The following is a 57,399-nucleotide window of genomic DNA, read 5'->3' as shown; positions in this document are numbered from 1 at the left end:
CCACCAGCAGCCCGTCCCGTACCCGCCGGTGCGGCCGCCGAGGAAGAGCAAGGTCGTGCCCGTCGTCCTCAGCATCGGCGCTGTCCTGGTGGTCGCCGCCGTCGCCACCACGGTGGTACTCCTGAGCACCGGCTCCGACCCGAAACCACAGGCCGCTGAGCCGGCCGCAGACAGCGGACAGGTGGTCGACAACCGGGCACGTGCGGGCCTCACCTACCGGGTGCCGTCCGACTGGGTACGTAGCGACGAAGCCGTGCCGGGGCCTGGTGGCGTGACATTCACCGGCGTGGCCGAGTACGGCGTCTACCAGTGCGCAGGCAAGGAGTTCTTCCGCACCCGCGTGGCCAGCGGCCGCACCCCGGTGACGAACGCCGCCGACGCCGGCGCCCAGCTGCACGAGCTGGCCGCGGCACTGGGCGAGCAGTACTTCAAGGGGGGCAGCGTCCTCGCCGGAGCCCCACGGCGAACCGAGTTCGGCGGCCTGGCCGGGCAGATCGTGACCGCGACCGTCACGGCCGTTCCGTCACCGGACGGCTGTGTCGGCACGGCCGCCACGGTCACGGTCATCGGAATCCCCGGCGAGGCCGCCGGCCTGCAGGCGGCCGATTCCGTTCCGATGTCGGTGCTGTTCGTGGCGTCGGACAGCCAAGGCGGTCCCCCGCACCCGGCACCACTGCCCGCCGAAGCCATCGCCGCGGTGATCGACTCGGCGTCCCGCTGAGGGGCCGTCGCTAGCACCCTGGCGACCGCCGGCGCCGCCGCGGCCGGGAGACGCGCAGCTGGTCGCGACGGCGTCCACCAGATCGACCCCCGGCCGCGTCGAACGTGGTGACTTTCGCATTTATTTTCGGTGTCGCGATATTGTTCCCCGCCACCACAACCGGCTGGGGGTAGATGCCGCCGCGGAAGACGTCATGATGGGGACAATCGGTAGCGCGATAGCGATAACCAATGCGGCGCCGGCCTTGCTTATTCTCCTCATTATTTCTCCTCGTTCTTAGACGGTGTTATTCATGGGGCGCTACCAGGGACCGGCTGTCCACCAACCGGTGGCTGACATCTGGTTTTCCCCATAGACCAAGGATAACGGTTCCTCCACGCGAACGCGTTGCACGCGCCTTTGCAGTGGTTCGGTTGGTGGTTCGAGTTTGTTGCGTCTCAGGATCCAGGACCGCGGTGGGGCCGAACAGCTTGCTGATTCACCGGCCTTGTCCTCCCTCTCCCAGGTGACTCGGGACCTCCTTACGAGGGATCCATCTCTGCCAAGCTGGCGCGAGGATAATTCCTATAAACGGTCGTGAACGCATAGCACCGAAGCCCGAAAAGGGGGGTAAAAGTCGCATGGTGAACTTCGCTCCTGATGCTTCGAGTCAGTCGGGCGTCAACGGGCGTTTCTGGCGTTGCCTGGCAGTAGTGTCCTGTGCCACGACGGCTATCGCGGCCGCACTGACCTTGCCGCTCCGTCGCGACCTGGCGCTGGAGAGCACGGCAGGCGCGCCGGCCGACTGGGCCGCAGTGGCGGCCGGTGTTCTCGGAATGGTCGCCGTCGCGGCCTCGGCGCGGGGCGCGGGCTGGGCGGCCCGCGTGCTCGCGTGGGGATGTTGCGGCGTGCTGCTCGCCGTGGGCGGCGTGGTGATCTTCGACGTGGTGATGACGGTTGCCCATGTTGCCGACCTGACCGGCCCCGAGGCTCTTCGTCCGGTCGACTGGCCGGGCGCTGTCACGCGCCTGCTGTGCCTGACGAGTGCCGCGCTGCTGGTCTCCGCGAACCGGCGGGACGTCAGCGCGCCCTGCGTTCACCTGCCGCGACAGCCGCCTCGCTGGCGAAACGTGTTCGGCTACCTGGCGTTCGCCCTGTCACTGCCGTACCCCGTTCTCAAGACCACCTGGGCACTCGGCGGCCGGCTCGGCCTGACCCGGAGCGACTTCGTCCAGGGCTTCGATGCCGGCTGGCTTCCGGTTGTCCCGGCCCTGGTGGGGTCCGTCGGAGCTCTGGTCCTGGTCCAGAGGTGGGGGCGAATCGTCCCGTCCTGGGTGCCCGTGCTGGGAGACCGGCAGGTACCCCGGTGGCCGGTGCTCGCCGGCGGATGGCTGGCGACAGCGGTCCTGTGTTCCATCGGTCCCGCTGCGGTCTACAAAGGACTCCAGTATCTGGGCCAACCGGAGTCCGGCCTGGAGTCCTGGGTACCGCTGACCTTCTACGCGTCGTGGTTGCTGTGGGGTGTGGCGCTGGGTGGCGCGACGCTGACCTATCAGCAGCGGACGCGCCCGGCCTGCCGACGCTGTGGTCGATGACCCGCGCACCCGTCACCAGACGACCGGGCCCGGTATGTGGTGCAGGTACTCGCCCACCCAGCGGAGGGTGCCGCGTGGTGGCGCCGGTGGTGGAGCCGGGAGGAAGTTGCGCTCGTCGTCGATGCTGCCGGTGCCGCCGTATCGGGCTCGCAACGGATAGGGGAACACCGGACGCGTGCGTACGACGTTGCCTTGTGTGTCGCGCCCGGTGGCTATGATCCGGTCCGGCGGCGTCCCGTTCTCGACCCAGGCGACCAGCTCGCGAAACGGATCGAACGCGGTCAGGGCGGAACCTGCCTGGCAGTGGTACATCGACGGAATCACGAACAACCGAGCCCATTCGGCCGTCTGCCGCGGCGTGCCGAACCGCTCGATGAGTCGTTGGTAGTAGTCCACGGTGCCGGCGGCGGGAATGGCCTGGTCCGCCCAGCCGTGCCAGATGATCAGCTTGCCACCGGAGCGCTGGAACCTGCCCAGGTCCAGGCTCATCGCGTTTGGCCGCAATCCCTCCGAGGTGAGGCGGTGGAACTCTCGCCTGGTGAGTTCGAACCGCGCCAGCGAGGAGTGCGGGGTGCCGATCGGGTAACCCATGTGCTTGAGGTAGTTGTCGGCGAACTGCTCGGCCAGTGGCCTGCCCCGCGCCGCGGACGGTGTGAGCCAGCCGGTCCACGCGGGCTCCGAGCCGTATGCCTGGGCGCCGGGGTAGAGCCGTTCACCGCCCGCCGTAGTCGGGCCGGTGTACAGCTTGCGCGCGGTCTCCACCTGTGGCGGGGTCAGGCAGCCCGGCAGGTCCGTCCCGTTGGGACAGAGGAGGCTGACCGGGTCGAACCGGCAGGCCCCTGGATCTACCTGGCCGTCCACCAACTCGTCCAGCCCGTCACAGGCAGCCAGCACCGCCTGGTGCAGCACGGGCAGCTTCGCGTCCGTGACGACCGGAGCGCCGTCCGCGCCGATGTTCGCCTTCGCCAACCACGCCTGGTACACCAGCAGCGCCTGGTAGTTGTGCGCCGGCGCACCCGCGATGATGCCGTCGAACTCGTCCGGATACCGCTGCGCGAGCAGCAACGCCTCACGGCCGCCGGTCGAGCAGCCGGTGAAATAGGAGTACCTCGGCGGTTCTCCGTAGTACCGGGCGATGATCTGCTTGGCCGCCTTGGAGGTCACGTGCGGCGCGCGGAAGAAGAAGTCGTCTCGAGCGGCCTGGTTGTTCACCGCCCAACGGGTGTCGAACCCTGGCACGGGGTGCCCGTCGTCGGTCGCCGCGACCGCCGCGTCACCGAAGCGTGGCCCGCATTCCGGGAACACGGTCGGCGTGATGTATCCGCAGAAGCCACCGCAGCCGTACTGCACGTAACGCCCGCGATAGGTCGTCGGCAGTTTGAGCTGGAACCGCACCGCCGGCTCGACGTAGCCACGCACGTCGCAGTACGCCGGCTCGGCTGCCGCGGGCACGACGGTCGCCGAGGTGACGTGGGTGGGCGCACCCGGAACATGGAACTGCCCGACCAGATCCGCACACTGCCGCACCGGGCGGGCCGGGGAGTCTGCGGGTACCGTCATCGACGACGCTGAGGCGGGGCCCATCCCCACGGTCGTGGCCGCGAGCGTGACCAGCACCAGCATGAACCGTCGACCGCGATCCGACATACGGTTCTGGGTCATCGCTCGATGAGCTCGTCGCCGAGCAGGTCCATGAGCAGGCCGTCCCGCCACACCCCGTCCGCGTCGCGCTCGTACTGTCGCATGACGCCGACCGGGCGGAAGCCTGCCTTGCGGTAGCAGCGGATGGCCGCCGCGTTGTCGGCTGCCGGGTCGATCACCAGCCGATGGAAGCCGTGTTCGGCGATCAGGTACCGGGCAAGGGTACGGACCGCGTCCGTACCCAGCCCGGCACCGTGCACGGCGGGATCCAGGTAGATGTCCAGGTTGGCATGCCGGTAGTCCGGATCCGGCTCGGCTCCCCACTGGACAGCGCCGGCAATCCTGCCGGCGTGCTCGATGACGAACGTCTCCACGTCCGTGTCGGCCAGGTCGGCGGTCACCGCGGCCACCAGGTCGTCGCCGCCCCGCCACCTCCGGTACACCGTCGGCTCCGCACGGATCCGCGCCAGCTCGGCGACATCTTCTCGACGGGGTGCTCGCAGCAGCACGACCGCCCCGGTCAACGGCTCTCGCATACTCCGTGCCTCCGTCCGGATTCCGCACCGTCGCCGGGCGAGCCACAGCGGCCGCAGGCACCGCGGGTCCGGTAGTAGAACCCGAGGGTCGCTGCGCCCAGGGCGAGCGCCCACAACGGAACCCAGGTGAGGATGTCACCGACGTCGAACCGCAGGCTGCCCCCGACCCAGCCGCGCACCAGCGAGGACGACAACGACAGCAGCAACGCCGTCACCGTCCCGGCCAGCCCCAGCGGCAACCACCGCGGAATCCGCCACCGCCCCAGCCGCTCACTCCACGACCGGGCCAATCCCAGGGTCAGCACCCCGCCGACGAGCGCGAACGTCGCCAGCCCGGCACCCGCGGTCGCCAGCCCGTTGGCATGCAACTCGCGCACCCCCTCCTCGGTGTAGGCCAGCGGGATGTGGAACACCCAGGCCCACCGGACGACCGCGTAGGCCAGCGGCACGGCGAACGCCACCCACGCCGCCCAGCGACCCCACCGCGCGGCCTGCTCCGTCCACGCCCGCGCCGGACGTCCACACCGGACACACGCGTCCCGCGCCGCCCGCTGCGTACGCAACGCCAGGCCCGCGAACAGCAGACCCCCGGCGATCAGCAGCACCTGGTTGAGGTTGAGCCAGGTCAGCACCGTCTCGGTGAAACTCACCGGCGGGTAGCCGAACGGCGCACCCACCAGAAACACCGGCAGATAGGCCACCCAGACCAGCACCCGCCCCTCCGGGATCACCACCGCCAGCGCCACGGCGTAAACCCAGCACAACGCGGCAACCAGCCGGCCACGCCGCACCAGGGCGAGGACGAGGCCACCCAGCCCGACGGCCGCGACAGCGGGCGGCCCGGCCTCCAGCGTCAGCCCGGACAGCACCGACGTGCGCCCGGGTCCCGTCGGGTCCCCCTCGCCGAACGGAAAGCCCGGCACACCCAACGTCCACAACATACCCAGCACCACGTACAACGCCGACCACCCGGCCGCCGCGGGGCCGATCCAACGAGTAACCATGCCCGCACCCTGCCGCCCGCCACCGCGGCCGCCCATATGCCGATCGGCACTCATCGGCGGCTTCGGCTGTGCCGGACGCCACCGGCCCGGCGGCGGTATACGTAGTGGGCCGTGACCGCGAGCAACAGTGGCGGCCACAGGTACAACGGCAGGTAGAACCGCAGCGCCCCGTCCCAGCCGGGAATCTCGCAGCCTGCCGGAACCGGCAAGGCGGGCCCGGGGTCGAGCAGCGGCACCAGCAGCGACACGGCGAGGTAGATCGCGCCCGCCACGGCCACGCCGGCCGCGAACGTCACCGGGACGCGACGGCCACCCAGCCAGGGCAGCCACCGCGGGAACACCTCGCCCCACGGGCGGACCAGTCCCACGGTCAACAGCGCCGCACCCAGCTGCAGCACCGACAACGCCGGCGGGTAGAGCGCCTCCCACACCGTGTGCTCGCCCGGGATACACGGATTACCGTCGCCTGCCATCGCGCTGACCGCGGTGACGAAGCGCCAGCCGGCCGACGGCAACGCCGCCACCGGAACGGCCCACGCCGCGATCACCGCCCAGCGCGGGACCAGATCCGAGCGAGAAGTCGGCATCAGCGACCGGCCGGGAACTCCGGGGCTCGGGCCGGTGGCGTGATCACCTTGGGCTCGCCCCACTTGCTGAAGGTGATCTCCATGGGGAACTCACTCTTCTTGTCCATTGCCGCTCGCAGTGTCAGCCGGAGGAGTTCGTTGCCCGGTGACACCACGAGTTCCACCTTGGGTGTCGACCAGGCGGCCCCCGGGTCCGCCTGGTACCGGCGGCGGGCCTCCCCGCGCAGGTACGCGTTGGACAGTTGCCCGGCTGCCTTCGCCAGGTCGAGATCGAGCATGTGGTGCATCGCTCGCTGGCCGAGGAAGGGAACCTCCTGGGTGGCGGTGACCGTGCCGCCGGCCTCCAGCATCGGCAGCAGGTAATGGGTCGGTACCACCATCTGGGCTGTGACGTCGTGCAGGCCCATGATCGCCCCGTAGACGTTCCCGATCTCGTCGACCGAATCGACGCGCGGGATCTTCATCCACTCCGCGGTCGAACCGGGCGTACCCGGGGGGAGCTTGGCGAACACGTTCGAGTCGGCGGAGACGTAGAAGAAGTCCTGTGCCTCCCCGTGCTCGGTGAGACTGCTCCGCACTCTCATGGCGAGAGTGACGCCTTCGATGACCGTCGTGTGCTCCGGGGATACGGAGTTGAGCGTGACGTTGCCCTCGGCGGGTGCCTGGTAGGTCGCGCTGCTCGCCCGCATCACGAACTCGTAGTGCTTGCGCTCGGCCATCACCCGCATGACGTCACGCACCAGCTGCTGAGCGTTCGCCACGGGCGGAGGGGGTGGCGCCGGAGTCGTCGGCACGGGCTGAGGCGGCGAGGAACAGCCCACCAGCATGACGACACACAGGGACATTGCCGCGAAACGGAACATGGCAAAGATGTACGGCATCAGCCTGTCTGTTCCCCAACGGCCGCAATGTGGTTGCAAGGTAACCGGCAGGCGCGCACCTGAAGCCCGTCCGGTATCGATCCGAGGTTCTCGCCGACGACACCTGCCGGTTGCCCGACGGCCACTACTCGTGATATCCGGTCGGTATCAATGGAATTTCCGGGGTGCGATCGAAGACGTCCCGGGTGAACGTCACCAGCAGCTCGGCGACCTCGGCGGCGTGGGTCTCCAGCAGGAAGTGCCCGGCGTCGAAGATGTGCGCCTGGAACGTGGTCAGGGCCCGGTGGTAGGCAAGCACTTCGGCGATGTCGAAGGCCGGGTCGTGACGGCCCCACAGCAGCAGACACGGCGGCTGGTACCTGGCGTGGTATTCGGCGATTTCGCCGAAGCGGGCCACATGGTTGCGATAGTCGTAGAAGAACTGGAAGTACACCTCGGCGTTGCCCGGCCGCGACAGCCGCTCCCAGTCCAGGTACCAGGACTCCGGCGGGTGCAGCTCCGCGACGTCGGCGGGCAGGCCGCCGAGATAGGTGTCCCTGGTGCCGTCGAAGGTCAGCCAGTCCGGCAGGGCGGCCCGGTTCTCCTCGGTCGGGTCGGCCCAGTACCGGCGGGCCGTGTCCCACACCTCGCCAAGGCCGGCCTCGTGCGCGTTGCCGTTCTGCACCACCAGGCCCAGCACCCGGTCCGGGTGCCGGGTGGCCAGGAAGTAGCCCACCGGTGTGCCGTAGTCCGTCACGAACAACACGTACCGCTCCACGCCGAGGTCGTCGAGCAGCGCCTCGATCACGTGGGACAGGCCCTCGTAGGTGTACTCGTACTCGTCCGGCGGTGGCGAGTCCGAGAACCCGAAGCCCGGGATGTCGGGGGCGACGACGTAGGCGTGCTCACCCAGGACCGGCAGCACCTCGCGGAACGAGTAGGACGAACTCGGGGCCCCGTGCAGCAACACGACCGCGGTCGGCGAGGCCGCCCCCGCCTCGCGGTAGCGGACGCGCAGGCCGCCGACCTGCCGGTCCCGGTGCCTCGTCTTGGCCACGTGCTTCACGGCGGGCTCCTCTCACTCGGTGAGCAGTAACCGTATTAGACCAGTTTACAGGTTACTACCGAGGCGGGCGGCGTGCCGGCGTTTGCCGTGAAGGGGGCCCTCACGGCACAGTCCGGTCGCCCGCGTGAGCGGCCCGTTCGCGCGAGTCGTACGTTCTGGGGCGCGAGTCGTAGGTTCTGACGCGCGAGTTGTACGTTCCCGCCTGCCTGGTCCCACTGTCCGGCACGCTGGTTCCGGATCGCGAGACCAGCCCTGTCCTCACCTCGCCGAACGGGTCGCTCGCGCGGCCCTGCCGGGCCGGACCGCGAGTCTCGCCTTCCGGAACGCGAATGACGCGCTCCAGACCACCCGACTTTGCCGGGGCCCTGGCGCCTGGTGCCGTGAGGGACCCTTCACGGCATCAGGCCGCACGTTCGGCTGATGTCAGAGTGAACGCTGCCGAGCCGAGTGCACCTGGTCGGCGTAGACGAGGGCGTCGAAGGCTCCCGGAAAGGCGTACCGGGGCGGAGACGCGACGTTCTGCATCGGCTGCAACGGGCGTGGCTCCGCCAGCCACCCGGCGGGCGGCGCGACCGCCGTCCTGCCGCACAGATCCAGCAGCCGGAACGCACTGCCGCCGGCCTCGGCGAGTGCCCGGTCGATGCTGTCCGGCGCGCCGGCCGGGATGTCCGTCGTCCCGGTCACCGGGTTCGGTGGCTCGAAGGTGCCGCCGCCGAATGCGGTGCTCAGCGCGACATAACCGGTGCCGTACCAGGCGGCCAGCCGCATGCCGACCGACGGAATCTCCGTCTCCGAGCCGGAGTAGGCCCAGGGCGCCCTGGCGAGGTGCACGCTGGTCGCGAGAACGACGGTCCTCGCACCGGCACCGAGACGATCGATTGCCCATCGCGCGTTGTCGGCCATGGCGTGCACCCGGACGGCGAGCCCGTCCGCGACCGAGCCCAGGTGGGCTTCGTACATCCGCTGGGCCTGCTGGAGCACGACGAGCCGGTGCAGCGCCCACTCGAAGTCCTCGGCTGACCCGCGCCCGCGGTACTCGTCACGGTTGTTCCCGAGCCGGGCGACCGCCACGGCGAGAGCCTCGCGGAGCTGGTTCCGCAGGTCGGCGGCGAGCGTGCCGAAGTAGGCGAAGTTCGCGCGCCGCCGGTCCTCGACGGAGGCCGTTGCGGCGGAGAACCCGGCGAAAACCCGGCGCGCGACGTCGAGAACGGTCGGCGCCCAGCCCGGGTCGACCTGCTCGACGTAGGCGATCACGTCCTCGACCGTCGTGCCCGGAGCCCGGGTGTTCTCCATGATCAGAACATTGCTGTCGAGCCCGAAGACGTGTACCCGCCGCTCGGGCGGAAGGCTCGCGTTGTGGCCGCGGAGCCAGTCCAGGAAGTCCATGGTCTCGTCGTTGTCCCACAGGCTCGACAGCACCAGCGCCGACCGGTCCGGGATGGTGCCGTTGACATACCCGTCCAGCTGCCGCGCGGTGGCAAGACTGCCTTCCAGCAGCACTCCGGTGAAGCCCATCTCGACGAGGAACCGGGCGAGGCGGAAGTTGAGCGAGAGAAACTCGTGCACGGGATGCCAGGTCTCGCCGAGCCCGACCACCCTGGCCTCGCCGACGATCCGGGCCAGCGGGGTGAGATCCGCCGGCCCGAGGGCGAGCTCGTCCCCGTCCAGCGCATGCGCCGACTCCCGTGCCCAGGCCACGAATGACGACCGATCCTCGCTCATGTCCCCCAACCGCTCACCGGCGCCGTGATCGGTCAATCATGGCACGACGAAGGCGCTCGCGGGCCTCCTCTTCGCGCAAGGACGTGATGGGCTGCCCGACGACGTACTGGTACTTGGCGTCGTAGGCCCGGGTCCAGACGCCTGCCGCTGAACTCCCGGCCGCGTGCGTCGCTGTACGCGTCGAGGAACCGCTCGGTCTCCTCGACGGTGGCCAGCTCGTCCGCGCTGACGGTCGAGTACAACGCGGCCGCGAACCCGGCCAGAACGGCTTCACTCTCGGCGATCAGGCTGTCCCAGTCATGCACCACCAGCAGCGCATCGCCGTTCCCAGGCACGGCGCCCGGCTTCGTCGATCCAGTCCGGCCCGGCGACGGCGTTGAGGTTGACCGAGTCCTCCGGGCACGGCCACAGCCCGTCCCCGGCGTGGTTCCAGTCCGCCCACGACGGCACCGGGTCGAGCGTGGACACCTCGGCGGGCCGGGGCGCCAGCCTGATCAGCCGGGCGAACGCCGCCGCGAAGGCCGGGGCCGCCTGGTCCGCGCCCGGGAGCGTGGCGCCGCCGGTGACGCAGGCTTCCGCGGTCGCGACGTCCGCACCACCGAAGGGAGCAGCACCGGTGAGCGGCTCCGGGCACGGGTACCCGGCCTGGAACAGGCGGCGCTGAACCTCGACGCACGCCGCGATCCGCGGCGAGCCCGGACGCACCTTGACCACGACCTCGCGGCCGTCGGCCAGCCGGAGCCCGACGACGGCGGACAGGTGCCCGGACCGGAACAGCTCGGCCGCGGGCGGGCTGCCGAGGTGCTCGGTACACCACCGGGCAAGGCGCGCGGGGTCGACGACGGGTGCCCGAGATGACATCCGAACATCCTTGCACGGGCAGGTGGCCGTCGGCCCCGTATCTTTGACAGGCATGAGCGAACAACCGGCTCGCGATCTCCGGAAGTCCGGATTGGACCTGCACCTGGGCCCGATCGGGCGACATGTGCGAGCGGGGCTCATGGAAGCCCTCCGGGAGGCGATCCGCACCGGGCGCCTGGCGCCGGGGACGCGGCTGCCGTCGAGCCGCGTGCTGGCGACCGATCTCGGACTGGGCCGCAACACCGTGGTCCGGGTCTACTCGGAACTGATCAACGAGGGATGGCTGATCGGGCTGCACGGTTCCGGTACGGAGGTGGCGCGGCGGTCGGCGGAGCCACTAACCGAACGGGAACCGCCGCGGTCGCAGGCGGCACCGCCACGGCTGGTGCACGACCTGCGGCCCGGGCGGCCCGACCTGTCCTCGTTTCCGCGCGAGGCGTGGATCCGGGCGGTGAAACGGGCGGTCACCACGGCGCCGTTCGAAGCCTTCGGGTACATCGACCCGCACGGCCGCGGCGAACTGCGAAGCGCCATCGCCCGGTATCTGGCCCGGGCCAGGGGGCTACGCGTGCGGGCCGACAACGTCGTCGTGTGCAGCGGAGCCGCGGAAGGCCTGCGCATCGTCGCCGCGATGCTGGCGAAGGCGGGGGTCACGACGGTCGCGATCGAGGAGTTCGGCCTGCAGACCCAACGTGAGACGTTGTCGAAGGCGGGGCTCGACACCGTCCCGATCCCGGTGGACACGGACGGCGCCACCGTGTCCATTTTAGACACAAACCCTGCTCCAGGGGCGGTTCTGCTCACGCCGACGCACCAGTTCCCCCTGGGCGTGGCACTGCAGTCCGACCGCAGGGCGGCGGTCGTGGACTGGGCGCGACGGCGGGACGCGCTGATCATCGAGGATGACTACGACGGCGAGTTCCGCTACGACCGGTCTCCGGTGGGCGCGTTGCAGGGGCTGGGCCACGACCGTGTGATCTACCTGGGAACCGCGAGCAAATCCCTGGCGCCGGGACTACGCCTCGGCTGGCTCGTCGTCCCCGACCACCTCGTCGAATCGACCATCGCGGAGAAGGGGTGGGCGGAGGAGACCGTCGGATTCGTCAACCAGCTGGCGATGACCGACTTCGTCGAGTCAGGGGCATACGACCGGCACATTCGCGCGATGCGCGCACGGTACCGCCGCCGGCGGCGGCAACTGATCGACGTGATCGGCCGGTACGCGCCGTCCGCCCGGGTGACCGGGATGGCCGCCGGCCTGCACGTCGTTGTCGACCAACCCGGCCGGACCGGCGCCGAACTCGTCCGCCGCGCGGCACACGAGCAGCTGACGATCGAGCCACTCAGCCTCTTCCGGCATCCCGCGTCCACATCGGACCGTGACGGGGTGGTCATCGGCTTCGCCGCACCGCCGCCCAGTGCCTGGTCGAGTGCCCTGGACGCACTGGTTCCCGTTCTCCGCTCCCAAGTGGACCCAGGTTCCGAACCGGCAGCGGGCTAGCATCCACCTGGACGAGCCGCGGCCGCGGTGACTGGACAGGAAGGGTGCCGGATGAAGGCGATCGTGGTGACCGACCAGGCAGCGGGAACGGCCGGTATGACACTGGCCGAACGACCCGTGCCCGAGCCGGCCGGAAACGATGTGCTGGTCGAGGTTCACGCGTCCGGGTTCACCCCGGGAGAGCTGGACTGGGAGCCGACCTGGGTCGACCGGCTCGGTCGTGACCGGACCCCGTCCACCCCGGGGCACGAGCTGGCCGGAGTGGTCCGCGCTCTCGGCTACGGCACGAGGGGACTGTCGGTGGGCCAGCGGGTCTTCGGCCTCACCGACTGGACCCGCGACGGCACCCTGGCGGAGTACACGGCCGTCGAGGCGCGCAACCTCGCGCCGCTGCCGGGCGACCTCGACTTCACCGTGGGTGCCAGCCTGCCGATCTCGGGTCTCACCGCATGGCAGGGCTTGTTCGTGCACGGTCGCTTCCAGGTGGGGCAGAGCGTTCTGGTACACGGCGCCGCCGGCGGAGTCGGCTCGATGGTGACCCAGCTCGCGCGTGAGGCCGGTGCGTACGTCATCGGCACCGGCCGCGCCGCCGACCGGCAGACCGCGCTGGACATCGGCGCGCACGAGTTCGTCGACCTTCAGGACGACTCGCTGGCAGACGTCGGCGAGGTGGATCTGGTGTTCGACATCTTCGGTGGAGAGATCCAGAAGCGGTCCGCGTCGCTGGTCCGATCCGGGGGAACACTGGTGAGCATTGCCGGCCCGGTGGAGGCCCGGCCCGCCGAAGGCCTGGCGATCGACTTCGTCGTCGAGGCCGACCGCGCCCAGCTGAGTGAGATCGCCCAGCGGGTACGGGAAGGACGGCTGCGGACGATCATCGGAAAGGTCGCGACACTCGATGACGCGGTCGCCGCCTTCAACCCGGCCGAGCGGGTCAAGGGCAAGACGATCGTCCGCGTTCGCCCGTAGGTCCCAGGGAGTCCTGCGCACGCCCACCGCCGGGCAGCCGCTCGACGCCGTGGCGCCGGTGGCAGGATCGGCGACCATGACCGACGCCAGACCGCTGGGTTCCGACGAGGCCGCCTTCATCGCGGCGGCCCGCTCGGGTGACCCGGCACGGTTCGCGCTCATCACGGAGCGGCACCGGCGTGAGCTGCAGCTGCACTGCTACCGGATGCTGGCCAACACCGAGGACGCCCAGGACATGACGCAGGAGACGTTCCTGCGGGCGTGGAACAAGCGCGAGTCGTTCAAGGGCAACGCCACGCTGCGGACCTGGCTGTACCGGATCGCGACGAACGTCTGCCTCGACTTCCTGGACAGGCGCGACGACCGCACATCCCTGCCGTCCGAGGTGCTCTACCTGCAGCCGTACCCCGACCGGATGCTCCCCGAGGACCCGCAGGACTCGGTGGTGGCACGGGAGACGGTCGAGCTGGCGTTCATCGTCGCCGTCCAGCACCTGCCGCCGCGGCAGCGGGCGGTGTTCATCCTGCGTGACGTCCTCGGCTGGCCGGCGGCGCAGGCTGCCGACGCCCTGGAGCTGACCGTCGCGTCGGTCACCAGCGCGCTGCAGCGGGCACGGGTGACGATGCGCGCGCGGCTGCCCGGCCGCCGCCTCGACTGGCGCAGCCCCGCCACCCACGAGCTGTCGGACGTGGAGCGGGGCGTGGTGAAGGCCTACATCGACGCCCACGAGCGCAACGACCTCGACGGGCTGACGTCCCTGCTGCGCGACGGGCTGCGGTTCGCCATGCTGCCCGAGCAGGGCACCGTGCCCATGACGGCCAGGGAGGCGGTGGACGGCTGGGTCGCCGGTGGGCTCTTCCAGCGCGGCCACGACGACTGGCGCGGTATCGCCACGACGGTCAACCGGATGCCCGCCGCCGTGTTGTACCTGCGCGGCCCCGGCGACCCGGAGTACCGGCCGTTCGCCATCGCGGTCCTGCACATCGTCGACGGGAAGATCGCCGAGCTCACCGGATTCGACGTCACCGACGAACCATGGCTGGAGCTGCCCCCGGCGCTGTGATCACACCCGCCTGGTCTCGTACCTGGTCAGGATCAGGCCCCCGGGAAACGTCCGGGTCTCCACCAGGGTCAGGTTCACCCAGTTGTCCAGCGCGGTGAAGAACGGCGTGCCACCACCCACCAGAACCGGCGCGGTGACCAGCAGGTACTCGTCGATCAGCCCGGCCCGCATCGCCGCCCCGGCGAGTGTGGCGCCACCGATGTCCATCGGGCCGGCGTCCTCGGCCTTGAGCCGGGTGATCTCGGCGACCGCGTCGCCGGTCACCAGGCGGGTGTTCCAGCCGACCGTGCTGACCGTGGAGGAGAACACCACCTTCGGCATGGCCCGCCACCGGCGGGCGTACTCGATCTCCGCGGGTGTGGCGCCGGGCTGCCGGTCGGCGGTCGGCCAGTGGGAACTCATCGTCTGCCACAGCTTGCGCCCGTACAGCGCCAGGCCCGTCGCCGCCACCCGGTCGGACCACCACTGGAACAGTTCGTCGCTGGGCACGCTCCAGCCGAGGTCGTCGCCGGGCGCGGCGATGTAGCCGTCCAGGCTCAGGTTCATGGCAAAGGTCAGTTTCCGCATGGCGTCATGCCTCCCGTGAGTTGGTCTCACAGGTACAGACGGGCCCGGCGGGAAAACCTGATCGGTGCGGCCGGGCGTACGATCCGGCCTCATGGCGGAGTCGGTGAGCTGGGCGTCGTACGTCGATACCACGGCACAGGCCGAGCACGATCGGCTCAGGCTGCTGCAGGAGGTCTTCGACCCGTTCACCGCCCAGCTGTTCGACCGGATCGGGGTGGCGCCCGGCTGGCAGTGCCTGGAGGTGGGCGCGGGGGCCGGGTCGGTGGCGCGGATGCTCGCGGACCGGGCGGGGCCGGGCAACGTCACGGCGACCGACATGAGCACGGGCTTTCTGGAACCGCTGGCAGCCGGCGGCATCCGGGTGCTGCACCACGACGTCACCGTGGACGAGCCACCCGGCGAGTTCGACCTGATCCACTCCCGGTTCGTGCTGGAGCACGTGACGCGGCGGGAGGAGGCGCTGCGCCGGATGTCGTCGTGGCTGAGGCCGGGCGGGTGGCTGGTCGTCGAGAGCGGCGCGCCGGCGCCGGAGCTGTCGAGCGACCCGGCCGTGGGCCGTGCGCTGGGCGCGATGGCCGGCACCCTATCGCGGTCGGTGGGCACCGACCCGGCCTGGGCGCGCCGCCTGCCACTGCCCCTGGAGGCCAGCGGCCTGGTCGACTGCACGGTGGAGGCCCGCGTGATCCCGGCACGCGGCGGCTCCCCCATGGCCCGCTGGCTCGCGGCGACGCACCGCCTGGTGGAGGAGCCCGCCGTCGCGGAGGGCGCGGTGACGGCGGACGACCTGGCGTCCGCGTACGCGGCCTACGCGGACCCGTCGTTCGTCGACTACACCTGGCTGACCGTCGCCGCCATGGGTCGCCGGCACTAGCGGGTACCCGGACCGGGATCAGTCCTGCGCCGGCGACCAGCCGTACTTGCGGATCAGGTCCTCGTCGAGCAGCTGCATCTTGCCGCCGCCGAGGGACCAGTCCTCCCGCTCGGTCTCCCGCAGCAGGATCAGCACATCGTCCGGTCGCACGCCTGCCTCGGACAGGTTGGCCACGACCGCCTGGTAGAGCGCGAGTTTCATCTCCCGGGTCCGCCCGCGGGTGAGCGTGATCTCGACCACCACCGGATCGCGCCGGTCACCGTCGAGGAAGTGGCGGTCCACGTGGAAGGCCGAGGCCGGTTGCGCGTCGACGATCTGGAACCGGTCGTCCGGCGGAACGCCGAGGGCGCTGACCAGCGCGCTACGCACACCTTCGGCGACGGCCGCGCGCATCGGCTCGGGACGGTCCGTACTCAACGTGATCCGGACGAACGGCATGGGGACCCCTTCGGTTGGCTACTTCGCCGGCTGTCGTGACGCCTTCAGTATCAGGTAACGCGCCGCTGGCCGGTGGAGACCGAACGGGGCGGCTGGGCCCGCATGGTCAGCTGCCGCTCCGGGGAGTCGGCAAGCCGGGCCAGTAGCTGGAACTGGACGTAGCTGAGCCCGCCCGACGCACGCACCTGCTGCTCGACGGCATGATGCAGCAGGCTGACCGACTCCATGAGCGCGAAGTACGTGTTCAGCTGCTCGGGCTCCAGGGCATCCGCCATGCCGCCATTCTAGTTACTTCGAATTCGAAGCATCGGTCAAGCTCGGCTGGATCCACTGAACACAAAGGAATTCACACCGCCGCGGCGGCGATCGAGACCAGGGTCGAGATCATCGACCTCAAGGTGGAGAACACCCAGTACGCGGCACTCGACCTCGGCCATCCGGGCACGAGCCTGGGCGACCAGGACGTCCTCTCCGGCAACGCGATCAAGGACGGACGCAAGGCCGGACAGGGCGGCGGCTCCTGCCAGGTCATGCACCTGGACGGCGACAAGCCCACCCTGCAGTGCGTGCTCACGATGGAACTCGAACGCGGCTCGGTGACCATGCAGTCCCTCTGGACGAGAGGCGAGAACCCGCTCGACATGGCCATCACCGTCCGCTTCTGGGACATCGCGGCACCGAACGAGCGAGCACGTGCCGAGATCATCCGGTGATCCCCAGGAACCGCACAGTTCCGGAAGGCGACACTCGCGTTCCTGAGCACGAGACTCGCGGCGAGCGGCCCGTTCGGTCACGTGAGGACTGGGCTGGTCTCGCGATCTGGAACCGGCGTGCCGGGCAGTGGGGTCGGGTAGGCGGGAACGTGAAACTCGCAGGTCCGGAACGGCCGACTCGCGGGTCGGGAACGGAGGACTCGCGCGAGCGGGCCGTTCACGCGGGCGTCAGCACCCCGCCGACGACCGCGAACGTCGCCACGGGAGGGCGGGTCAGTCACAGTTGCAGCTGACCACGTCCTTCCACGCGTCCAGGAACTCCTTTTTCGTGATGGAAAGGTCCCGGAACTCGTAGAAGTAACCCGATCTCGTACCGTCGTCGATCGCCCCCTTCGGGGTGATCCCGGCCTTGAAGCTCGCACCGGTGGAGACGGAGATCGACGACGGCAGGAGGTTGCTGCCGCTGAGCCCGACGGTGCCGCCGACACCCCTGACGTTGTAGTCGACCCCGTAGCCGTCACTGGCTTCGCCGATACTGGACTTGGAGACCTTGGCCGCGGCCGAGACGCCGGCTCCGAACCCCATACCGGCGCTGCCCTTGCCGTTGGTCACCCAGCCGAACCCGTTGCGGTCCACGCCGACGCAGCCGGTGCCGCCGAAGTAGAACACCGCGACCAGCGCCCAGGCACCACCGCAGAGCAGCATCGACGGCCCCGTCTTGGGCCAGTCCTTCACACACACCAGGTACTCCTCCCCGCACTTCGGGCGCGGCGGGCGCTCGTCGCAGTAGGGCGAGCCGGGCTGGCACTTGGGGGCGTGCTTGGACTTCGGCCGCACGGGCGCCTTGCCCTTGCCGGAGTACTTGCCGGGCGTCTGTGACTGCCCGTTGGGACAGCCGTTGGGCGAGTTGGCGCCGTTGTCGTAGCAGTTGCGTGGTTTGCCCGGTACGTAACCCGGGTCGCCGGGACAGACGTTGACGTCGCAGTACGCCAGCCCGGTCCGGTCGTTCATGGTGGCCGGGTTGTTGCCGGAGTAGGCGAACCCGTTGAACGACTGCGGATCGGTCACGTTGACCAGTGGATCGACGGAGACGAACCGGCCGGTGCCCGGCACGTAGTCCCGCTCACCGACCCGGGTCAGCCCGCTGGAACCGTCCTGCGTGCCGCCGACGAACCCCTTGCCGCCGGGAAAACCCGCCGGAACCGGCTGCCGCGGCTCACCGAACGAGTCCAGCCTGCGCCGCTGTGCCGCCAGGCTCACGGCGTCCACCGCCACGGTCGCGGTGCCGTGCAGGTCGGTGACCAGGTGGTGCACCGCGCCGCCGGAGCGCACGGCCAGGTCACGGTCACCGTCACGGTAGTACCTGGTCGCGGACTTCGTCCTGGCGGCGTTGTCGTACCGCAGCTGCCCCTGCGGCAGGTGCAGGGTCGTCCCCGCCGGGTCCTTCGTGACCAGCCGGTTGCCCTCGGCGTCGTAGACGTGCCGGGTGGTCCTGTCCCCGGTCGTGACGGCGACGAGCAGGTCCTCGGCGTCCCAGTCCAGGTTCTGGGCACCGCCGGGGCCGGGCTGGGTGTCGGTGGCCCCGGTGGGCGTGTACCCGTATTGCTCCACAGTGGACGAACCGGCCGTGGTCACCGACCGCACGGCGTGCGGCCGCTGCTGCCCGGGTTCCGGGTAGGCGTAGGTCCGTACCGTGTCGGCGGCGCCGCCCAGCCCGTGCCGGTTCTCGGTGCGCCGGTTGCCGATCGCGTCGTAGGTGTAGCTGGTCCACTGCGGCGCGACGCCGCCGATCGCGGTGCCCGGACCGCCTCGGCACGAGTCGGTGGCGGTCCACACCTCGGTGTTGCGGCGCAGGTGGTCGTAGCCGAAGCACCGGGTGTCCTGCCCTTCCGGGGAGGTGCTGGCGATCATCGTGACGTTGCCGGCCGGGTCGTACCCGTAGGTGGTGTCGTCGGCGAGCAGCGCGCCCGCCTTCTCGCGCTCGGCGATGGTGCGCTGCGCACGCCGGGTCACCACGTCGTAGTACGACGTCTGCCACATCCTGGCCCCGCCGGGCCCCTGCTGGGTCTGGGCTGGCTCGCCGTAGCGGGTGTACTGCATGGCGGTCAGGTACTGACCACTGGCGCTGGCGATCTTGCGGACCTTGCCGAACTGGTCGTACTCGTACTGCAGCACCTCGGCGTCGAGGTTGCCGTACACCGGCAGCGACAGGTACGACGGGCTGCCGTCCGGCCGGAACTTCCGCTCGAACCGGTAGGTGCCCGCGACGTCGCGGGCCAGCTCGCTCGGCGGGATGGTGGTGACCGTCTCGGTCGGCCGGTAGCCGTCGTCGTAGCGGGTCACCGCCTTGGTGTACGCGCCGTCCGGCGTGTGCCGGATCGACTCGCCGAGCTGACCCTTCGCCCCGGGCACCGTGTCGTAGCGCCACTGCGCCAGCAGCGTGTCGCCGTGCTTCAGCGCGGTCTTGCGCCCGAGGTCGTCGTGCTCGTAGGTCAGCGTGGTGCCGCGGGCGTCGGTACGGGTACGCAGCCTGCCCGCCCGGTCGTAGGTCATGGTCGACGACCCCTTGTCCGGGTCGTGCAACTCGATGCGGTTGCCCAGCAGGTCGTAGGCGTAGCGCAGGGTGTTACCCGCGGCGTCGGTCATCGACTCCAGCTGACCGTTCGCGTGGTGGCGGTAGACGGTCCGGTCGGTGCCGCCCGGACGTGGCTGCCGCAGCTCGGTGGTCCGGCCCCGCACGTCGGTGTGGGTCTCGACGACCGTGCCCCCTCGGGGCGGAGTGACGACCGTGTGGTCACCGTGGTGGCTGGTGGTGGTGCGCCACTGCTCCTGGCCGTAGGACTTCACTATCTCGGCGGTCGTGCGGCCGGCCCCGTCGTACTCGGTGACGGTCTGGCTGGGCACCTCCGCGTCCGCGGCGGCCACCAGGTCCCGGCCTGCCGCCCCGGCGTTGTAGTAGGCGGGGTTGGACTTCACCACGAGTCCACGGGAGTCGTACCGGGTGTCGGTGAGGATTCGCCCGCCACCCCACGCGGGCGCCTGTGTCTGCCGTGGCCTGCCCAGGCCGTCGACCAGCTCGTAGCGGGTCAGGTAGTTGCCTGCCGGCTGGTAGGTCTCGGTGACCACGGCGCTGGCGCCGTCGCGGCGCAGTTCGTACCGGTAACGCTCGGCCGGGCCGTCACCGGGCTGGAAACCGGGTTTCCACACGGCCGCCAGCCTGCCCAGCGCGTCGTGGGCCAGCGTGGTGACCTTGCCGTTGACGTCGGTGATCCGTTCCGGGGTGTTCCACTCCTGCCGCAGGTCGGTTCTCGTGGTGTGGCCGAGCGGGTTGGTGACGGTGCTGGATCTCGGCAGCCCGGCCGGCGGCTCGAACGCCGTCGTGGTGACCTTGCCGAGGGCGTCGGTCGTGCGGATGACCCGGCCGTGGTCGTCGTAGCCGGTCGCCGACATGTCGGCGTAGAGCGGCGTCGTGCCCTCGTAGCGTTCCGCCTTCTGGGTCAGCGTGGCGTTGCCCCGGGTGGGGCGGGTGCCCCAGGCGAGCCCGTCGTAGGCGGTGCGCTGGTCGGACACCGCGTCCCGGGGCAGCACCGGATCGGCGGCGCAGGTTCCCCTGACCTTCTGCTCCCGGCTGACCGGTGCGAGCAGGTTCCGGGCCTCGTCGCGGGTGTACCAGGTGCGGGTGCAGGTGTCGTCGTCGGCGACGGCCAGGTCGCCGCGGTCCTCCACGCTGGTGGCGAAGCCGGCGTCGTCGTATCGGGTCACGGTCTCGGACCTGCGGAAACCACCGGCCACCGCGGTACGCTCGACGGTCCGCTCACCACGGACGACGTAGGCCACCCTGGAGCCGTGCGCGGCGGTCTGCCTGCGCCACGCGTCGTGCAACTTGGCCGACACCACCGCCCCGGTCGTACCGTCGAGGACGGCCTCCTCACGCAGGAAGCCCTGCAGGCCGGGCGAGTCCTCCACCGTGCCACCGGCGATGTCGGTGGTCTTCGCCGGCTTCGTGCCACCGGCCGGACCGGCGCGGTCACCGTGCATGCCGCGGTGGAAGCGGTACTCGGTCGCGGTCCGCCGCACCCCGGGGTCGCCGGGGGTACCGGTCCGCACCACAGTGCGCTCGAACCCCCGCCACTGCGACCAGGTGCGCCGCTCCGCGGGGACGTAGGGGTTGTCCTGGTAGGCCCAGGCCCCGCCCGCGGCCGGGTACTCGTAGCTGGTGACCTTGGCCGGCGCACCACCGACCTGGTCGACCTCGACGACCGAGCCGACGACGTACTTGTGGAACCAGTCCCGCACCAACTGGCCCTGGTCCTTGGCCCAGTACACCGGGAAACAACGCAGCCGGTTGTCCTCCTGCTTCGGCAGGGCGTCGGCCGTACACTCCGGGGCGAGGTAGTTGATGTTGATCACGCCGCCGGTCTCGTTGTGGATGGCGTAGAGCCGGTGCTTGACCAGCGGCGGCAGGCCGTCCGAGCCGGCATTGACCCGGTTGGCCAGCGGGATGGCGTCGAACGTGACCGGCGGGGTGGCGACGGGGGACTCACCGGCCAGTCCGGTGTGGACGATCTGACGCAGCCACAGCGCGCCCTGCGAGGGATCGTCGCCCTGCGCGAGGTAGGTGTGGTCGAGCTTCCAGCTGTCCACCGGCGTGAACGCCTTGCCGTCCTTCGACACCTCGGTGACCACTTCGGACAGTCGCTTCGACGACCAGAACGTCGGGGCGTACTTGCGCGGGCAGGTCGCCTCGGCGCAGTTCTGGTCCCACGGCACGTCGGGGTAGCTCTGCGGGGTGCGCTGGGCGCAGTCGGTGCCGGGGGCGCACCGGTCGGCGACCTCGAACCGGACCCGGGCCACCGGGCCACCGCCCTCGCGCAGGCCGTACTCGGCGACGGCGGGCGAGCCGCCGCGGACGTAGTCCTCCTTCCCCTTGGCCAGGTTGATGCCGTAGTTGTTGGTCTCCTTGCGGTAGCCGTAGCGGATCTCGTTGCCGTCGGTGTCGACGACCCGGTCGAGGTTCCACCGCCACGCCTGGTCGCACCACGCCCTGGCGAAGTCGGCGTTGTGGCACGGTTCTCCCGGATCGTTGCCGAACACCGGCGCCGTCCAGGTGGAGTCGGCCTGCGGGCGGGAGCCGTAGAAGTACTGGGTGCCGTCGGTGGTGGTGAGCTTCCAGTGCTCGCCGTCGTTGTCGCCGTTGCCCAGCCCCGGGTTCACCAGCCGCTGTACCCGGGAGCCGTCGTCGTCGGCTAGCCGCCAGGTGTCCGCGTCGATCCGGACCAGCTCGCTCGCCCTGCCGCCGACGGTCAGGGCCACCTGGTCGTCGCCTGCCCAGCACTGGTCGCCGGTGCGTTTGTACTGATCGGGAATGTCGTCGTAGCAGGACTTGTAGGTGCGGGCCACGTACCCGGGCCAGACGTCCCAGCCCTCACCGACCCAGGACGGCTGGTTGTTGCGGGCGGCGACCCTGCCGTCCACCGACCCCGAGGAGTACCGCAGCGTCAGGTCCGGCTGCAGCCCGCCGGGCACCGGCGGCACCCGCATCGGGTAGGTCCAGCTGAACCCGCCGCTGTTGGCGGAGACCTTCCACTCGCCGGTGTCTGCCAGCGGGGTCGCCTTGTAGTCGCTCGCCGATCCCTCCGGAGCGGGCCCGGTGGCGGCCACCGCGGTCGCCGGGAGCGCGGGTGGTTTCCACGGGGTGGCCGGGACCTGCCGCACCGGCACCGACTTCTCCTCCTGCGGCCGGGACGGCTGTGGTGGAGCGGGCGCGGCCGCGACGGCGACGGCCGGGCACACCGGGGCGAGCACGGCTGCCGCGAGCGCGGTGGCGAGGGCACGTCTGAACCGGGACACGATGGGCCTCCAGGGCGGTCAGGGACGAAGAAGCAGGTGGCCGAGCGTCTGGTCGTGGGTCTGGCCGGCGCAGAACTCGCTGTCGAGGTCGAACCGCTCCCCCGAGCCGGTCACCCGGCAACGGACCAGCGGCCTGCTCTCGCCCTCCGTTGGTGGGGCGGTCCAGACCCAGCCCAGCTCGCGGTAACGGCCCTCGCAGCGGGCGTCGGCCGAGGTGAACTCGTCGGTTCCGGACCGGCAGGCGTAGAGGGGTACGGTGCCCGGCCGCGGCACCAGTGAGACCACCCCGAGCGCCAGCTCCGGCCGGTAGTCGCCGGGTGCGTGGCCGAGCGAGCTGACGTGGTCGTGCGGAAAGCCCTCCTGGAGGTGGCGGAACAGCTGGGCGTACGCCCGCGTGTGGCCGAGCAGGAACTCCCGCCGCTGGCCCTCACACGACGGGTCGCGCGACTCGAAGTGCTCGCCACCGGTGGTGACGCAGCGGTACACCTCGATCGTCGGCTCGTCCGCCGGTGGCGTGCGGTACACCGGTCCCAGCTCGGCGAGGCGCCGGTAGCCCTCGCAGTTCGGGTCCAGCGAGCTGAACTGGTCGGCGGGGCCGACCTGGCAGGAATACAGCGGCGCGGTGCCCGGCGCACCCGGCGGGGCGAACCAGCCGAGGCTGTGTTCGAGCCGGTAACCCGGCGGGACGCGCTGCGGCCCGGCCGTGCGGTGCTCGCCGTCGTGCCCCAGGTAACGGTTCAGTCCACTGTGGACCAGAGGTTTGTCCAGCTCGGGGTTGTTGATCTCGGTCGACAGCTCGTCGAGGGAGCGGACACCGGTGTGTACCCGCACCTCGTCGACCCAGCCGTTCCAGTACTCACCGGAGCTCGCTCTGCCCACCCGCAGCGGGCCGGCGGCGTCGGTCAGCGCCGGCACGCTCGCCCAGGCCGTCAGCTGTCCGCCGACGTACAGCTCGATCACCCGGGTGGCGGGGTTGTGGATCCCGGTCAGCCGGACCCACTCGCCGGTCACCGGAGCCTGCGTGGACGCCGCCCGCACCGTCGCGCTGCCGGTGTCCACGGTGAACGCCCAGCGCCGGGTGGCCGCATCGTAGCCCAACCGGAACACGCCGTCCTGGCCGACCGCCGTCATCGGCACCGTTCCCAGTGCTGCCGGCCGGACCCAGGCGCTGACGGTGAACGCGCCGTCGGTGCGCACGGCGGGGCCGGTGGCCGAGGCGTGGTCGTCCACGCCGTCGAACCGGGCGCTGTGCGGGCTGTTCTTGCCGGGTGCCCAGCTCGCGCCGGACAGCGTGGCGTCGAGGTAGCGGCCCGCGCTGTCGGAGGCGACCGCACCCGCGCCCTCGTCGAACGACCAGCGCCCCGCCTCCGCGGCGGGCCGCCCGGCGAGCTCGTCGATCTCCGAGGGCGTGCCGCTTCCGCCCACCGGCGTGTCGATCAGCAGCCGGTCGTAGATCCGCACGTCGTCGACCGCGCCGTCCCAGAAGTCCACCGGTGCCCCGTTGAACCGCGCCCGGCCGAGCTGGACACCGCCCTCGGCCCGCCACGGGGTGGTGAAGGCCTTCTCCCCGGCCAGTGCGCCGTTGACGTAGAGCAGGATCCGGCCCCGCGACGGGTCGTGCATGCCGACCAGGTGCGTCCATGCGCCCGCCACGACCGGGACGCTGGCCGAGACGCGGTCGTCGCCGAAGTTGTCCTTGTTCGCCGACGGCACGGTGAACGCCCATTGCCGGGTGTCGCTGCGGTACTGCAGATAGAACCCGCTGGCGCGGTTGCCAGCGTCACCGGGCAGGCCGCCGTCCTGGCTGACCGCGGTGCGCCAGGTGCCGTCCAGCCGGTCCAGCCGCACCCACGCCGACACCGAGAACGTCCGCGAGGTGTCCACACCGGAACCGGGGCCGGCCTCGGCGTGCCCTCCCCCGCCGTCGAAGCGCAGCGCGTCACCGTGCCTGCCTGGTGTCCAGGTGGCCTCCCTCTCGGCGAACACGAGGTCACGGCGCCGCGCGCCGGAGTCGGGCACGATCCGTTCGGGATGTCTGCCGTCGGCCCGCCAGTGCCGGACCGGTGGCTCCAGCCTGCCGTTGGCGCGGAACCGGTAGACGGCTTCCGGACCACGGTGCCCTGCGCGGTCGATGCTGCGGACGAACAGCGTCTGCGGTGCGTCGCTGGTCGGGGTGACGGTGACGGTCGCCTTGCCGCCGACGGCGGTGACCTTGTGGTCTTCGACGTCGACGAGGCCGTAGGTGAACCCGCTGACGTCGGTGACCCCGGCGGCGTCGAACGTGAACGTGCCCGGTGTGCCCACCGGCCCGCCGATCTCACCGGGCGGGTGCGTCGCCGACGACACCAGGGCGGCCTTGTCCGGCGGGGTGCGGTCGACGGTGATGTCGCAGAACCCCGACCACGGCCCGTGGGTACGCCCGTCGAAGGCACGCACCCGCCAGCCGATCCGCCCACCGTCGCCGAACAGGCCACGTGGGATCGCCGCGGTGTGCTGGCTGCCGGACTGCTGCATCGGCGTGGTGAACTCGCCCAGCGGGTTCGGTGCGCCGCGGGTACGCCACTCGAACTGCGCGGCGACCGCGCCACCGTCCGGATCGGACACCGACGCCCGCAGCACCGGGCTGTCCGAGCCGACGTAGGGTTCGTTCGGCTGCACCGCGCACGGGGTGTCGTGCTCGACCAGCATCGCGCCCGGCGCGTCGGGCGGAGTGTTGTACTCCACCGCGACGTGGGCGTTGGGCACGTCGAACTTCTTCCAGGCGTACGGGTCGCTCTCGTTGTCGGCTCGAAGCATCGTGGTCAGGTACGGGTCTGTGCGTACCGCGTGGGCGACCGCTCCGGTGGCGGTGAACCCGATGAACCTGCCGCCGCAGTTCGGGTCGGTCGAGCCGGGCCAGCCGTAGGCGACGTCGTGGTAGCCAAGGTCCGCCTCCTCGGCAGGCATGGAGTTCCAGTTGGTGCCGACCCCGACCTGCTGGGTCTCGATCATGCGGACCCTGCGGGGCTGGCAGGACGGCGCGTACGCGGCGAAGACGTTGACCTCGGCGTGCACGATGTCCTTGCCGGCCATGCCGGTGAGGTTGAACTGGAAGTAGGACCGGAACGTGACGTTGCGCCTGCCCGCCTCGCTGCTCGGCCAGTTGGAGTACCCGGCTCTGGCGCGAGTGTCACTGCCCAGTCCGCTGCCGTTCCAGTAGGCCTGATGCGGCTCCTCCTTCATCACCGAGGTCCAGCCACCCCAGTTGGTCATCCAGTGCCGGGTCGGATTGGCCGCGACCCAGCCGTCACCGGCCGGTCCGTCGCCCGCACTGACGAAGCCGTCGGCGACCAGCGTGCTCCCGTCCTCGACGCGCGGCGTCGTGCCGGTGGCGCGCACGGTGAATCTCGCCGTCGCGGGAACGGTGCCGAGCCACTCGGTGCGCACACCGTCGGGCAGCGCGGTGAGCCGCAGGTCGGCTCCGGGCAGCAGACCCGGGTAGGTGGCGGTGGCACCGTCCAGCACGGGCCGCGGCAGTGGAGCGGGCCAGTCCACCTCGAACTGCCTGCCGTCGCTGGTCATCCGCAGCAGCGGGCCGTCACCGCCCGTGGACAGGCGCAGGCCGGGCACCGTCGCACCCGCGACGACGGCGCCGGCGTGCTCCCGCAGGGTCGTGTCGATCGGCGCCCAGCCGGTGGCGGTGCGGGCACGGCGCGGGACGGCGTACTGCCTGCGGGTGAAGGTTCCACTCGGGTTGGCGAAGACGTCGGCGTACTCCGAACGCAGGGCGGTCACCTCGACCGGCGCACCGGACTCGCGGGCCGCCGCGACCGGATCGACGGGGAGGACGGGTTGGCCGGGCCGAGGGGGGATGGCCGGCGGTGGCACCAGCAGTGCCAACGCCAGCAGCCCGGCCAACCCGAGTCTTCGACCACGCCGCATCGCACGCTCCCGCTGTTCACCTGTCCGGCATGCCGATACTGGCCGGGCGGCCACGCCCACGGGATCAGCCGATGGGCCGCACCGGACGGTGGATGCCGATCAGCCGACCGGTGTCGTCCGCCTATCGGATGAGTAGCCGCGTGACGTAGGCCACCCGGTTGAACTGCCTGGTCATCGATTCGCCATCGGTCCCGATGCGAAGTGGACGATCGTTTCTCCCGCCGTGGTGATAATCGCGTCCGTGGTTGGAGTCTCACCGAGTGAACTCGGCGGTACGCAGGTGCGCAGGGCGGCGTGGACGTTCACGCTCGTCGGCCTCGGCGTGCTCGCGTGCACCACCGTCGCGGCGGTGCTCGCCCACGCGCTGACCCACCGGGACTGGGCGGTGACGCTGGGGCTCGTCGGGGTGGCCGCCGTGTGGTTGCTCGGCATGCTGGAGGTGTTTCCCCGGCGGCAGGACTGGCGGCTGGTGACCGTCTACTACGCCGGCCTGCTCCTGCTCGGCACGGCACTGGTGGTCCGCGACGGCACGTTCATCGCCTTCGCCGCCGTGGGTTACCCGTTCGCCTTCGCCCTGCTCCGACCCCGGTGGAGCTTCTTCGGCGTCGCGGCGACCGCGGTGCTGCCGCTGCTGGTGATCTACGGGTTCGAACCCGAGCCCGCCGTTCCACTGTGGGTGCTGCTGCTGTCGGTGTGCGCGCCGCTGCTGCACGCGGGCTGGCTGGTCGGCACCGAGAGCGAGAAACGCCGCCGGGCCAACGCCGAGCTGGCGGCCTCGCTGCGGGAGAGCGCCCAGCTGCAGGCCCAGCTGTTGCGTCATGCCCGCGAATCCGGGGTCGCCGAGGAACGCAGGCGGCTGGCCGGGGAGATCCACGACTCACTGGCCCAGGGACTGTCCGGCGTGGTGGCCCAGCTCCAGGCCGCCGAGCGCACCGGCGCCGACACCGTCGCCCACCGTAAGCACCTGACCAGGGCGAAGACCTTGGCCAGGGACAGCCTCACCGAGGCCCGGCGCTCGGTGCTGGCGCTGTGCCCCGAGGCACTCGACCGCGGCGGCCTGCCGGACGCGCTCTCCGAGCTGGGGCGGACATGGTCGGCCGACAGCAGCGTGCCGGTGACCGTACGGGTCCACGGCGCGCCCGTACCGCTGGCCACCGGGACCGAGACGGCGCTGTACCGCGCCGCGCAGGAAGCCCTGCACAACATCGGCAAGCACGCGCGTGCGACGCGCGCCGGCATCAGTTTGTCCTATGTGGACAATGTCGTGCTGCTCGACGTCCACGACGACGGCGCCGGGTTCGAGCCCGCTCGCTGTCGTGTCCGCGGCGATGGCACCGGGTTCGGGTTGCGGGCCATGCGCCGGCGCGTGGAGTCGCTGGGCGGCACGCTCACCGTCGAGAGCGAACCCGGCACGGGCACGACGATCAACCTCCAGCTTCCGCTGGTGCGTGAGTCCGAGGGAGGACCGGCATGACCCGACCGATCAGAGTGTTGATCGTCGACGACCACCCCATCGTCCGAGACGGCCTGCGTGGCGCGCTCGAGGCCGAGTTCGACGTCGAGGTCGTCGGCGAGGCCGGTGACGGCGAGGAGGGCGTGACCATGGCGGACCGCCTCGACCCCGACCTGGTGCTGATGGACCTGCGGATGCCGAGGATGGACGGCATCGCGGCGATCCGGCGGCTGCGTGCCCGCATGCCGAGGACCAAGGTGCTGGTGCTGACCACCTTCGACGCCGACAGCGACGTGCTGCCCGCCATCGAGGCGGGCGCCACGGGCTACCTGCTCAAGGACGCGCCCACCGAGGAACTGCTGCACGCCGTGCGCGGCGCCGCACGTGGCGAGCCGGTCCTGTCGCCATCGGCGGCGAACAGGCTGATGTGCAAGGTGCGCAGACCGGCGGGCGGACTCACCCAGCGCGAGATCGACGTGCTCACGCTGGTCGCCAAGGGCAACACCAACCGTACGGCCGCGCGGAACCTGTTCATCAGCGAGGCCAGCGTCAAGACCCACCTGCTGCACATCTACGGCAAGCTCGGTGTGCGCGACCGCGCCTCCGCCGTCGCCGAGGCCTACCGGCAGGGCCTCATCGAGTGACCCGCGCCCTCACGCCTGGGGCTCGAGAGCACGCACCGGCGCTTGCAGGAGTCCGTCGAGCGTGCCGAGTTGCTTCTCGTTCAGTGCCGACAGCAGCCGGGTGACGTTGGCGGTGGGCGCCGTCATCGCGTCGTCCACGCCGGCGACGGCGATCGCGTCCAGATCCAGGTCCGGGCGTTCCCGCGCCCAGGCTTCGACCACGGTCGTCATCCCCGGCGCCGATCTCGTCGCCCAGGTCACCGTGCTGAAGCAGCAGGAGGGCGCCGACATTCTGATCTGGGGCGCCGGTCTCGCGATACCCGGCGACGGTGGCCGGGGAGGTTCACGCGCGCGACCGAGGCGATCGTGTGCCTTCCACCCCGGCGGCGCCACGCTCGGCGGTACAGGAAATGAAGGCGTCGCACCGACCGCCCTCGTGGTTGTCTACTCTGCATTTGACGCCCAGACGGGGCGACAGGATCTGGCGGACTGGCTGGCAGCGGCCCCTGCCGCCCGCGGACCGGGATGCCCGAGTTAGGGTTATCCATAGCTGCACGTCAATAGATTTCTTACCCGCGAAGACAGAGGACAACGAATGGCCAAACAGGTCCGGATCGACCTCGTCGATGACCTCGATGGAAGCGTGGCCACACAAACAGTCCCATTCATGCTGGACGGGAAATCGTACGAAATCGACCTCTCGGACGACAACGCCGACACTCTCCGCGACAACCTCGCCCAGTTCGTCGACGCTGGCCGACGCACCGGAGGACGCAAAACCCGGGCCACAGCACCGAAAGCCCTCGCGACCGCAACCCCTCCGGACCGCGAACGCTCCCGCACTATCCGCGCATGGGCCCGCGAGAACGACTGGCCCATCTCCGACCGAGGACGGATCCCCGACGAGATCGTAACCGCTTACGACGTCGCCCAAGAAGAAGCGAAGCAGCCCAAGCCCCGGTCACGGGGCCGCCGGAAGAAGTAACTGATCCGGGTCCACGAGAGCGTTACCTGATCAGGGTTCGGTGGAGCGTGGTGGCGAGCATCAGCGCGCGGGCGGTGTCGGCAACTTCTACCGCGATGCAGGTTCCCGCGTTGCGAACCTCCAGTGCGGCTCGGCCGCGCACGGGGTGTCGGGGCGTCCGGGTCGGTTGTGCGAAACTCCGCTAGGCCTTGCTCTGTGTCCAGGGCAATGCCTTTGGTTCCGTAGTTTCGTCCTCGGGTGGTTGACGCTGACGCTAGCGAAAGACCGACCGGATCATTCCCGTGATCGCACTCGTCCCGGCCCGCTGACGCCCGGCCGGGCTGGTACACCGTCCAGCCCGAGGGCGTCCGCGAGGTCGCGCAGGCATTCCTCGAAGACGGGTTCCAGATCGGTGTAGGCGAAGTCGAGCTGGTGCAGGACTTCCATGCACAGCAGGCCGTACAGCCGGATCCAGCAGGTCAGGAAGACGTGCGCGGCCCCGGGTGGCAGGCGCCCGTCGATGCTCGCGGAGTAGGCGGCCAGCTGCTCCCGCAGTGACGCGGGCAGGCCGGCCGGGTCGGGCACCGGGAACGGCCGGGTCCGCCACTGCTCGACCGTCAGATCGAGCAGGACCTGCTCGAACCGCTGCCCGGCCTGCTGGCGAGGCGAGCCCGACTGCCGGTTGGCCGCGCTGATCGGACTGGCGAAGATCCAGCCGAACTCGGCCGGGTGGGCGATCGCCCAGGCACGCATGGCCCGGCAGGCCGCCAGGATGCGGTTCCCGGCCGGGGCATCGGCGTGGGCGTCACGGGCCTGTTCCATGGCGGCGGTCAGTTCGCGGAAGAAGCCGGCGGTCACCGCCCCGACCAGCGCGTCGTGGCTCGCGTAGTAGTGGTACAGCGCCGGGCCGCTCATGCCCACCTGGCGGGCGACCGCGTTGATGGTCACCGCAGCGGGTCCCTGTTCGACCAGCAGCGTGCGCACGGCCCCGTGGATCTCCTCCAGCGTGGCCTGGCGCAGCCTCGCCCGCCTACCGCCGGCGCTCCCGGCCATCGTCACTTCCTCTCGTCGCTCCGTTGACACCTTAGACCACCTATAGTGCCTTAATGGTTCTAAGCTAGCCTAGCGGTATTAAGGAGTCAGTGATGAAGGTGATCATCGTGGGTGGGGGCATCGGCGGGCTGACCGCGGCCGTCGCCTTCCACCAGCGCGGCTGGGCGGTGGAGGTCCTCGAGCGCGCGCCCGAGTTCACCGAGATCGGCGCGGGGCTGTCGATCCAGCCCAACGGCCTGCGCGCGCTGGACATGCTCGGCCTGGGCGACGCGCTGCGCTCCGGCGGGCTGGCCGACCCGCTCGCGGGCGTCCGCCGCGTGAACGGGAGCTGGTTGATCCGCAACGACGTCGACGACCTGAAACGCCGGTTCGGCCAGTGGGTGACGGTGCACCGCGCCGCCCTGGTCGACCTGCTGCGCGCGGCCCTGCCCGCACACGCGCTGCGGCCCGGTACGGACGTGCACGACGTGCGGCCCGACGGCACGGTGCGGCACAGCGGCGGCACCGCCACCGCGGACCTCGTCGTGGGCGCGGACGGCGTGCACAGCGTGACCCGGCGGTCCGTCTGGCCCGGCATCCCCGCGCCGCGCTACGTCGGGTACACCACCTGGCGCCTCATCGCACCGCCCCACCCCGTCGACGGAAGCGTGGAAACCTGGGGCAGCGGGGAACGGTTCGGGTACCTGCCCATGCCCGACGGCCGGGTCTACTGCTACCTGATGGCCAACGCCCCCGCCGGCTCCCACATCGGACTGGACCGGCTACGCGAACGCTTCGCACGCTGGCACGACCCCGTTCCCGCACTCCTGGACTCCGCGGAGTCGGCGCTGCAACACGACACCTACGAACTGCCGAACCTGCGCACCTACGTCTCCGGCAGGGTCGCGCTCCTCGGCGACGCCGCACACGCCATGACCCCCAACCTCGGCCAGGGCGCCTGCCAGGCCCTCGAAGACGCCGTCACCCTGGCCACCACGGTGGACACCCTCGGCGTGCCCGCGGGGCTGGCGGAATACGACCACGCCCGCAGACCACGCACCCAGCTGATCGCCCGCCGCTCCCGCCAGGCCGGTGCTGCCGCGCACTGGTCCTCCCCACGACTGACCGCCCTGCGCGACGCCGTGCTGCCCCTCCTGCCCGGCTCGTTCTTCGAACGCTCGATCACCCCTGCCTACACCTGGACGATCTGACCACCGAAGCGCTCACCCGATGGCCCTGCCACGCATCCTGATCATCATCGTCGGAGTGATCACCACGGTCAGCGCCGTACTCGCCGACCTGGTCATCCCCGATCTGGCTGCACAGCACGAAACCGTGTGACGGCCGGGTGAACTCCGCTTACGATGCTGCCGTACAGCACGGCGCGCCCGCGCTAGGTGCGACCGGCGAGGAAGTCTCTTATTTCCCCCATGGACGTTACCCACTCGGACACCGCGTTCCCATCCTCGTCGACAACGGTGCGCTCAGGAATCGACTGCCACGGTCTCTCCAGATCGAACGGCGAGGACAGCTCGTCGGGAATTATCAGGTTGTCGTGGACATAAACAACCTCGCCAGCCCGGTACAACGGCCAGCCCCACATGAATCGAACGGCCGAGGGGTCGCCAACGCGTCCTGCCAGCTTCTGGCGTACTGATCAGCTGACCAGTAGTCCAATGAGGACGTGAAACGTTCGATGTAGTCGCCGATCTGGATCCGGCCGATCTCCCTGATCCAACGCCGTACCGGGATCTCCCCCTCGCCGGCCGCACCTTCTACACCCGCACCCCCATCGGCGCCACCCTCGCCGCCAGTCCGCCGAATGGTCCACTCCACCACTCAGGTAGTGGACCTGCCGAGCGGACCACGTCGGCGGCAGGCTCTAAGCCATGAACGACACCACACCGCAGACCGCGGACGGAAAGGTTCTCTGGCACTTCACGATGTCGCTGGACGGCTTCGTGGCGGGTCCGGACCACGCGATGGACTGGATGGCCGGGACGAACCGCCCGGGCCTGGAAGACGAGTACGTCACCACCACGGGCGCCGTGCTCGGGGGCAGGGACGGCTGGGACATCGCCGCCGCTGCCGGGGCCCGCCCGTACGGCGGCGACTGGGACGGACCGATCTTCGTGCTCACCCACCACCCCGAGGACGCGACACCCGCCGACGGGGTCACCTTCCTCGACTGTGGTCCCGCGGAGGCGGTACGGATCGCGCTGGCGGCCGCCGGGGGCAAGAACCTCGAAGTGCACTCCCCGAGCATCGGCACCCAGCTACTCGATCTGGGACTGATCGACGAGATCGACCTCCACATCGCACCCGTCCTGCTGGGCGAGGGCATCCGGCTCTACCACAACCCCGGCGGCGAACCGATCCATCTCCACCGGGTCGGCGAGACCGGCCCCAGCGCGGAGGTCAACGTACGGTACCGGCCAACCACCCCAGCGCCGGAGGCGCCGGCAGAGCGACCGATCGCCGGCTGAGCCAGCCCCCCGCCCGGGCTTTCAGCGGCCCCTGAGATCTCGCCACCAGTCCGCGTCGATTGTCAGCTCGTTCGTGTCGAGCAGGCGGCGTTCGAAATCGGTGACGTCCACCGGCTGCGGGGCGATGGTCATCGCCCCGGTGACCTCGGCCGGCAGTCTGACGTTGTGCGCCTCGACGTAGTGCGCGAGCCCTTCCGGCCAGACGAAGCGAACGCCATCGGTCAACTCCACGCTCCCGTTGGCCTGCCCGCAGATACGGCAGAACGACGGGCCGGCGGCAGCGACGAACACGCTTCCGCCGAGAAGGTAGGTCACCACTCGATCGCGCAGCGCGGAGTCAAGTGATGGATCGACGAACATCCGGACGTCCGGCCACCCAGGCGCCTCAGGACCGAGCCAGTACCCGATCAACCGCAGGCTTCGTGTCGTCGCGTTCACCGCGCCATCCTGGCAGACGCCGGTCGCCGTGCTCGCCGTCGGCAGGCGGCCCACCTACTGAACACGCGCGGCTCAGAACGGTGGTTTATCGGAAGGGTCCCCACGGCACCGGACGCCAGAGTCCCGGTGAAGTTCAGGTGGGCCGCACCGCGTCGGCGGGCTGCAGGCGGGCGGCGCGGCCGGCCGGGTACAGCCCGGCCAGGCCACCGACGGCGAGCGCCGCCAGTATCCCGGCGCCCAGCGCCTCGACGGGCAGGGCGACGGGCCAGCCCATCGCCGTGGCGTAGCCGGCCGTGACGGCCGCCCCGAGCAGCACCCCGGCGACACCGCCGGTTCCCGCCTGCGCCAGGGCCTCCACGAGGAACTGCGTGCGAATGTGCCCCCGGGTGGCTCCCAGCGCCCGGCGCACCCCGATCTCGGTTCTGCGCTCCAGCACCGAGATCACCATGACGTTGGCGATGCCGACGCCGCCGACCAGCAACGCCACCCCGCCCAGGCCGAGCAGGAGCGTGGTGAAGGCGCTGTCGGTGACCGCCCGCGCCTCCAGGGCGTCGGACGGGCGGGTGACGGTGACCTCCAGCGGACTGTCCGGATCAGCCGTCGCCGCCGCCACCCGCGCCACCGCGTCGACGTGCTCGGGGTCGGTTCGCAGGTACACGGTGCCCGGGGAACCGGCGTAGCCGAACCGCTGCGTCGCCACCGCGGTGCCGAGCAGCGCCGCGCCGTCCAGCTCGGGCGCCAGCGGTACGGGATGCAGGACCCCGGTCACCGCGAACCACTGCTCCCCCAGCCACACCAGCTGGTCGCCCCGGGAGAGGTCGACGCCGTGGTGCCTGGCCGCAGTGGCGCCGAGGACCACCGTGGGGTAGTTCAGCCCGGGATCGAGCCAGCGTCCCTGCGCGACGGTCGCCCGCAGGGTGTCGAGCAGGTTCGCCTCCGCCACCAGCACGACCGTGCCTTTCGTGTTGGTGGCCGGCTGCATGTCGGACCGGCGCACGGTCACGTCGAGCTGGGCGGTGGCCGACACCGACCGGACCTCGTCCACGAGCGACAACCGGTCGTCCGCCTCGGCGGGAAGCTGAGCCGGGGCGTCACCGCCGATGACGGTGCCCGGGGTCACGGTGAGGTAGTTGGTGCCGAGCTGGTCGAGTACCGAGAGCACGTTGGCCTTGGAGGAAGCGGAAATGCCGACGACACCGACGATCGCGGCGATTCCGATGGCGATGCCGACCGCGGTGAACAGGGCCCGCCCACGCTGGGCGAGCACCCCGGCCACACCGACGGCGACCGCGTCCGAGGGAGTCAGTACCGAACGGGGATTCACCGGTCCGCCACCACCCGTCCGTCACGCAGGTGCACGCGGCGTGGCACCGCGCCGGCGACGGCTTCGTCGTGGGTGATGAGCACCAGGGTCACTCCGTCGTCGTGCAGTGCGCCGAACAGGCGCATGATCTCCGTTCCGGTGCGCGAGTCCAGGTTTCCGGTCGGTTCGTCGGCCAGCACCAGCGCGGGTTCGGCGACCAGCGCCCTGGCGATCGCCACCCGCTGGCACTCGCCGCCCGACAGCTGCGCGGGCCGGTGACCGAGGCGGTGACCGAGCCCGACGCGGTCCAGCGCGTCCTCTGCGGCCGCCCGCCGCCGCCGAGCGGGCACACCCCGGTAGACCAGCGCCGTGGCGACGTTGTCGACCGCGGTGAGGTGCGCCAGCAGGTGGAAGGACTGGAACACGAAGCCCAGGGACCGGCCGCGCAGTGCGGACAGCTCCCGGTCGGACAGGCCCCGCACGTCACGGCCGTCGATCCGCACGGTGCCCGCGGTGGGCTCGTCCAGCGCGCCCATCAGGTTGAGCAGGGTCGACTTGCCCGAGCCGGACGGGCCGACGATCGCCACCCACTCACCGCTGGTCACCGTCAGGTTCACGCCGTCGAGCGCGGGCACCGGGGTGGCGCCCGGGTACTCCCTGACGACGTCGACGAGTTCCAGCACCGGCCGGGTCATGCGGGCACCTCCACCCGCGTACCGGCGGCGATCGCTCCGCTGACCTGCACGTGACCGTCGCCCCACGCGCCGAGTTCCACGGGGACCCGCGTGACGGCACCGTCGCCGGCGACGACGTCGACGGCGTAGCCGCCACCGGGAACGCCGAGAATCGCCGACAGCGGAACGGACAGGACGCCGGCTGCCACCGTCGCGGTGTGGCGCACGGTGACGGGCGCCAGGGCCGGCGCGGTCACCGTCGCCGGATCGTCGAGGGTGACGGTCACCGCGTGGACGCTCTTGCCCTGGGCGTTCGGTGTGAGGGCCGTGCTCACGGTGGCGATCCGGCCAGGCACCACCTTCCCGCTCGGCAACGTGACGCCGACCTGCGCGCCCTGACCGAGCAGGTCACGCTTGGCCGGGTCGAGCTCCAGCGTCACCACCCGGTCGGTGCTCTGCACCGCCAGCACCGGCACGCCCGGGGTGTTCTTCCCGCCGACGTGGCCCTTGACCTCGGCGATGTGCACGCTGCCTTTCGTGAAGACCACCTCCCCGAGGGCGAGCACGCCGTCCTCCGCCGCACCGGTCTCCTCCTGGAACCGCTTGACCGCCTTCGTCGTCCGGGAGGTCCACCGCGCGTCGGCGGTGCCGACGTCGTAGCCGAGCGCGGCCAGTGACGACTCCAGCTGGGCGACGTCGGGCCCGTCGGACACGCCCGGCGCCAGGTCCCGCCACGCCGGCACGGTGCCGTCGAGCAGGACGACCGGCTGGGTGTCGACCGACAGCAGAACCGATCCGGGAGCGATGTCCTGCCCGACGGACGGAAGCCAGGTGAGGGTGCCGCCCTTCGGCGAGGACAGCTCGCGTGGGTCCCGATAGGTCAGTGTGCCGCTCAGGACCTCGGTCCGGGTCAGCTCCCGTATCTCCACTGTGGACGTCGCCGGACGTGCGGGCGGTGGTTCGTCCGACGGGCGCACGGCGACCACGGTGACGGCGCCGGCCGTCACGGTCACCGCGAGGCCGGTGATCACGATCTTGGCTCGCACGTCTACCTGCTCGCCGGTGTCCGGGTGGAGCAGGCCTTGATGGCCTCGGCCACCGCGGGGTCCGTCCTGTCGAGACTGTCCCCGAACGGTTTCTCGGCTCCCTGAACGGGATCGGGAACGTCGATGCCCCGCTCCCGCAGGCACGCGGCCAGTGCCAGCATCTCCTCGTGCTGCTGTGCCTGGTCGCCGCCGTTCTGCTGCTGCCGCTCGTCGACCAGCCCCTGCAGCAGGTGTGCGCACTTCGTGTGTGCCGCGGTGAACGCGGGCGTGGTCTGGTCGATTCCCTGGTACAGCGAGCCCGGGTCGCCCTCGGCGGGGTCCGGCAGGTCGATCCCGTTCTCACGCATGCACGAGGCATAGCCCAGCAAGCTCTGCTGAGTGCTGTTCTCCTTGTGCTCACCGGGGTCTTCCGAACCGCAGGCAGCCAGTGCCAGCAGGCAGGACAGGATGGTGAGGTGGATTCGTCGTGTTCGCATGACCTCACCATCCCGTCCTGCCCTTTGGCGCGGCTTAGGCCGTCGCGCCGAGCTGGCCCGACTCGTTGCCGCCCCAGCAGGTCACGCCGCCGGTGCCGAGCACCGCGCAACTGTGCCGCCAGCCCGCCGAGACGGAGACCGCGCCGGACACTCCCGGCACCGCCACCGGGGTGGTGCTGCCGATCAGCGAGCCGTTGCCCAGCTGACCGTGCGCTCCCCAGCCCCAGCACGCCACGGTCCCGCCCGTGCCGACCGCGCAGCTGTGGTCACTGCCCGCGGCCACGGAGGTCACGCCGGACAGCCCGCCGACGGGCACCGGTGTCATCCGCGTGGTCGTGGTGCCGTCGCCGACCTGACCGAAGTGGTTGACGCCCCAGCAGCGGACGGAGCCGCCCGCGACGAGGCAGCCGTGGTCACCACCGGCGGCCAGCGCGCTCACGCCCGCCCCACCCGACACCGGCACCGGCACCGGGCCCGCGGCCGGGGTGCCGTTGCCGAGCTGGCCGTTGACGCCGTATCCCCAGCACCGGGCCTGATCGTCCGGCGCGGTGACCGCACACGAGTGGCCACGCCGGACGGTCACCGTGGTCGCCCCGGTCAGGCCGGTGACGGCGACCGGGACCGGCTGGGAGATCGGGCCGCCACCGGAACCACCCGGAACACCGACCGGGCTGCCGACGAAGTTGTGGCCCCAGCAGCGGGTCTGGGCGCCGGCCACGACCGCGCAGGTGTGCTGGCTGCCCGCGCTGATCGCCGTCGCGCCCGTCACCCCGCTCACCGTGACCGGTTCGGGACGGGTGACGTAACCGCCGTCGCCGAGCTGTCCGAACCCGTTCCAGCCCCAGCACTTCACCTGGCCACCCGCCACGATCACGCAGGTGTGGTCCAGGCCTGCCGTGATGGCGGACGCCCCGGTGAGCCCGGCAACGGTCACCGGCGACGTGCTCGGACCGCCCGTGCTCCCGGTGCCGAGTTGACCCCGGGCGTTCGCGCCCCAGCACTTCACCGCGCCACCGGCGACGATCGCACAGGTGTGGCCGGAACCCGCACCGACGGCCACGGCGCCGCCGGTGCCCGCCACGACGGCGGGGGTGGGCCGGTTCACGGCCGAAGCCAGCAGTACCGGGAACGGGGTGGGCCGGTTGGCCGTGGTGCCGTCGCCGAGCTGTCCCTCGTTGTTGTGCCCCCAGCAGCGCAGGCTGTGCGTGCCCGCCATGAGGGCACAGGTGTGGTCGGCCCCGCCGGTGACGGCACGCACGCCGGTCAGGACCTGGACCGGCAGCGACCGGTGCTGGTTGCCGCCGTCGCCGATCTGGCCGAGGCCGTTGTGTCCCCAGCAGTACAGCCGGTCGTCGGCGGTGACGGCGCACGCCTGCCCGGTGCCGCTGGCCTCGCTGATCCGGGTCACCGGCGGCAGGCCCAGCACGGTCAGTGGCGTGGCGCTGTGGGTACCGTCGGTGATCGAGCCGGACGGGGTCCCGCCGACGCCGAGCTGGCCGAAGGTGTTCCAGCCCCAGCACCTGACCGAGCCGCCGGCCAGTAGTGCGCAGGCGTTCGCGGCGCCGGTCACCGCTACCGCGGTCGCACCGGCGATCCCGACGACCCGGGTCGGCGTGGGATTGGCGCGGTTGGGATCGGGCGGGTCGTTCTGCTTGCCGTCACCGAGCTGACCGAGCTGGTTCCACCCCCAGCAGTACACCGAGCCGTCCGCCGTCAGCGCGCAGGTGTGGAACGCGTCCGCCGCCTCGATGTCGGTGACGCCGGTCAGGCCACTCACCGGCGCCGGCAGCGGCCTGCCGGTCGTGGTCGCGTCACCGAGCTGGCCACGGTCGTTCGCGCCCCAGCAGTGGGCGGTGCCGTCCCGCTTGACGGCGCAGGTGTGGTTGCGGCCCGCGGCCACTGCCGCGACGTCGACCAGTCCACGGACCGGCACCGGGGCCGGCCGCTGCGTGGTCGTGCCGTCCCCCAGCTGGCCCGAGGCGTTCGCGCCCCAGCAATACACGGTCCGCGCCAGGGTCAGGGCGCAGGTGTGGTCCCCGCCGACGGTCACCGCGCTCACCTTGGCCAGACCGGTGACCTCGACCGGGGACAGCTCGCGGTCGGTCGAGCCGTTGCCGAGTTCGCCGGAGGCGTTGCCTCCCCAGCACTGAACCCGGCCGTCGCCCACGACGGCACAGGTGTGGCCACGGCCGCCGGCGATCCCGGTGGCCCCGGTCAGTTCGGGCGGTCCCGCCGCGGCAGCGGGCGGTGCGGTCAGGCCCAGTGCGACGATCACCGTCGCCAGGGCGGTGCCGAGCCATCTCGCCCGGCTCGTCCAGTTGGCTTGCGACAACTTCTCCACCTCCGTGTAGGTCGGGAGGCGCCAGGCTGGCAGCGTTTCCTTTGCGTCGGCTGAACTAAGCCGGAGCTAAGGTGGCCACGCGATCGTCTGGGCGGGGTGGTGGCGATGAGGGTGCTGGTCGTCGAGGACGATCCACGGCTGGCCGAGGTGCTGGAGACCGGGCTGACGGCCGAGGGCTTCGACGTCGACGTGGTGCACGACGGCGCCGACGGGTTCTGGCAGGCGCGGGAGGGCGCGCACGACGTGGTCGTGCTCGACGTGCTGCTGCCGTCGCTGGACGGTTACCAGGTGGCGCGGCGGCTGCGGTCGGAACGGGTGTGGATCCCGATCCTGATGCTGACCGCCAAGGACGGCGAACACGACGAGGCCGGCGGCCTGGATGTCGGCGCCGACGACTACCTGCGCAAACCGTTCTCCTTCGTGGTGCTGATCGCGCGGCTCCGGGCACTCGCCCGTCGCGGGTCCACACCCCGGCCGCGGATGCTCAGCCATGGCGGCCTGGTGCTCGACCCGGAGTCCGGCGAGTGCACAGTGGACGGTTCGCCGGTGTCCCTGCAGCCGAGGGAGCGGGCCCTGCTGGAGGTGCTGCTGCGCAACCGCGGCCGGGTGCTGTCCAAGGACAGGCTGGTCAACGCGGTCTGGGGGCTGGAGTCGTCGACCGACACCAGCGTGGTCGAGGTGTACGTGTCGTTCCTGCGCCGCAAGCTCGGGGCGGGACGCATCCAGACCCTGCGTGGCCTGGGCTACCGGCTGGTCGATCCCGATGCGTAGGGCCGGCCTGCGGATCCGGCTGGTGCTGGTGGTGACCGTCGCGGTCGGTCTCGCGCTCGCCGCGGCCTCGGTCTGGCTGGTGACCGGCATGTCCAGCACCCTCGTCGGCGAGCTGGAGGAACAGGCGTCGCGGAAGGTCGACGCGGTCGCCGAGGCACTGCGGGACGGCCGCGCGCCCGGCGCGGACCTGTCCTCGCCCGGTTACCTCACGGTGATCCAGATCCAGGACGAGGCTGGGCGGCTGATCCAGCAGCTCCCGGCGTCCCCCGTCCGCGACGTGCCCGACGCCGTCCGCGAGGCGAGGGCGGCGGCGCAGGCGCGGCAGCAGGACGCGGGCAGCGACACCGCGGCCGACGCGGTGGTCGCCTGGCGCACCGTGGCCACCCCGGTGGGTGACCGCACGGTGGTCGCGGTGTCCCGGCTGGGACCGGCCGCGAACGGTGTGGAGGTGGTGATCGACGCACTGCTGGTGGCGGCACCGGTGCTGACGGTGTTCGTCGGTGCGCTGACCTGGTTCGCGGTCAACCGCGCGCTGCGGCCGGTCGAGGACATCCGCAGGCGCGCGGAGGTGATCAGCCACTCGACGCTCAACGAGCGGCTGCCCGAGCCGTCCACCGCCGACGAGGTGGCGCGTCTGTCCGGCACGCTCAACGAGATGCTCGACCGCATCGACGAGGGGGCGCGGCGGCAGCGCGAGTTCGTCTCGGACGCCTCGCACGAACTGCGCACCCCGCTGGCCGCGATGCGTGCCGACATCGAGGTGACGCTCGCCCGGCCGGAGGCGGCGGACTGGCCCGCCCTCGGCAGGCGGCTGCTCGATGACCATCGCAGGCTGGAACGGCTCACCGGCGACCTGCTCACCCTGGCGCGCCTGGACGAACAGGACCCGGCGGTCACACCATTGCGTCTCGACGAGGTGGTGACCGGTGAGCTGCACGCGGTGCGCCGTTGTGAGCTGACGGTCGAGCAGGCACCGGTCGCGGTGAACGGCAACGAGCCGCAGCTGGCCCGGCTGGTCCGCAACCTGCTCGACAACGCCGACCGGCACGCGGTATCCCGGGTGGCCGTCGGTCTGTCCGTTGTGGACGATGAGGCGGTACTGACGGTCGACGACGACGGGCCGGGCGTTCCGGCCGACGCCCGGCGCCGGGTGTTCGACCGTTTCCACCGGCTGGACGCCAGCCGTACGGCGACCACCGGCGGATTCGGCCTGGGCCTGGCGATGGTCGACCGGGTGGCCCGTGCCCATGGGGGCCGGGTCACCGTGGCGGACGCGCCGATCGGCGGTGCTCGTTTCGAGGTACGCCTGCCGCGCGACCACACGTGACCACATCGGCCGGGTGGCCGATATCGTCCGAAGGCGTCAGCGGCGCGGTGCCGCTCCGACGAACGGACGTGAACGTCTTCGCCGTCTGCTCCTGGAAGAACTCATGGTCGGCGTAGGGCACACCCAGCATCTCGCAAATCACCAGTGACGGAACCGGCCGCTGACCGGCCTGCAGCGCGTCGATCCGCCCGTCGACGATCTCCTGGATCCGCAGCGGCAGCGCAGGGACGTCCGGATGCTGCCGGTCGGCGCTGAACCGCCGGTCGTTCAATACGGTACCCGCGAGACCGGCCGGACCACCGGGACCGACAACATCGGTAAAGTCAGACTCGACCCGTCTCCTCGCGGGCGAAGTTCGGTTCCGCCGCTTCCAAACGCGGTACGGAGATGCCCAGCCGTCGTGCTTCGGCCAGGACGTCCCGGCAGACCTCGCGCGGCTCCTCGGCGTCGGGGTCGTCGTGCATCGTGAGGCTCACGCGCGCGAGCGGGACATGAGTAGTCAGCCAGGCGAGCGCGGGTGCCGTCAGCCAGGTGGGCGCCCGGAACGGCAGCAGACCGCCCCGGTGCCGTCGCAGGTCGAGGTCGCGCGCCTGGAGGAGCGGCAGCAGCTCGCGGCCGGCCAGCAACGCCTCGCGCAGGTCGCCCCTTGCCCCGGCCAGTTTGGACAGGGAACCCCGCCGCAGGCCCTGCGAGAACATGCCGGCATCCGACACGAAATGGACCCACAGCCAGCCGCGGAAGTCAGGCCGCTCCTTGATCCGGAGCCCGGCCTCGCGAAACGCCTGGCGCACGGCCTGCTCCCGGTCGGTCGGGGGCTGGCCGAGGGTGCCGAAGACGACCGACCGCAGCAGTGCCCCGTGGAGCACGCCGTCCGCGCCGAAACCGCCACCGGCCTGGGGAAAGCCCCAGGCGATCTGGTCGGGCGGGAGTGTGCCGATTGCGGCGAGCGGCTCGGTCCAGAGGTTGCCGAAGACCAGCACCGTGGCCTGGCCGACACGCGGGGCCAGGAAGGCCGTCGCCTCCGGGAGGCGGTGGTGCGGCACGCTGAGCACGATCAGGTCGAAGTCGTGGTCCGGCGCCAGCGCCTCGCGGTAGCGCACCGGCCACTTCTCGGCGACGCGCTGTCCCCGCACCCGACGCCGCATATCGATCAGGTCGAGGTTCACTGCGTCTCCGTACGTCGCCGCGCGGCCCGGCCGGACGTAGAACTCGACGTCATGCCCCGCCTGTTGCAGGACCCAGCCGTAGACAGTGGCGATCACGCCTCGGCCGAACATCAGGATCTTCACACTGCACCTCGTGCGGTACGATCGATTTGGAGGTCATCTCCACTTTCCAAAATATGGAGATCATCTCCATATGTCAACGCGAGGGAGCGCATGTCCGCCGAAAAGCCCCTGCGGGCCGACGCCCAACGCAAGCGCGAGGCCCTGCTCGCAACGGCCCGGGAGGTCTTCGACACTGGAGGCTTCTTCGACCTGCGCTTCGATGACTTCGCTCGGCTGGCCGGGGTGGGCACAGGCACGCTGTACCGCCATTTCCCCACCCGGGAGGCGCTGGCCGAGGCGGTCTACCACGGCGAGGTCGCCGCGCTGTGCGACCGCGCCCGCCAGCTACAGGCCACGCTGCCCGCGGCGGAGGCGTTGGCGACCTTCCTGCGCGGAATGGTGGAACACATAGCCGCACACGAGGGCCTGGCCAGGACGCTGGCCACGCTCATGGCCGATCGCTCGGGTGTCCTCGCCGAGGGCAGCCGGGCGCTGGAGCAGGCTGTCACCGACCTGGTGACCGCCGCCGTGCGGGATGGCGCCGTTCGCGACGACGTGGGTGCCGGTGCCGTGATGATGGCGCTGCACGGCATCGGTGCGGCCCATGACCGCCCCGATTGGCGGGCCGAGGCCGACGACATCATCACCCTCGTGCTGGACGGACTGCGCCGACCGCACTCGGACGGATAGCTCGCGCGATTCGCCAGCCGACCACCGCCGCTAAGCGGCATCGCCAAGGAACCTCAGTGGACGACCGAGATGCAACGCCTTGGAGAAGCTCGTCGCCGACGGATACGCCATCCTGTCAATGTATGGGCTCAGGACGTGCTTGACGTCTTGTCGTCAGGAGATGCTTGACGTTTCGTTGAGCTTGGCGCCTGCTCCGGTGACGTGGAGGCGGGTGATGGGTTTGGTGCTGCGGCGCGGGCGGACGGCGATCTCTTCTTCGCCGTGGAGGATTCGTAGGTGGGTGTCTTCGATGACGACGGTGACGATCTTGCCGCGGCGACGGGGGCCGAGTTTGATGCCTTGGCCGGCGACCATGATGCGTCCGCTGGCGTGGACTTTCCGTTGCGCGCGAAGGGATCCGGCTGGCAACGGGGGCGGTGGCAGAGGGGTGGACGGGGTCCGTGCGCCGCGAAGCTGGCCGATCTTGTCGGTGCCGATCGGGCAGGGCCAGGTGCCGATCAGGGCGTTGTCGGCGATGGCGTGCAGCAGGCGGCCGTCCAGTCTCAGGGTGACTCTGCGTCCGGCCCAGGCGAATCCGACGAGGTGGTTGATCCCGCCGATGCTCACTACGCCGTCCTTAGTCACGGCGCGGTCGATCTCGACAATCTGGCCGGGCTCGAGGAAGGCTGTGCCGTTGGCGCGGCGCAGTGCCGCCCGCTCGGGCGCCGGTCCGGCAGGGCGGGCGCCGCGCATAGCCAGGTAGCTGAGGTCTTCCGGCCGCAGCCGGGATGGGGCGGTCCGGATGACATGCCCGTCGCAGCTGACGTGGATGCTGCGCAGGTCCGCCCAGACGGTCACGGTGCGGCCGGCCATACTCTGGTGCAACGACACGACCTGCCTGCCCCACCGGACCTGGACGTCACCGGCGGGAGACACCCGGACTTCGAACTCGACGGCCGCACCGTCCTTGCCCGGGTGTCGTGGCGGCTCGATCACGCCGATCACCAAGGACGACGGTTCCCGCTCTTGCGGCTCCTGGGCCAGCGCTGGCACTGCGGGCTCGAGACGGGTCGGCCCGTTCGGGCGGAACAAGCTGGCGGGGACCGCCATGTCCAGCGCCTGGTGCGGGCGCTGGTGGTTGTAGGCCGCGATCCAGGCGTCGACGGCTTCCTGCGCGGCGGTGATCGACTCGAACGGCGCGACGTGGTCGAGGAACTCGGTGCGCAGCGTCTTGTGGAACCGCTCGATCTTGCCGGTCGTGGTCGGTGAACGTGGCTTGGTCAATCGTTGCTTGATGCCGTTGTCGCGGCAGATTTTCTCGAACAACACCTCCACCGGCAGCGGCTTGAGATAGCGGCCGGTGAACTGGCCTCCGTTGTCGGTCAACACTTCCGAGGGCACGCCGTAGCAGCGCATCGCCGCGATGAACGCCTCAGCCACTTCCCGCGCGGACGGCGTGACCAGCACGGTTGCGATCACGACGAACCGGGAATGATCGTCGATGCCGGTCAACAGCTTGCACTCGCGGCCGTCGGCCAGCGGCACGCCACCGACGATGTCGAGCTGCCATAGATGCATCGGAGCCTGACGCTACCACCGTTTGTACTTGCGTTGGTGCTGCTGGGCCTGCGGATCGATCATCCCGTTGCGGGTCAGCACGCGATGCACCGTGGCCCGCGACGGCGCCACCGCAAGGTCGTGGCTTGCCAGTTCATGGCTGATCCGGCGCGCTCCCCACCGCGGATGCTCGCGGCGCAACCGGCAGATCAACGCCTCGACCTCAGCGCTCACCTTGGTCGGACTGGTATGCGGCCGCCGAGAGCGATCAGCCAGCCCGGCCATCCCATCGGCCTTGAACCGCCGCCGCCACGTGTCCAGTGACTGCCGTGACGTGCCAAAGCGCACCGCGACCTCGGTGATCGGCGAACCGCCCAACACTTCGCACACCGCCCGGTACCGGTACTCGACCACCGCCTGCTGATCCACAACCCACCCGTTCGCCGGCCACCAAGTGCGCGCCGAACAAGATCACGAACAGCTATCAGGCGTCAAGCATCTAGTGAGGACGAACGGTCAAGCATCTCCTGAACCCTTACACCGACAACTCCACCATCCGACACAGCGGTTTCGGGACTCTTAGCCAGCGGTTCAAGTACCGTCGGTATTCCTGCAAGCACGCAGGATCGAGACCGAACTAGCCGAACGAGCTAGCGCAACCGCACCGCGACACCACGCTAGCGCCGCAGTTGGGGACCGCGGCCCTCAAAGAACATTTACAGGACCACCCGGATGGACGACCAAATCCGTGCAGCGTCCTGACCCATTTCGCGTGGGAACGGGCCTGCTCCAAATCGACTCCACTTACTGAACAGTAACTGAAGCTACGTCCACTCTGGACAAGAGTTTGCGGAGTGCAAAACAACGCCCGACCTGCGGGAACACGCAGACCGGGCGATCATGAAAACTTGTGGAGCTAAGGGGACTCGAACCCCTGACCCCTCACTGCCAGTCAAGGACCACGCAAGCCTCCTACCAGCACAAACAGAGAATGCCCTGGCAGTTCACTACTGTTCATCCCACTTCGATGCCGCGGGGTTCAACTGAACGCGTACCCGTGCTCCAGGTTTGCTCCAGCGGGTGCCGCCCTGCAACCTCTGGGCGCTGACTCTCACCGCTAACGGCACACTCGCCGTCCACGACACTAGCGTCCCGCACCGGAAATCCGCCGACCTCATCGCCGCCGGATCCGCGCCCTGCGACGAGTTCCTCGCCGTACTGGGTTCCTCCTCGCGGGGATCACCGCGGCCCATCCGCCGGGGCCGGTTCGGCCCGGCGCCGGCGCACCAGGCACCGACGCCGGGCCACCGCCAGGGATACGGCCCCGCGAGCACCGCACCGCAATCACCGGCCAGGATGAGATCGCCGCTCACCGAGCGACCCATGCCGTGCCGAGCTCGTGCTCGCAACCCCGAGGAGACCGGTTCGGCTCAGATCCAGCGGTCAAGCGTTCACTGAGCTGATATCCCTGCCGACCGTAGCTCCGGCACCCGCCATGTGAGGATTGAGCGCCGGAGCACCGAATCGAGTACGTCATACCGCCGGCTCGGAGGGTTCTCAGCTGCCCCGGGACACCTCGCCGGGGAGAGTACTGGCACCGGCGAGAATTCGGTTGATCCAGCCGATCCGAGACGCAACTCCGAGGTATTGAGTAGGTGCATCGCTTGAACCGTTGACCACCGTGCCGGCGACCTGCCACTCGTCACGATCCTTCACCAGCAGCGGCCCGCCGGAGTCCATGTCACCAGCCCTGATGCTGCCATCGACGCTGCCGGCACACAGAGCGCCCGGACTCTTGTCCGCGTCACATAGGAAGCCCGGCTGCACCCTGGTATCGGCTTCTCGCAGCTTCTGGCCATAGCAGTTCGGCACGCGCTCATCGGACGCGCAGGAATTCCCCCATCCGGCAATCCTGACCGGCGCGCCTGGCAAGGGATCCCGCACCGTCAACTGAGCCGGCTTTGCCCGGCTGGCCCTGCTGAGATGCAGCAACGCGACGTCCGTGCCTCGTTCCGCCGGGAGTCCCTGTGCGTAGAACCTGTCAACGGGAATGAGTTCGCCGCCGGTGTTGGTGTCCAGCGAACCGACACGCACCTTCCAGTTTTGGGGCTCACCTGTGAGCGCAAAAGAACCGAATCCATGAAAAGCGCAATGAGCTGCGGTAAGCACCCACTGAGGTGCCACGAGCGTGCCCGTGCACTTGTGCTGCGAGTCCGTTCTCCTTTCCTCGGAACCATCGGGGGACGGAATTTGCAGGGAGGCCACGAAAGAATAGGGTGTAGTTGACTCGACGCCGCCAACGATAGCCGAGGCGGGCGCGGCCGTTGCCGCGACAGCCCCCACAGAAACTACAGCGGCCAGCAATACGGAAGATAACCTCGTGCGCATGCCATGAAGACTATTTCGGCAATATTCGAAGTCATCGACAACGACGTCACAGGCCTGTAACAGGACCTACCCGCGCAGGAAGAACGTGCTTTACTCGGGGCCGGAACCCGCTGAATAATTCCAATACGGGGGGAATGGGCGGTGTCCCGGGACGTGGCAGGTCGCCGGGCTCGGCTACAGCGATCCGCTGGAGGTGCGGCCAGGCACCACGCTCCCCCGACGCACCCGGAGAGCGTGAGAATCCTCATGCCAAGGAGGTGAGAAAATTCACCGTCATGGCTTCGCCTCGATCATGTCCCACTAGTGAATCAACTGCACCAGCGAGGAGACCTGCCGTGCCGACTTCCCCGCCGGGTGAACCCGGAATCCAGACGCTGCGGAGACCGGTCGTCACCACCGGAGGAGAACACATGACGATCCGAGTTCTGCTGGTCGAGGACCAGCGGGTCCTGCGTGAGGCTCTGACGTCGCTTCTGGAGCTCGAGCCCGACATCGAGGTGGTCGCTGCCGCGGAGCGCGGCGAGGACGTGGCCGAGCTGGTCGAAACCACCAGGCCCGAGATCGTGATGCTCGACATCGGCCTGCCCGGAATCAGCGGCCTCTCCGTGGCGAAAGAGCTCCGGCGACTGTTCCCCGGCACTCGAATCGTGTTGCTGACCTCGTTGGACAAACCAGGCATCGTGCGTGACGCCCTGTCCATCGGGGTTGAAGGTTTCCTGCCGAAGGGAATTTCGACCACCGAGCTGGTCAGCGCGATTCGTGAGGTCAAAGCGGGCAAGACTGTCGTATCGTCCGATCTGGTCTCCGCCGCACTGGCCGCCGGGGAGAATCCGCTGACCCCTCGTGAACGCAGCATCCTCCAGCTCGCGGCGACGGGGACCCCACCACCGGAGATCGCGCGCCAGTTGTTCCTCGCCGAAGGCACAGTGCGGAATCGCATTACCCGCATTATCGCCAAGCTTTCCGCACGCAATGCGACAGACGCGGTTCGCATCGCACAGCGGGTCGGCTGGATCTGACCTTCACCGAGAGACTACAGACAGGAGGCCTGACTCCGGCGGTGGGCCTTCACCCGGCAGGTGAGCAGTCCCGCCACGCCCTGCCCGCCCTGTCCTTGCCGGGGTGGCAGCACCGACAACACCTCGAAGCCGTGCCGCACGAGCTCGCCCCGGACCTGCTCGGAGCAGGGCGGGCTCGGCTCCCCAGGCACGCCGGCGGCCCCTTGGCCCCCGGCGACCGGGACCAGGAAGACGCCGTCCGGTGTCAGATGGTCATGGATCCGCCCGTACAACGCACTTCGCTCCGCGCGACCGAGCAGGCAGGCCGAGCCCGCCCCCAGTACGACCGCGCCGAAACGCTCCCCCAGCGTGAAGCTCACCATGTCGGCGAGCACCGAACGTACCCGCGCCGCCGTCTCGCCGTCGACCTCGGCCAGCCGGGCCGCCAGCAGAAGGAGCATGGCGGCCGACGAATCCAGCCCGGTCACGGTATAACCACGCTGCGCCAGCGGCAGGGTCAACCGGCCGGAGCCACAACCGAGGTCCAGGACGGAGCACACCGTGCCGGTGAGGACGCCGAGCACGTCCACGATCTCGTGCGGATCGTCCCACCTGGTCCGGTCGGGCCGCGTCACAGTCGTGGGAAGCCGCCTCATCGCACGCCCTCGAGATGCGGGAGCCGGATGCCAGCCCCGGCACAACGGTTGCCTACCTCTACGACCGCTGCCTCCGCGAAGTGCCTGTCGAAACCGAGCAGGGCGGTCGCCAGCAGGGCTGACGCGTCGGGTGAGGCCGTGGCCACCAGCAGTTCGGTGATCGCCGCATCGTCCCTGCCGAGCCGGAGACAGCGGTCCTCACCGGGTTGGTAGACGACGAAGTCCTCGTCAGTGAACAGCACCAGCGGCTCGTCCGCGCGTTCCATCCGGTGCGGCCGCAGACCGCCCACCAGTCGCGCGCCGAAGCCGGAGACCCGGAATCGTGCCTCAGAGGTGGTCCGGACGGCACGTAGCGCATCGAGTGCCCGCAGATACCGGCCAAGCCAGGGCCGGTCGGCGACGGCCGCGGCCAGCATCGGCGCGGACACGACGCCCGCGAGGCACGGATCCCCCCGCACCGCGGCCAGCTGTGCTCCCCTTCCCAGCTCCTCCATCGTCGAGCTCACCCTCCCGATCGGTGCGCCACCGGGAGCCGGGTGTACCTGCCCGGACCCGGTGACGTGCAGCCGGCTCAGTGTGGAGGCGCCACATCGTTCGCCGTCGCCGAGAGCGCACCGATCACCGAGCCAGACCATGGGATGGGTGAGCTGGTCCACGAACACCCCGGAATTCCTGGCGAGGTCGGCATCGGCGAGAAAGGCGCCGAGATCCGCCGGACCCGTGACCCGGACCGCCGTCGGTCCGGTGACCGGGGTGAACGCCACCGAAAGATAGTCCTGCACCCGCAGCAGTCGGGCGCCACCGACAACAGCCACGTCTCCGGTCGCCAGCAGCGCTCCGTCGAAGGTCAGCGTTTTCGCCCGCAGTGCGGGCAGGTCCGGCGTGCCCGCCGGAATCAACACCAGGTCACCGGCTCCCAACATGCGTGCGGCGAAGTCAGCGTGCTCCGCGCTTTCCAGTGACCACACCCGTCCACCTTCTCCGGAGACTCCCGTCACCCAATACAGAAGGCCGCGCCGGGCGCGCGCCGGCAACCGCACGTGGCTCCAGTTCATCTTGTTTCCTCCCCGCCGCCCGGGAGTACGAGCGCGGTCGATTGAAGGAATTCCCGCATGCAGGCTAATCACGTCGCGGCCGCCGGGGCAGTACGATTCGTCACGGTGGTGTGGTGAATCGCTCATCGCTGGAACTCGCTCGGCCTCACTCCACGGTTGGCTCGTCGAGCGGCACGAGATCCGGCAACCGCGGGTAGATTCCGTACCAGAGTGCGGCGGCGATCGCCGCCCCCATCGCGACCATGGCCAGAAACCGGACCCAGCGCGGCCCCGGAAGGAGCCGCCAAACGAAACTGATCATCACGTTCCTCCGGACGGCATCGTCTTCGGGGTCGCGGACTCGAGCTGGCCACCAATGATCAGCCGCTCGTAGTTGTCCCACTTCGGATTGCAGGTCGTCAAAGTGATCCGTGCCGTGACGGGCTCCGCACCGGGCTGGCCGGGCACCGGTGCGAGAACCTCGGAAGCGGCCGGACTGACGATCCTCGGATCGTCGGCCCGGTACACATAGCGGGTGTCCCGGTCCTCGACGATGATCTCGTCACCGGCCCGGATTATGTCCAGGTCCCAGAAAAGTCCCGGGCTCCGGTGAGCGGCCACGGCGAAATTCCCCAGCTCTCCGGGCAGCTGGCTGCCGCGATAGTGACCGGGCGCAGCCCGCAGGTTCGCCAGACCGGTGCCCTCGACCACCGTCCACCGCCGACCGAGCCGGGGAATCGAGAGACGGATCATAGGGCTTCCCGCCGGACGCGCCCGTTGCGCTCCGGGCGAGTTCGGTGCCGGCTCGGATTCCTCCTGCCAGGACTGGGACAGCTGCTGGTCGAGCTGCGCCTGGGAGTCGTCGATCTCTTCCAGCTTGCCCCATGTCTGGTAAGCGAGGTAACCGATCAGGACGATCCCGAGAATCGCCAGCAGTTCGCCGACGACACCGACCACCCGCCAGATCACCGGTCTTCTGTTGCGGCCTGATACCGAGTGGTCCGGAGGCCCACTCGGAACAGTCACGGCCTGTTGCCCCACGTCCGTGCACTCCACGACGTCTGGCGGACAGCCATGAGCGGATCCCCACCCGCCACCTTCCGGCCGTCCACACCGAGCATCCGGCCGATCGCCGCGACAGAGCGGTCCGCGGCGTCGCCCGCGCCGAACGGATTGGCCACCTCCGGCAACACACTGTCGCCGTTGAGGATCTCTCGTGCGGCCGCGACGATGGTCGGGCTGTCGGTGCCGACCAGCCGCGCGAGCCCGGCCTCCACCGCCTCGCGGCGCTCGGTCGTCTCGCGAACCACGAGTGCGGGCACCCGGAAGGTGGGAGCCTCCTCCTGGATACCGCCGGAGTCGGTGATCACCAGTGCCGACCTGCTCAGCGTCCAGACCAGGTCCGGATAGTCGAGCGGCTCGGTGATCGTGACGTTCGGCTGGTCACCGAGCGTGAGCACGACCTGCCTGCGCACGTCCGGATTGGGATGCGCCGGCAGCACGATGCTGACGTCCGGGAACTCACGGACAATGCCGCGTACCGCCTCGAGGACGTGTGCGATGCCGTGCCCCCAGGACTCCCGCCGGTGCACGGTCACCAGCACCAAAGGACCTGCGCCTTGCCCTGCCGCCGCGATCGCGGGGTTGCTCGGGGGCAGGTCCCGCGCGGCGATGTAGCGCGCGGCGTCGACCACGGTGTTGCCGGTCGTCTCGATCAGTTCAGCCGGTACGCCTTCGGTCACCAGTGCCGTCGCGGCGGCGGGCGTCGGCGTGAGATGCAGTGACGCGATGCGGGAAACCAGTTGCCGGTTGGCTTCCTCCGGAAACGGCGAGGCCAGATCGCCCGTGCGCAACCCGGCTTCCAGGTGAACCACCGGGATCCGCCGCCAGAACGCCACCAGCGCACAGACGAGTGTGGTCGCGGTGTCACCCTGCACCACTACCGCTGCCGGATCCCGCTCGGCCAGCAGCTCGTCCACAGCGGGCATCATCAGCGTGCACAGCTCACTCAGTGATCCATCCACTCTGGACAGCTCAAGCTGGAAATCCGGGAAGAGGCCGAACGGCGCCAGCCCCTGCTCGACCATGGTGGGGTGCTGACCGGTGGCGACGATCGTGGTCAGAAACCCGGCCTCGGTGCCGGACAACGCGACCGGCGCCAGCTTGATGGCTTCCGGCCTGGTGCCGGCGAACAGCATGATCTCCCGCGACATCGTCAGCTTCCATCCTCTCGGGCGAGACGCCTGCGGCGGCGGGCGAACAGCACGACCAACGTGCCCGCGATGACCAGGGTCACCGCCAGTGAGATCCACCAGCTCATACCGGCACCGGTCACCGCGAGTGTGCCCACTCCTCCGGTGACGCCGGCGGTTCCTGGCTTGTACATTCGTTTCCTTCTTTCACTTTCGGAGAACTGTTGGACAAGGATTTCGGTCCGGTCACGCCTCGATGGCGACCTCCCGGCCGGTCACCACCTCGGCGTTGCGCCGGGTCTTGGACCAGCCGTTCTGGCCTCTGACCATCCGCCAGAGTGCGCGCACCGAGGTGACGTAGAAAGTGCACACGTACAGTGCGAAACCAAGTCCCATACCGAGACCGGTGAGGAAGCCGGGTTCGCGGCGGCCTTGGTACTGGTAGATGAACCCCCAGACCACGAAGGGTCCGGTGGCCAGAACCAGGAACAGAATCAGCATCAGCCAGCCACTACCGGTGAGCGCGGTCGACAGTCTCGACGGATCGTCGATCATCTGCCAGAGCAGGAGCAGCAGGGGGATCGGATAGAGGAGCGCACCGACCAGTTGCAGCCACGGCTGGATCAGGTAGTAACTGATCTCGGTGACACCCACCGCCCGGAAATGCGGCGACCGCCAGACCGCCGGCAGGTACCGGACGCACTGCATGGTTCCCTGCCCCCACCGGGTTCGCTGGGTGATGAATCGCCGCAGGCTGTACAGCCCCTCCTGGGAGACATGGGTGTCGGAGGTGCACGCGGTACGCCACCCCGCCATGAGCAGATGCAGGCCGAGTTCGTAGTCCTCCAGCAGCAGACCGCGCCAGGGCTGGCCGGTTCCCTGGGCGATGCTGCGCAACGCCGACATCCTGGTGAACTGGCCGTTGCCACCCATCGCCACTGTCCCGGCGTACGTCCGCGAATTCTGGATGGCCGAAATCGCCGTGCGGAACTCCATGTCCTGGAGCTGGACGAGTTTCAGCCCGACCCAGCGCCTGAAGCGGCCGGGCCAGTCCGGCTCGATGTGGCGGTTGAGCATCCTGACCTCGACCTGCACGGCTCCTACCGCGCCATTGCCGAAGAGGTGGTCCGCGGCGCACACGTCGAGGCAGTTGGGCGCGAGCACCCCGTCCGCGTCGACGACGCCGACGATGACCTTGTCCCAGGACTGGTGCCTGCCCAGCCAGGCTGCGAGCTCCCGGTAGGCCGCGTTGAGGGCGTCGCCTTTCCCGGTGCGCGCGTGCGGGGGGCGCCTGCGTACCAGATGGATCAGCGGGTCGGGTTCGCCGGCGGCATGCATGAGCGCGGTGACCACCTGCGCCGTGCCGTCGTGCGAGTCGTCGTCGATGATCCACACGTGTGCTTCGGGGAACGTCGCCCGCAATCGGAAGATCGTGTCACCGATCACGGCTTCCTCGTCCCGGCAGGGCACGAAGATATGCCACTCGAACTCGTGCTGGTTGCCTTCGGGAAGCGTCCTCCGGTTCACGAACGGCACCACGATCGCACACACGTACGTGATGAAGACGGCGCTGCTGGTGTAGGTGAAGACCCCGATCAATGTGCTCAACATGGCCGCTACCTGCCCAGGAAGGAGAAGTTCCAGACGTTGTCCATCACGATCTCCGTGTCGGACCTGTCGTTCTGCCGCCAGGACTCCTGGTACACCTGGTTGAGCCGCTGGGACAGGTCACTGCCCCGCCACTGCGGACCGATCCAGTAGTTGAGGTGGTAGTTCGGCGCGAACTCCGCCGCGGGCGCCGACCAGAAGTCGCGGCTCGGGTCGCTCACGTAGGCGTGCACCGATTCGGCGGCGTGCGCACGCCAAACCGACCCGGCGTCGTTCGAACTGGACAGCAGGATGGCGAGCTGCAGGTTCTGGCCCTCCAGGAACGCACTGTCGAGGATGCCGTCGACCGACTCGCTCGTCGCCAGCCCGGCGATGTCGATTGCCCGGCGGTCTGCCGAGTAGGGCAGCACACCGGCATCGGCGACGGCGACGGCGCCGTCGGGCGGCGCGGCATCGGAAATCGCCTTGCCGACCGCTTCGTGCGCGGCGGCCAGCCGGTAGCGGTAGGCCAGCATGCTGGTCATCTCGGTGGCTTCACCGAAGCCGATCACGGTGGACAGCCCGACCGCGGCGAGCACGGTGGCCGCCGCGATCTTGCGCATGGCGCCCGCCGCCACGGCCACGGCCACGATCCCGGTCCCGATCGCGACCCCCGTCGACAACTCCGCGGGCGCCCACAGGATGACGGTGGCGGTCGCCAAGGCAACCGCTGCCAATGCCATCCCGCGCTGCCGGCCCCGCTCCTCGACGGCGGCGCCGGATCCCAGCCGGACCGGCCTGCTCAGCACCAGCAAAACCACGGGGAACAGCAACTGCCAATAGAATCGGTTCCCGGTGTCCATCACCAGGTCGGACTGCCGGTACACGCCGAGCACCACGAGGGCCGAGGTCACCGCAAGCACTACCGGCACCGCGTCACGCAGCGTCTCGGTCCGCGACAGCAGTGACTTCCCGGTGACCCGGCGGTAGAGCGTGAAGCCCAGCACGAGACCGATCAGGACGGGCAGCAGGATCGGGCCGGCGATCGGCAGCGTCTGCATGACCCGGATCAGCAACGGTTCGTCGCCGCCGGTCTTCTTGTAGAACGTGTTCGGGAAGAACGAGCCGAAGTACCACCACCGAGCACCCCAGTAGATCGCCCATCCGATCAGCACGATGAACGCTCCGCGCCGGTTGGCCTTGCCACGGTCGATCAGCAGCGACCAACCGATGGCCACGGCGGTCAGCACGATGCCTTCCGGCCTGCTCAGCGCGACGGCACCTGCCACCACGAACCCGAGTGGGCCCAGCGCACCGCGGCGGTAGACGATCGCGAACAACCAGCCGACCAGCAACGCGAATGACACCGTCTCCAGCCCCATGAACAGCTGGAGATGGAAGACCGGACTGGCCAGTGCGACCGCGATCAGGACGAACTCCTGAGCCTTCGGCAACCGGGCCCGGCGAACGACGACGACGTAGCCGATGGCGATACAGACCGCGAGGATCTTGAAGAACAGTTCGGCGGAGATCCCGAGCAAGGCCGGGATGATCGACAGCGCCGCGTAGATGGGGTTGGTGTACGCCTCGACCAGGGGGCCGTCGCTGTTCCAGTTCCAGACCCCGTGCTCGACGAGCGTCCTGCCGTATCGCCAGGTGATGAACGAGTCGTCCATCGTCACCCGGAAGAACAGAAACGCCAGAGCCAGCACCACCGGAACCAGAACCAGGTAACCCAGCCGCCACAGGCCGCTTCCCTGGGGACGGGCGGTGGTGTCCGGATCGTCCAGGTACTCGCCCCAGGCACGCAACGCGTCCGGAGCGATGATGCCGGTCACCGACTCCTCGTCGATCGGCAGGAAGTCGACGGCACCATCCGGTTCGGTGACAGCGATCTTCCTGTTCAGCCGGTCGCCGACCGCGGTGAGCCTCGTACCTGCCGCACCTTCGCGGAAGGCGATCCACGCGTGGGCCGCCTGACTGAACACCTTCGGGACCTCGGCACCACCGTCGTGCACAACCAGAACTGTCGCCGGAATCCCTGGTGCCAGGGCGAAAAGATCCGTGACCTGAGCCGGATCACCGGTCTTGACCCAGTCGTCGACGACCTCGGCCGGCGCACGCCCGCTTGCCGCCGCGATGGCAGCTGCCGGCGACGGCAGCCGGCCGCCGGAGCGCGGCTGCTCCGGATCCGCGACCTGGTTCACCACCGGGTTGTCCAGTGTGGACATGATCTCTCCAGATGAGTTTCCGAACGTTGCGCTGACTGAGCTTCTGGTCGGACCGAGCTCATCGACGTGGCCGGAACCGGCGGTTCCGGCCACGTCGATGAATTACTGCGAAGGATGCAAACCGTCTTGACTGATCGGTACCGCTACGGCTTGATGACGGTCGCCTCGAGAATCACCGGCGGGTACCCGTCGAGGGTGGCCTGACCATCGGTCCTCCCTCCCACGGTCGCGTCGGCGTCCGCCTTGGCGATGGCCGTGATCGAGAGCTTGAACGCCTTGATGCCGTCCGAGTAGGTCCTCTTCAGTTCCTCGGCCGATGGCAACGTCACCGCGATCGTCCCGTCATCGTTGCGCTTGACCAGGTTGTTGATCCCGTGGCCTTCGCCGTTGCCGTTGTTACCGACGATCACGTAGGACACGTCACCGAAGGAGAACCCACTCGGCGCCTTCAGCGTCACCGTCTTGCCCGCGATGCTGAGGATGTCACCGTTCTTCGGCTCGAAGTTGACGTCAAGGAAGTCGGTCGTGCCTGGCTTCGCGGTGGGTACCACCATCTGGTAGAACTCCGGCTTTTCGACCTTGACCGGCTTCGGGTCGGACTCCACCGGCTTGCCGTTGCCGTCCTTCGGCTTGGCGATCACCTTGATCTGGCTGCCGTCCTTCAGGTCCGCCGGCAGCTTGATACGAGCCTTGCCATCGGCGACCACGACCGGCCCGGCGATCTGCGTGCCGTTCTGGTCGACGACGGTCAACACACTGCCGTCGCTGCCGGTCACCGTCAGCTCGTCGCCCGGCCGCACGTCACCGGCGGGCGAGGTGATCACCGGCTTCGTCACCACGGGGGCGGGTGCTTCGCCGGACTTGATGGTGATGAACTTGCTGTCCGACGTGGCCGTCAGCCCTCCCTCGCTCCGCTGGGAAACCGCCTGGACCTGGTATCCCTCGCCCGGCTTCCACTCTTCCGGCAGCTTCAGCGTCCAGTTGCCCTGCTTGTCCGTGACCGTCTTGAACTGGGGGAACGGGTTTCCGTTCACCCGCAGATAGATGTCGGTGCCGGCTTCAGCGGTACCGTGGAGCTGGGCTCCCGCCTCGAGCTCAGCCTGGACGCCGGCGAGCGCGATCTGCGGCTGGAGCGGTGCCTTGGGCGCCTTGACCGGCAGTGTGGCCCTACCCGTCTCGGTGCTGTGCACCAGGCCGAAGAGGTTGTTCAACCCCACATCACCGCCGACGGTGATGACGTCACCCGGGTTCTCCGGCACGATGAACGTGCAGGTGGCCCGCACCTTCGTGTTCACAAATTCCGAGACGGCATTGTCGCCGGCAACTCCGCTGACCAGATCCGCGACGAGGTTCCGGACCTGTCCGACTAGCCCGACGGCGTCCACTGGCTCGAGATTGAACCCCCCGGCCTCTCCCAGCT

General features: G+C 69.9%; 49 protein-coding genes and 2 pseudogenes (2 of these 51 cut by a window edge). 16 read left to right on the top strand and 35 right to left on the bottom strand.

The annotated features are described in order from the left end of the window. Window positions 1-721, top strand: partial view of a DUF8017 domain-containing protein gene (locus EWH70_RS18720; protein WP_130476739.1) — the 3' portion only. It extends 20 nt beyond the left edge of the window; 721 of the gene's 741 nt are visible here — the last part of the coding sequence; the start codon falls outside the window, past its left edge; it ends in the stop codon at window positions 719-721. Window positions 722-1,452: 731 nt separating this feature from the next. Further along, window positions 1,453-2,295 carry a hypothetical protein gene (locus EWH70_RS18715; RefSeq protein WP_130476738.1) on the top strand — a complete coding sequence of 281 codons (843 nt, stop codon included), beginning with the start codon at window positions 1,453-1,455 and terminating at the stop codon, window positions 2,293-2,295. Window positions 2,296-2,307: 12 nt separating this feature from the next. Here EWH70_RS18715 and EWH70_RS18710 read toward each other — a convergent pair whose 3' ends face one another. The 8 genes from EWH70_RS18710 to EWH70_RS35845 form a co-directional block, all read right to left on the bottom strand. Then, window positions 2,308-3,855 (bottom strand): tannase/feruloyl esterase family alpha/beta hydrolase, encoded by a 1,548-nt coding sequence (locus tag EWH70_RS18710; RefSeq protein WP_240687059.1) that lies wholly within the window; start codon window positions 3,853-3,855, stop codon window positions 2,308-2,310. Between the two features lie 98 nt (window positions 3,856-3,953). Next, on the bottom strand, window positions 3,954-4,472 hold the full coding sequence (locus EWH70_RS18705) for a GNAT family N-acetyltransferase (protein WP_130476737.1): 519 nt from the start codon (window positions 4,470-4,472) through the stop codon (window positions 3,954-3,956). Further along, window positions 4,457-5,476 carry a hypothetical protein gene (locus tag EWH70_RS18700; protein WP_130476736.1) on the bottom strand — a complete coding sequence of 340 codons (1,020 nt, stop codon included), beginning with the start codon at window positions 5,474-5,476 and terminating at the stop codon, window positions 4,457-4,459. Before EWH70_RS18700 ends, EWH70_RS18705 begins: the two co-directional genes overlap by 16 nt. Window positions 5,477-5,526: 50 nt before the next feature. Then, window positions 5,527-6,063, bottom strand: coding sequence for a hypothetical protein (locus tag EWH70_RS18695; RefSeq protein ID WP_130476735.1), 537 nt, complete (start codon window positions 6,061-6,063; stop codon window positions 5,527-5,529). Continuing rightward, window positions 6,063-6,824, bottom strand: a complete 762-nt coding sequence (locus EWH70_RS18690) for a hypothetical protein (RefSeq protein ID WP_130476734.1) — start codon at window positions 6,822-6,824, stop codon at window positions 6,063-6,065. Before EWH70_RS18690 ends, EWH70_RS18695 begins: the two co-directional genes overlap by 1 nt. 244 nt (window positions 6,825-7,068) lie before the next feature. Then, entirely contained in the window at window positions 7,069-7,989 is a 921-nt protein-coding gene (locus EWH70_RS18685) for an alpha/beta fold hydrolase (protein WP_130476733.1), read from the bottom strand. Window positions 7,990-8,412: 423 nt separating this feature from the next. Then, window positions 8,413-9,711 (bottom strand): erythromycin esterase family protein, encoded by a 1,299-nt coding sequence (locus EWH70_RS18680; protein WP_130476732.1) that lies wholly within the window; start codon window positions 9,709-9,711, stop codon window positions 8,413-8,415. Between the two features lie 297 nt (window positions 9,712-10,008). After that, entirely contained in the window at window positions 10,009-10,572 is a 564-nt protein-coding gene (locus tag EWH70_RS35845; RefSeq protein WP_240687058.1) for a hypothetical protein, read from the bottom strand. Between the two features lie 139 nt (window positions 10,573-10,711). Here EWH70_RS35845 and pdxR point away from each other — a divergent pair, with 139 nt between their 5' ends. The 3 genes from pdxR (at window position 10,712) to EWH70_RS18660 (ending at window position 14,105) form a co-directional block, all read left to right on the top strand. Continuing rightward, window positions 10,712-12,073: a MocR-like pyridoxine biosynthesis transcription factor PdxR gene (gene pdxR / locus EWH70_RS18670; RefSeq protein ID WP_240687057.1), complete on the top strand. Its 1,362-nt coding sequence runs from the start codon at window positions 10,712-10,714 to the stop codon at window positions 12,071-12,073. Between the two features lie 51 nt (window positions 12,074-12,124). Further along, a complete protein-coding gene (locus EWH70_RS18665) occupies window positions 12,125-13,042 on the top strand; it encodes an NADP-dependent oxidoreductase (protein WP_130476730.1) in 918 nt (305 codons plus the stop codon). 76 nt (window positions 13,043-13,118) lie between these two features. Further along, window positions 13,119-14,105 (top strand): RNA polymerase subunit sigma-70, encoded by a 987-nt coding sequence (locus EWH70_RS18660; RefSeq protein WP_130476729.1) that lies wholly within the window; start codon window positions 13,119-13,121, stop codon window positions 14,103-14,105. Here the strand turns inward: EWH70_RS18660 and EWH70_RS18655 are convergent, their stop codons facing one another. Beyond that, window positions 14,106-14,672, bottom strand: coding sequence for a dihydrofolate reductase family protein (locus EWH70_RS18655; protein WP_130476728.1), 567 nt, complete (start codon window positions 14,670-14,672; stop codon window positions 14,106-14,108). Window positions 14,673-14,763: 91 nt separating this feature from the next. Here EWH70_RS18655 and EWH70_RS18650 point away from each other — a divergent pair, with 91 nt between their 5' ends. After that, window positions 14,764-15,543: a class I SAM-dependent methyltransferase gene (locus EWH70_RS18650; RefSeq protein WP_130476727.1), complete on the top strand. Its 780-nt coding sequence runs from the start codon at window positions 14,764-14,766 to the stop codon at window positions 15,541-15,543. An 18-nt stretch (window positions 15,544-15,561) separates the two neighbouring features. On the opposite strand, the gene EWH70_RS18645 is transcribed toward EWH70_RS18650, so the two are convergent. Together EWH70_RS18645 and EWH70_RS18640 are read right to left on the bottom strand one after the other, a co-directional pair. Next, a complete protein-coding gene (locus EWH70_RS18645) occupies window positions 15,562-15,981 on the bottom strand; it encodes a tautomerase family protein (RefSeq protein ID WP_130476726.1) in 420 nt (139 codons plus the stop codon). A gap of 50 nt (window positions 15,982-16,031) precedes the next feature. Then, on the bottom strand, window positions 16,032-16,256 hold the full coding sequence (locus EWH70_RS18640; RefSeq protein WP_240687056.1) for a hypothetical protein: 225 nt from the start codon (window positions 16,254-16,256) through the stop codon (window positions 16,032-16,034). Window positions 16,257-16,379: 123 nt separating this feature from the next. Here EWH70_RS18640 and EWH70_RS18635 point away from each other — a divergent pair, with 123 nt between their 5' ends. After that, complete coding sequence (locus EWH70_RS18635; RefSeq protein WP_130476725.1) at window positions 16,380-16,694, top strand: allene oxide cyclase barrel-like domain-containing protein; 315 nt, start codon at window positions 16,380-16,382, stop codon at window positions 16,692-16,694. Between the two features lie 273 nt (window positions 16,695-16,967). Here the strand turns inward: EWH70_RS18635 and EWH70_RS18630 are convergent, their stop codons facing one another. Further along, window positions 16,968-22,544, bottom strand: a complete 5,577-nt coding sequence (locus EWH70_RS18630) for an RHS repeat-associated core domain-containing protein (RefSeq protein ID WP_130476724.1) — start codon at window positions 22,542-22,544, stop codon at window positions 16,968-16,970. A gap of 18 nt (window positions 22,545-22,562) precedes the next feature. Next, entirely contained in the window at window positions 22,563-26,465 is a 3,903-nt protein-coding gene (locus tag EWH70_RS18625) for a LamG-like jellyroll fold domain-containing protein (protein WP_130476723.1), read from the bottom strand. Between the two features lie 241 nt (window positions 26,466-26,706). On the opposite strand from EWH70_RS18625, the gene EWH70_RS18620 reads away from it, so the two are divergent. Both EWH70_RS18620 and EWH70_RS18615 read left to right on the top strand, forming a co-directional pair. Further along, window positions 26,707-27,939, top strand: a complete 1,233-nt coding sequence (locus EWH70_RS18620) for a sensor histidine kinase (RefSeq protein ID WP_130476722.1) — start codon at window positions 26,707-26,709, stop codon at window positions 27,937-27,939. Then, window positions 27,936-28,562 carry a response regulator gene (locus tag EWH70_RS18615; protein WP_130476721.1) on the top strand — a complete coding sequence of 209 codons (627 nt, stop codon included), beginning with the start codon at window positions 27,936-27,938 and terminating at the stop codon, window positions 28,560-28,562. Before EWH70_RS18620 ends, EWH70_RS18615 begins: the two co-directional genes overlap by 4 nt. A 9-nt stretch (window positions 28,563-28,571) precedes the next feature. Here the strand turns inward: EWH70_RS18615 and EWH70_RS18610 are convergent, their stop codons facing one another. Beyond that, the gene (locus EWH70_RS18610; RefSeq protein WP_130476720.1) at window positions 28,572-28,772 is read right to left on the bottom strand and encodes a hypothetical protein; all 201 of its coding nucleotides are present in this window, start codon (window positions 28,770-28,772) and stop codon (window positions 28,572-28,574) included. Window positions 28,773-29,136: 364 nt separating this feature from the next. On the opposite strand from EWH70_RS18610, the gene EWH70_RS18600 reads away from it, so the two are divergent. Then, the gene (locus tag EWH70_RS18600) at window positions 29,137-29,526 is read left to right on the top strand and encodes a histone-like nucleoid-structuring protein Lsr2 (RefSeq protein ID WP_130476719.1); all 390 of its coding nucleotides are present in this window, start codon (window positions 29,137-29,139) and stop codon (window positions 29,524-29,526) included. A 273-nt stretch (window positions 29,527-29,799) separates the two neighbouring features. Here the strand turns inward: EWH70_RS18600 and EWH70_RS18595 are convergent, their stop codons facing one another. Then, window positions 29,800-30,558, bottom strand: a complete 759-nt coding sequence (locus tag EWH70_RS18595) for a TetR/AcrR family transcriptional regulator (RefSeq protein WP_130476718.1) — start codon at window positions 30,556-30,558, stop codon at window positions 29,800-29,802. A gap of 92 nt (window positions 30,559-30,650) precedes the next feature. On the opposite strand from EWH70_RS18595, the gene EWH70_RS18590 reads away from it, so the two are divergent. Further along, window positions 30,651-31,748: an FAD-dependent monooxygenase gene (locus EWH70_RS18590; protein WP_130476717.1), complete on the top strand. Its 1,098-nt coding sequence runs from the start codon at window positions 30,651-30,653 to the stop codon at window positions 31,746-31,748. A 182-nt stretch (window positions 31,749-31,930) separates the two neighbouring features. On the opposite strand, the gene EWH70_RS36710 is transcribed toward EWH70_RS18590, so the two are convergent. Further along, window positions 31,931-32,179: a hypothetical protein gene (locus EWH70_RS36710; protein ID WP_420809079.1), complete on the bottom strand. Its 249-nt coding sequence runs from the start codon at window positions 32,177-32,179 to the stop codon at window positions 31,931-31,933. A gap of 247 nt (window positions 32,180-32,426) precedes the next feature. Here EWH70_RS36710 and EWH70_RS18585 point away from each other — a divergent pair, with 247 nt between their 5' ends. Continuing rightward, window positions 32,427-33,023: a dihydrofolate reductase family protein gene (locus tag EWH70_RS18585; RefSeq protein ID WP_130476716.1), complete on the top strand. Its 597-nt coding sequence runs from the start codon at window positions 32,427-32,429 to the stop codon at window positions 33,021-33,023. Between the two features lie 21 nt (window positions 33,024-33,044). Here the strand turns inward: EWH70_RS18585 and EWH70_RS18580 are convergent, their stop codons facing one another. From EWH70_RS18580 to EWH70_RS18560, 6 genes are all read right to left on the bottom strand, one after another. Next, window positions 33,045-33,461, bottom strand: coding sequence for a hypothetical protein (locus tag EWH70_RS18580; protein ID WP_130476715.1), 417 nt, complete (start codon window positions 33,459-33,461; stop codon window positions 33,045-33,047). Between the two features lie 133 nt (window positions 33,462-33,594). Further along, complete coding sequence (locus EWH70_RS18575; protein WP_130476714.1) at window positions 33,595-34,785, bottom strand: ABC transporter permease; 1,191 nt, start codon at window positions 34,783-34,785, stop codon at window positions 33,595-33,597. After that, entirely contained in the window at window positions 34,782-35,459 is a 678-nt protein-coding gene (locus EWH70_RS18570) for an ABC transporter ATP-binding protein (RefSeq protein WP_130476713.1), read from the bottom strand. The genes EWH70_RS18575 and EWH70_RS18570 overlap by 4 nt, the downstream gene beginning before the upstream one ends. Then, entirely contained in the window at window positions 35,456-36,484 is a 1,029-nt protein-coding gene (locus tag EWH70_RS18565) for a peptidoglycan-binding protein (protein WP_165436329.1), read from the bottom strand. The genes EWH70_RS18570 and EWH70_RS18565 overlap by 4 nt, the downstream gene beginning before the upstream one ends. 2 nt (window positions 36,485-36,486) lie before the next feature. Continuing rightward, window positions 36,487-36,960 (bottom strand): hypothetical protein, encoded by a 474-nt coding sequence (locus tag EWH70_RS35510; RefSeq protein WP_165436328.1) that lies wholly within the window; start codon window positions 36,958-36,960, stop codon window positions 36,487-36,489. Between the two features lie 34 nt (window positions 36,961-36,994). After that, on the bottom strand, window positions 36,995-39,292 hold the full coding sequence (locus EWH70_RS18560) for an RCC1 domain-containing protein (protein WP_130476711.1): 2,298 nt from the start codon (window positions 39,290-39,292) through the stop codon (window positions 36,995-36,997). A 114-nt stretch (window positions 39,293-39,406) separates the two neighbouring features. Here EWH70_RS18560 and EWH70_RS18555 point away from each other — a divergent pair, with 114 nt between their 5' ends. Together EWH70_RS18555 and EWH70_RS18550 are read left to right on the top strand one after the other, a co-directional pair. Beyond that, window positions 39,407-40,072 (top strand): response regulator transcription factor, encoded by a 666-nt coding sequence (locus tag EWH70_RS18555; protein ID WP_130476710.1) that lies wholly within the window; start codon window positions 39,407-39,409, stop codon window positions 40,070-40,072. Further along, on the top strand, window positions 40,065-41,399 hold the full coding sequence (locus EWH70_RS18550) for a sensor histidine kinase (protein WP_130476709.1): 1,335 nt from the start codon (window positions 40,065-40,067) through the stop codon (window positions 41,397-41,399). The genes EWH70_RS18555 and EWH70_RS18550 overlap by 8 nt, the downstream gene beginning before the upstream one ends. Window positions 41,400-41,475: 76 nt before the next feature. On the opposite strand, the pseudogene EWH70_RS18545 reads toward EWH70_RS18550, so the two are convergent. Both EWH70_RS18545 and EWH70_RS18540 read right to left on the bottom strand, forming a co-directional pair. Next, window positions 41,476-41,676: pseudogene (locus EWH70_RS18545) on the bottom strand (cytochrome P450); the annotation flags it as partial. A gap of 46 nt (window positions 41,677-41,722) precedes the next feature. Continuing rightward, window positions 41,723-42,688 carry a ketopantoate reductase family protein gene (locus EWH70_RS18540; RefSeq protein ID WP_130476708.1) on the bottom strand — a complete coding sequence of 322 codons (966 nt, stop codon included), beginning with the start codon at window positions 42,686-42,688 and terminating at the stop codon, window positions 41,723-41,725. Window positions 42,689-42,778: 90 nt separating this feature from the next. On the opposite strand from EWH70_RS18540, the gene EWH70_RS18535 reads away from it, so the two are divergent. Continuing rightward, on the top strand, window positions 42,779-43,357 hold the full coding sequence (locus EWH70_RS18535) for a TetR/AcrR family transcriptional regulator (protein ID WP_130476707.1): 579 nt from the start codon (window positions 42,779-42,781) through the stop codon (window positions 43,355-43,357). Between the two features lie 153 nt (window positions 43,358-43,510). Here EWH70_RS18535 and EWH70_RS18530 read toward each other — a convergent pair. Together EWH70_RS18530 and EWH70_RS18525 are read right to left on the bottom strand one after the other, a co-directional pair. Then, a pseudogene (locus tag EWH70_RS18530) lies at window positions 43,511-45,322 on the bottom strand (IS481 family transposase). A gap of 1,128 nt (window positions 45,323-46,450) precedes the next feature. Beyond that, window positions 46,451-47,281, bottom strand: a complete 831-nt coding sequence (locus EWH70_RS18525) for a S1 family peptidase (protein ID WP_130476706.1) — start codon at window positions 47,279-47,281, stop codon at window positions 46,451-46,453. A gap of 410 nt (window positions 47,282-47,691) precedes the next feature. Here EWH70_RS18525 and EWH70_RS18520 point away from each other — a divergent pair, with 410 nt between their 5' ends. Beyond that, window positions 47,692-48,300, top strand: a complete 609-nt coding sequence (locus tag EWH70_RS18520; RefSeq protein ID WP_130476705.1) for a response regulator — start codon at window positions 47,692-47,694, stop codon at window positions 48,298-48,300. A gap of 14 nt (window positions 48,301-48,314) precedes the next feature. Here the strand turns inward: EWH70_RS18520 and EWH70_RS18515 are convergent, their stop codons facing one another. The 9 genes from EWH70_RS18515 to EWH70_RS18480 all read right to left on the bottom strand — a co-directional run. Continuing rightward, complete coding sequence (locus EWH70_RS18515; protein WP_130476704.1) at window positions 48,315-48,935, bottom strand: SAM-dependent methyltransferase; 621 nt, start codon at window positions 48,933-48,935, stop codon at window positions 48,315-48,317. Further along, window positions 48,932-49,990 (bottom strand): daptide biosynthesis RiPP recognition protein, encoded by a 1,059-nt coding sequence (mpaB, locus tag EWH70_RS18510; protein ID WP_338078591.1) that lies wholly within the window; start codon window positions 49,988-49,990, stop codon window positions 48,932-48,934. The genes EWH70_RS18515 and mpaB overlap by 4 nt, the downstream gene beginning before the upstream one ends. 145 nt (window positions 49,991-50,135) lie before the next feature. Further along, complete coding sequence (locus EWH70_RS35505; protein ID WP_165436327.1) at window positions 50,136-50,291, bottom strand: hypothetical protein; 156 nt, start codon at window positions 50,289-50,291, stop codon at window positions 50,136-50,138. Beyond that, window positions 50,291-50,938 (bottom strand): class E sortase, encoded by a 648-nt coding sequence (locus EWH70_RS18505; RefSeq protein ID WP_165436326.1) that lies wholly within the window; start codon window positions 50,936-50,938, stop codon window positions 50,291-50,293. Before EWH70_RS18505 ends, EWH70_RS35505 begins: the two co-directional genes overlap by 1 nt. A gap of 53 nt (window positions 50,939-50,991) precedes the next feature. Next, entirely contained in the window at window positions 50,992-52,182 is a 1,191-nt protein-coding gene (gene wecB, locus EWH70_RS18500) for a non-hydrolyzing UDP-N-acetylglucosamine 2-epimerase (protein WP_130476701.1), read from the bottom strand. Window positions 52,183-52,184: 2 nt separating this feature from the next. Further along, window positions 52,185-52,355 (bottom strand): LPXTG cell wall anchor domain-containing protein, encoded by a 171-nt coding sequence (locus tag EWH70_RS18495; protein WP_130476700.1) that lies wholly within the window; start codon window positions 52,353-52,355, stop codon window positions 52,185-52,187. Window positions 52,356-52,407: 52 nt separating this feature from the next. Further along, window positions 52,408-53,772 carry a glycosyltransferase family 2 protein gene (locus EWH70_RS18490; RefSeq protein ID WP_130476699.1) on the bottom strand — a complete coding sequence of 455 codons (1,365 nt, stop codon included), beginning with the start codon at window positions 53,770-53,772 and terminating at the stop codon, window positions 52,408-52,410. A 5-nt stretch (window positions 53,773-53,777) separates the two neighbouring features. Further along, a complete protein-coding gene (locus tag EWH70_RS18485; protein WP_130476698.1) occupies window positions 53,778-55,979 on the bottom strand; it encodes a hypothetical protein in 2,202 nt (733 codons plus the stop codon). Between the two features lie 143 nt (window positions 55,980-56,122). Next, window positions 56,123-57,399: the 3' portion of an Ig-like domain-containing protein gene (locus tag EWH70_RS18480; protein WP_130476697.1), read on the bottom strand. Its footprint extends 364 nt past the window's final position; only the last 1,277 of its 1,641 coding nucleotides appear in the window; the start codon falls outside the window, past its right edge — the gene reads right to left on this strand; the stop codon is at window positions 56,123-56,125.

Source organism: Amycolatopsis suaedae (assembly GCF_004214935.1).
Classification (GTDB): Bacteria; Actinomycetota; Actinomycetes; order Mycobacteriales; family Pseudonocardiaceae; genus Amycolatopsis; species Amycolatopsis suaedae.
Note: the sequence above shows the minus strand (reverse complement) of the source record. Positions and strands in the feature narration are given on the sequence as shown.

Excerpts from the sequence above, each read along its gene's own strand:
- EWH70_RS18710 (WP_240687059.1), bottom strand. The coding sequence starts at position 3,855 with ATGACGGTACCCGCAGACTCCCCGGCCCGCCCGGTGCGGCAGTGTGCG.
- EWH70_RS18705 (WP_130476737.1), bottom strand. The coding sequence starts at position 4,472 with ATGCGAGAGCCGTTGACCGGGGCGGTCGTGCTGCTGCGAGCACCCCGT.
- EWH70_RS18700 (WP_130476736.1), bottom strand. The coding sequence starts at position 5,476 with ATGGTTACTCGTTGGATCGGCCCCGCGGCGGCCGGGTGGTCGGCGTTG.
- EWH70_RS18695 (WP_130476735.1), bottom strand. The coding sequence starts at position 6,063 with ATGCCGACTTCTCGCTCGGATCTGGTCCCGCGCTGGGCGGTGATCGCG.
- EWH70_RS18680 (WP_130476732.1), bottom strand. The coding sequence starts at position 9,711 with ATGAGCGAGGATCGGTCGTCATTCGTGGCCTGGGCACGGGAGTCGGCG.
- EWH70_RS35845 (WP_240687058.1), bottom strand. The coding sequence starts at position 10,572 with ATGTCATCTCGGGCACCCGTCGTCGACCCCGCGCGCCTTGCCCGGTGG.
- pdxR (WP_240687057.1), top strand. The coding sequence starts at position 10,712 with ATGGAAGCCCTCCGGGAGGCGATCCGCACCGGGCGCCTGGCGCCGGGG.
- EWH70_RS18665 (WP_130476730.1), top strand. The coding sequence starts at position 12,125 with ATGAAGGCGATCGTGGTGACCGACCAGGCAGCGGGAACGGCCGGTATG.
- EWH70_RS18660 (WP_130476729.1), top strand. The coding sequence starts at position 13,119 with ATGACCGACGCCAGACCGCTGGGTTCCGACGAGGCCGCCTTCATCGCG.
- EWH70_RS18655 (WP_130476728.1), bottom strand. The coding sequence starts at position 14,672 with ATGCGGAAACTGACCTTTGCCATGAACCTGAGCCTGGACGGCTACATC.
- EWH70_RS18650 (WP_130476727.1), top strand. The coding sequence starts at position 14,764 with ATGGCGGAGTCGGTGAGCTGGGCGTCGTACGTCGATACCACGGCACAG.
- EWH70_RS18645 (WP_130476726.1), bottom strand. The coding sequence starts at position 15,981 with ATGCCGTTCGTCCGGATCACGTTGAGTACGGACCGTCCCGAGCCGATG.
- EWH70_RS18640 (WP_240687056.1), bottom strand. The coding sequence starts at position 16,256 with ATGGCGGATGCCCTGGAGCCCGAGCAGCTGAACACGTACTTCGCGCTC.
- EWH70_RS18625 (WP_130476723.1), bottom strand. The coding sequence starts at position 26,465 with ATGCGGCGTGGTCGAAGACTCGGGTTGGCCGGGCTGCTGGCGTTGGCA.
- EWH70_RS18615 (WP_130476721.1), top strand. The coding sequence starts at position 27,936 with ATGACCCGACCGATCAGAGTGTTGATCGTCGACGACCACCCCATCGTC.
- EWH70_RS18610 (WP_130476720.1), bottom strand. The coding sequence starts at position 28,772 with ATGACGACCGTGGTCGAAGCCTGGGCGCGGGAACGCCCGGACCTGGAT.
- EWH70_RS18600 (WP_130476719.1), top strand. The coding sequence starts at position 29,137 with ATGGCCAAACAGGTCCGGATCGACCTCGTCGATGACCTCGATGGAAGC.
- EWH70_RS18595 (WP_130476718.1), bottom strand. The coding sequence starts at position 30,558 with ATGGCCGGGAGCGCCGGCGGTAGGCGGGCGAGGCTGCGCCAGGCCACG.
- EWH70_RS18590 (WP_130476717.1), top strand. The coding sequence starts at position 30,651 with ATGAAGGTGATCATCGTGGGTGGGGGCATCGGCGGGCTGACCGCGGCC.
- EWH70_RS18585 (WP_130476716.1), top strand. The coding sequence starts at position 32,427 with ATGAACGACACCACACCGCAGACCGCGGACGGAAAGGTTCTCTGGCAC.
- EWH70_RS18570 (WP_130476713.1), bottom strand. The coding sequence starts at position 35,459 with ATGACCCGGCCGGTGCTGGAACTCGTCGACGTCGTCAGGGAGTACCCG.
- EWH70_RS35510 (WP_165436328.1), bottom strand. The coding sequence starts at position 36,960 with ATGCGAACACGACGAATCCACCTCACCATCCTGTCCTGCCTGCTGGCA.
- EWH70_RS18555 (WP_130476710.1), top strand. The coding sequence starts at position 39,407 with ATGAGGGTGCTGGTCGTCGAGGACGATCCACGGCTGGCCGAGGTGCTG.
- EWH70_RS18550 (WP_130476709.1), top strand. The coding sequence starts at position 40,065 with ATGCGTAGGGCCGGCCTGCGGATCCGGCTGGTGCTGGTGGTGACCGTC.
- EWH70_RS18535 (WP_130476707.1), top strand. The coding sequence starts at position 42,779 with ATGTCCGCCGAAAAGCCCCTGCGGGCCGACGCCCAACGCAAGCGCGAG.
- EWH70_RS18525 (WP_130476706.1), bottom strand. The coding sequence starts at position 47,281 with ATGCGCACGAGGTTATCTTCCGTATTGCTGGCCGCTGTAGTTTCTGTG.
- EWH70_RS18520 (WP_130476705.1), top strand. The coding sequence starts at position 47,692 with ATGACGATCCGAGTTCTGCTGGTCGAGGACCAGCGGGTCCTGCGTGAG.
- EWH70_RS18515 (WP_130476704.1), bottom strand. The coding sequence starts at position 48,935 with ATGAGGCGGCTTCCCACGACTGTGACGCGGCCCGACCGGACCAGGTGG.
- mpaB (WP_338078591.1), bottom strand. The coding sequence starts at position 49,990 with ATGAACTGGAGCCACGTGCGGTTGCCGGCGCGCGCCCGGCGCGGCCTT.
- EWH70_RS35505 (WP_165436327.1), bottom strand. The coding sequence starts at position 50,291 with ATGATCAGTTTCGTTTGGCGGCTCCTTCCGGGGCCGCGCTGGGTCCGG.
- wecB (WP_130476701.1), bottom strand. The coding sequence starts at position 52,182 with ATGTCGCGGGAGATCATGCTGTTCGCCGGCACCAGGCCGGAAGCCATC.
- EWH70_RS18495 (WP_130476700.1), bottom strand. The coding sequence starts at position 52,355 with ATGTACAAGCCAGGAACCGCCGGCGTCACCGGAGGAGTGGGCACACTC.
- EWH70_RS18490 (WP_130476699.1), bottom strand. The coding sequence starts at position 53,772 with ATGTTGAGCACATTGATCGGGGTCTTCACCTACACCAGCAGCGCCGTC.
- EWH70_RS18485 (WP_130476698.1), bottom strand. The coding sequence starts at position 55,979 with ATGTCCACACTGGACAACCCGGTGGTGAACCAGGTCGCGGATCCGGAG.